Here is a 42,284-nt window from a genome sequence, read left to right on the forward strand (position 1 = left end):
TGAGATTTAATAATCGAACTCAGGTTAGTAGTTTGTAAAATAACGTCAATGGTACCGGAGTGCAACGCAGTCGAGAACCCGAAGATTCTCTGCGAAGCAAAATCTGTCGAGATAGATCTCTCCATTTCGCTGCGCTACAGGAGATGACGACCTTTCTTTTGGAATCCGTCAATGATAGCTTGTCGAAGGCCCTATTTTAAATATCTTACAAGGCGTTTCGACAAGCTCACATAACAAATTAGAAGTGAATTACAATTTATGATACAGCTTCTTTATAATCCTGTGATGCATTTAAGCTTAATTTAAATCAAAACGATCTAAATTCATTACTTTATTCCAGGTGGCCACAAAGTCTTTTACAAATTTGCCTTGTGCATCTGTACTTGCGTATACCTCTGCAATTGCCCTAAGCTCTGAATTAGAACCAAATACCAGATCGGCACGGGTTGCGGTCCACTTTGGCTGACCAGTTGAACGGCTGCTTCCGATATAAAGTTCTTTATCTTCTGCAACAGCTTTCCACGCGGTTTCCATATCCAATAGGTTTACAAAAAAGTCGTTCGTTAACTGGCCGGGTTTTTCGGTTAAGACACCATTTTTCGAACCATCAAAATTTGTATCTAACGCACGTAAACCACCTACCAACACCGTCAATTCAGGTGCTGTTAAAGTTAGCAACTGGGCTTTATCAATCAGGAATTCTTCTGTAGGAACAGGAGATTTTGAATTACGGTAGTTACGGAAACCATCAGCAGCTGGCTCTAAATAACCAAAAGATTCTACGTCGGTTTGTTCTTGCGAAGCATCCATTCGGCCTGGTGCAAAAGGCAGTGTAACTGAATGCCCGGCAGCAGCAGCAGCTTTTTCTACCGCAGCAGCACCTGCCAATACAATTAAATCGGCCAGTGAAACTTTTTTGCCTTCAGCTTGTGCACCATTAAATTCTTTTTGGATTCCTTCCAATACGCCCAATACTTTCTGCAATTGTGGAGGATTGTTAACTGCCCAATCTTTTTGAGGAGCCAAACGGATCCGTGCACCATTGGCACCGCCACGTTTATCAGAACCGCGGAAAGTAGAAGCCGAAGCCCATGCAGTAGAAACCAGTTCGGCCACACTCAATCCTGAAGCCAATACTTTTGCTTTTAATGTTGCGATATCACTTTCGTTAATCAATATATGGTTAACCGCAGGTATTGGATCTTGCCAAAGCAATTCTTCTTGTGGTACATCTGGCCCTAAGTAACGTGCCAAAGGCCCCATATCGCGATGGGTTAATTTAAACCATGCCCTAGCAAATGCATCAGCAAACTGATCTGGATTTTCTAAGAAACGTCTTGATATTTTTTCGTAAGCCGGATCGAACCTTAAAGAAAGGTCGGTGGTAAGCATCGTTGGCAGATGTTTTTTCGATCCGTCAAATGCATCAGGAATAATGGCGGCTGCATTGATGGCTTTCCACTGGTGTGCACCGGCAGGGCTTTTCGATAATTCCCATTCAAATCCAAACAGGTTTTCGAAGAAATTATTGCTCCATTGTGTTGGCGTTGTGGTCCAGATTACTTCTAATCCACTCGTAATGGCATCAGCTCCCTTGCCAGAAGCATAACTGCTGTTCCATCCTAAACCTTGGCTTTCGATACCGGCGGCTTCAGGCTCTTTGCCCACGTGATCTGCTGAAGCAGCACCATGGGTTTTACCAAAGGTATGCCCGCCAGCAATTAATGCTACCGTTTCTTCATCATCCATTGCCATGCGGCCAAAAGTATCCCGGATATCTTTCGCAGCAAGGATTGGGTCTGGGTTTCCATCAGGGCCTTCAGGGTTTACATATATTAATCCCATTTGCACGGCTGCAAGTGGTTTTTCTAAGTTACGTGAGTGAACATCACCATCGGCATTGTCATCCGTAACCACTACACCATGCGCCTTATGTGCGCCATCAGAACCGTGTGCATAACGGAGATCGCCACCCAGCCAGGTTGTTTCTGAACCCCAATATACCGATTCATCAGCTTCCCAAACATCCTCACGCCCACCGGCAAATCCAAAGGTTTTAAAGCCCATCGATTCTAAGGCAATATTACCAGTTAAGATCATTAAATCTGCCCACGAAATTTTGCGCCCGTATTTTTGTTTAATCGGCCAAAGTAATCTGCGGGCTTTATCAAGGCTCACATTATCCGGCCAGCTGTTCAGCGGAGCAAAACGTTGTAATCCGGCACCAGCACCACCACGGCCATCGCCCACTCTGTAGGTTCCGGCACTGTGCCATGCCATGCGGATAAATAAACCTCCATAGTGACCAAAATCTGCCGGCCACCAATCTTGTGAATCCGTCATCAGTGCATGAAGGTCTGCCTTTAATGCGGCTAAGTCTAAACTTTTAAAAGCTTCGGCATAACTAAATTCGCCGTCCATTGGGTTGGATAAGTTAGAATGCTGACGCAAAATACCCAACTTTAACTGCTTTGGCCACCAGTCGCCATTTCGGGTACCGCCACCACCTACATTACTTTTCATGCTGCCATTATGAAACGGGCACTTGCTAATATCGTTCGATTCTTTTTCCATATATTTTTTGTTAGTATAATCTAATTCCTTATTAAAGCTTAACCGGAATATTATAAATTTAGAGAATTGAAAGAACTAATCACAATCATTTAATTCTATAATGGAATAGTTAGAATCTATTTCTACACTATATCAGCAATTTAGGAGGATGCCAGGGCTTAGATCATTAAAATTTAACCTTATGTTAATCCTTCCTTAAAATAAAAAGGCTCACTAAGTATTTAACTTTTGGAGGATTGATGTAACTGGCTTTGTCAGAATATACCCAGAAATTTCTTCTTCTTTTTACCGTTTTGTTTCCGGGCTTTTTCGGTTGCTTTTACTTGCTGAGCCCATTGTAATTTTTCTTTCCGGATGCTGTCTTCCCTCGCTGTTTGCAGCGCTTGTCTGTATTGTTGATTTGCGATTTCAAATGGCGACCGGTATGGGGTTGTCGGCGAGGCCGTAATATCATTGTTTTCTGTCTTAACTAAGCTGTAAACTACAAAGGCAACAACTAAGGTGCAGGCAGCAGCGTAACCTAAAAAAGCCTTTCTTGGCGCATGGATGTAATTTTCCTGGTGATATTCACCAGTCGAACTATTGTATTTTATTCCAGCCTTGAAAGCAAGGGGTTTTAATGCTGCCAGCTCTTTTTCAAGCTTTTCGTTCTTTTTCTGTGTCTCACCATATAAACCGGCATAATGTAAGGCTTCGTTGGGTATAGTATTTTCTCTGTGCCTGATGTCTTGTGGTACCGACAATATTCCCGCATTAACTGCCTTCTGCAGTTCCATTCCATTGGCATACCGTTCATCTGGATTTTTTTGCAGGCATCGCCCGATCAGCTCAATCAACCAGTGGGGTACCTGCATTTCCGCCTTAAGAATATCTTCCTGAAACGTATTTTCCAGATTGCTTTTACGCAGTGACATGGCATTTGGGATTTCCTTTTCAAGATGTGAGATCATGACCGTATTGCGGGCGGTATCGCCTCCTCCTTCGAGTGGAAAAGGAACCTGCCCGGCCAGGAGTTCATACAGGATGATACCGTAACTATAGATGTCTGTCTGTAACAGCATTTTTCCCTCATGCTGCTCGGGTGCCATAAACTCTACTGCCCCGGCATGGCGAATGCTTGTTCTACGCTGCTCTTCACTCATAATGGCCAGGCCAAAATCCAATAGTACATAATTGGCAGTCTGCATATTGTACTTCACATTATTGCTTTTAATATCGCCATGTTTGACCCCAACCTGATGACAGTGTGCAAGTGCTGCGGCCAGTTGTTCAGCGACTTTCAAGAGTTCTTTAACGGTGAAAATTTTTTGATGCGGAGGCAATAGCAGTTCGCTAAGTTCGGGGCCTTCGATGTATTCCATTTCTATATAAGGAAAGGATCCGCTATCGGTAATCCCCCAACTGAGTATCTTCACCACATTCGGGCTGGGATGGGTATTTACCTGCTGCAGTTTATTCACTTCATTGAGAAAATTCCGGTAGTTTTTATCGCTTTCATCTTCCACGTAAATTGGTGTGGGGATAAGTTTAATGGCAGAATAAACCGGCCCCATGCGCATCCCTTTGTAAACAGATCCCTGCCCACCGGTTTTTAAAGCTCCAAGGTTTTGTAGCCCTTCTGTAATTGTAAAAATTTACTCATGATGCTACGGCTTAAAGCTAAACTCCAATACGACCGATTCACCTAAGATAATCTGATCTCCCTCGGCTAATTCCTGCCCGATCTGGGTGGCATGGAGTTTTACCGTCTTTTCGGTAAGCGCTGAACGCAGTTTGACCTTATTGCGGGGCGGTATCCCACCTTCATCTGCAAAGATTACAAATTTGGCTGTGTTTGTATCCCATTCGATATGCGCATGCTGTCGGCTGATGTACTTATTTCGTTCATCATCACTTTCCGATGGAAATGCAATGTGGTTGGTGCGGAAATAACCTTCATCAGACTGTGCCTTTTCATCTCTGCCGATATTGTATTTTCCACCCGAGGAAGTTATTTCGTAGATTGACTGTAAAGTCTTGCCGCTAAGTGCTTTCAGGTAGGCTTTAGCCTGTTGCTTAACAAAATGGGTTTTGGTTTTGACCAACAGTGCTATCGGCAGATTTTGCATTTCTACCGCATCGTCCGGAAAGACTTCATCGAAAGCAACTGTGACTGACCAGCCTGAGGGCAGATCTAAGGAATAGTCATCACTAATACGTTGTATCTCATTTTTTAACTGATCGGGATCCTCCGTAAACACGGCAGCTTCATACACATGGCGCGCTGCAGGGCTGCAGTGGATAAAAATACCCAAACCTTTGATATTTGCGCCTTCTCCGCCCTCCGCTTTTTGTAACTCCTGTTTTACAAACTGTAGTAATGCGTGCCTGATTCCCTTCACATCATCGGGATGTTCCCCACTTGCGCTTTTGAAGAGGTCGAATATCATTTTCATCTGTATATTTTGTTAATGCTTTGCTACTGTGTTATAAAAATATGGAATTGAACATCTGCTCTATTCCCAATTTGTGGTGAAGCTATACAAATTATTGATTGATGGTTTGAGTTAAAATGTTTCATCTCTTCAATTAAGTTCCGGTATAGTCGCATTGTCATCAGTTTTGGCCGAAGGAACAATGCTTTTAATATAGTCACCTTCTTTTAAGAACGGAATCACATGTTTGCCGGCCAATCGTACTGCGTCTGATGATCCTTTGGTCGCCTCAATGCGTATGCATACTACAATATGACCATTGCCGGTTGCAGTCGGTGCAAAAAACACATACCAGCCATCATTAATCTGCTGTTTCTTCCAGATCCGCTCCGGTGTACCTGTTTTACCGGCAACGGCCAGCCCAAGCGTTTGCACTTTTGGACTGCTCTGTTTGATCATGTACTCCTGCATTAACCTGGCGTACGCCGGATTGTTTACCAATTTCGTACCAGTTTTTATCGCCTGCGGCTGGTCGCTTACTTTAAGTACAAACCTGTTTGCAATCATATTTCCATTATTTGCAATCCCCGCAGCCATTCTTGCCACTGCCGCTGGGGTTGCAATAAGTGCACCCTGCCCCCAAGACATTCCGGAAATTCCCTTTGCCCTGGTCTTTCGGATATTGTTGGGATCATACTTTGGTTTGGTATTGAATTCGGTTCTGCGCCAAAGTTGTTTCCATTTTTCTTCCTGTACTGCGTTTTCGCTGGGCTTATTGTAATAATACCCTCCTGCCCCATGTAGGAACATGCCTGTTTTTAAGTACAGCTCACCCATGTTTTCCTGCAGCTGCTCCTGGTTTGCAAGTTTGATGAAATAGACGTTGTTGGATTTCACCACCGCCCGCTCCAGATCAATCCATCCCGTTTCGTCCGGCTCGATACCTTTTGTACGGATACGCTCCCAGGAGGCCACCTGGTATTTTTTTTCGGCAGCGGCCATGCCCAGTTTATTGAAGGATGCCATGGCGGTAATCAGCTTAGCGGTTGAGCCTGGCTGTGTGAAATTGGTAAAGCCAAGGTCAGCGGTCGTTGTCCACCCCGAAAGCTGGTTCTGTTCTGCATTGGTCATGGTCAACCGTTCCCAATCATGTATGGGTGGCAGCGGATATACGGCTGAAGTAAGGACATCGCCAGAACTTGCTTCCATGATCACTACAGAAACCCGGTTATCCGATAATGAAGTGTCACGGGCAATGGACTTTTGGATCTTGGTCTGCAGACCGGCATCCATGGTTAACTGTACATCGCGGTTTTTATTTTTAAAATCTTCCACCTCTTTGCTGCTGATTCCGGCAAGGAGTAACGGAGAAAGTGCGGCGTAATCTTTTTTCACGACCGTCATTTCCTTAACTCCCCGTGCAAGGAAACGGTTTTCGCTGTATCTCTTTGCAAGTACAGTAAAGCTCTTTACAGGCAATTTAAAGCCGCGGAGTTCGGCCGCGTGTTCATAATCGGCAAAATAGCCATTAACACTTCCATTAAATATGCCTGAATTTGCATCGCCTGTCCAAAAAAACAGTTGTTCTTCGAAAGGATAATACCGGTCTAAACGCTGATGTACCGCAGAATCGAGATTGTAATTCGGGATACCCGCACCGATGAGCTTAAAATGTTGCGCCTTCACACTGTCGACGTTGCTGGTTGCCATTAAAATTCCCTTGCGGTCGTGTATGGTTCCAGCTTTTAAACGGCTCATCAATATTGCGATACGGGGATTGTAACTGAACATTCTAGCGCCGCTACGGTCGGCTACCAAGGCTGGCTGTACTACCCATTTCCGGTTGTTAAGTACATAGCCTAATACATTAGCGCCCAATAGCAGGATGCCCAAACAGGCGGCAATTAGGGCCGGCACCAGGTTTTTGTCCTGCGCTTTGGCGATGTACTGCATCTGTACTTCGCTGCCCCGCACAGCAGATACCGACATCAAAAATCCGGCGGCTAAGAAATTGAGTACGAGTGATGATCCTCCATAACTTTGAAAGGGCAGGGATACCCCAGATAGCGGTAGCGCTCCGGTAGAACCACCTGCTATGAGCAGGAACTGTACAAAGGTGGATACGCCGACCCCTGCACTTAAATAAAAGAGAAATGGTGATCCGGTCCTCCTCCCGATAATAATGGATCGGTGCAGGTATAACAGGAACAGCAGAAAGATGCACAATATGCCCATTAATCCAAATTCTTCACCTATCGAAGGTAAGATCATATCAGTATGTGCTTCAGGGATAGTTTTGGCAAAGCCCTGCCCCACGCCCTGCCCTGTCGCGCCACCTGTAGACATGGCCCACAGACCGTTGGCCACCTGGTCGCCGCCATACACTTCATTGTTCCAAGCATCCTGCCAGATGGCTTTGCGATCTCCCAGGCGTTGTACCGGACCAGGAAATACGCGGTCAAGATATGGAATCTGATCTATCGTTAAAAAAGCCGACATGATCACCAGCACCATGATGGCGGACTCACTGAGCTGCCTGCGCCCGAAAAACATCAGCGTACCGACCAAAAGCAAGGTAACCCCAGTGGATATCCATACGTTTTCAAAAATCCATGAGGCCAATACGTATAACACGATAGCGCCTGCCATGAACATAAAATCGCCCCGCGAGAATGAAAACAGTATAATAAAGGTGAAACAAACCACCATCGCCGGACCAAGGTCTCCCAATATCAGAAATAACATGAGGGTCAACAGTATCGCCAATAGGGCAAAGGAGAAAAATGACCATCTTTTTTTCCAGCTCATATATTCACTGATCAGTTTCTCGTTTACGGCAAAAAATCCTGCAAGAAAAAAAATGATCAGATACTTTACCACTTCACTGGGCTGAAATCCGAACAGGTTTACCTTTACACCACTTCCTTCTGGCCCGGTTCCGAATAAGATAGTGAGTGCCAGCAATCCAATGGCGGCCAGGGCCCAGGGCCAGCCGTTTGCGGCCGATCGGATGTTCTTAAATAAAAGCAGGCGGTAAAGCCAGGTATCGGTATTGAAACGGCGCAGTTTAATGCACAGTATCAATAAGATGCCTCCAAAACCCATTAGCAGATATAGAAGGGAATCTTTAGCTAAAAAACGGTCGCGCAGCGGATCCTGCAAACTCAGCAGCATCAGAAATGAGATGCCAGTAAGCATCATCACTACGGGCAATATCACCTGATCGGCAGTGCTGAATTTCCATGACAGGATGAAGTGGACAAGTAAAAATCCACCGATCAGGCTTCCGCAGATGATCATAAACCACTTGTTGAATTCCTCGGGTGTTCTGATGATCAGTGATTTTTCCTTTTTTAGGATATTGAAGTCCCTGGTAGAGAAAAGCTTTATCGTATGTGGACGCTGTTCAAATGCGAAGACGGTATTTTCATCAAGGTTTTGTACGCCCTTTGAAGCGCCAAACTGAAAACCCGGTTTTAAAGGCAATATTTTGAATGCCTGGTTGCCGAGCAACTTGGCAAAAGTGAATTCCCCTGCAGTACCGGTACGGGCATAGGCGGTGAGCTGGAGTAATTTCCGTTTACCGGCAGTATCCAAAGTATAAACCTTTGTAATACCATTTGCTTTTTCAGTTATATTTTTGATGGTTTCTGTCGGCTCGTCGTTATAAATACTGTCCTGCGGTAAAATCATTTCCAAACGGACTAAAACACCAGGCGCAGTTTTTTTATTCTCTACGATTTTCCCACTGATATCATGCTCGCCCATGCCGAGATTTAGCTGGGAAAGGTATGCGCGGGGATTACTTTGCTCCTGGTCGAATTTAAGTGAATCATCACCGGTATAACCAAGCAATGCCCGGGATGCCAGCACCCTTGCTTTAAATGATTTCCCCCCTTTTTTATAGGCCTCATCTGCAGGTAAAAAGTACCTGCGTTTGTTCACTTCGCCAATATTGTCGAGTTGCCCGGCATTAGGCGTTGCAGATGCAATGGTTTTTTCTATCAGATCAATGTCCCGCTGATCTTCAAAATAGTAACCTTTTTTAAGTAGGTCACGGATATGTTCGGCAGGTTTTTCAGCATTCAGGTTAACCATCGTGCCGGCTTTTAAGCGTGGCGCAACTTCTGCAAATCTGGGCTGAATGATCGCGTATAACTGGTAGAAGAAGAGTGCGAGAACGGTTGCGATGGCTAATATGAAGATGCGTTCCTGAGCCCGGTTCACTTTGACTGCTCCTTTATTCTGCTCCATTTTTCGAATCTGCGGTTTTAGGGGTATTACCTTTTAGTGGACTAATCTTCATCAATTCTGCATTTACCGGTTTCCCGTCAGGGAAATGGATGTTATTCTGTACCGGGATTAAACAATTGGTGAAGGTGACATTTTTGAGTAACAGTGCCTGGTCTGAAATGGCGATAGCGGTAGCGAAGCCTTTAAACTGCAGGCTGTCAAGCTTCAATAGTCTGGATGGAGCGCGCATCGTTATGGCTGCACCTTTGTATCCGCTATCCGCTTGCAGCACAATGCCCTTTGCGATAACATACAGGGTATCTTTCCGCAGGCTTAATGTATCGCTGATCAGTACCGGACTTTTAAAAATCGAGTCGGATAGAACCAGGGTGTCCCCTACGGCATGGTCAAATGCATCTTGCAGTAACTGCTCCTGGCTATTTCTCACCTTTTGTTTTGTTAATGGATTAAGGGTAGAGACCTTTTCTGTAGTGTGCGGGTTCTGCAGGTACAAAAATACGGTTGTGCCAAGGAGGATGACGCATAAAATAACCAGCGCAGTGAACCAATAATTTCTTTTGGGCGCTGCATGAGTTGCCGGTTCTGGATTTTCAGGCGGCCGTATGGCTTCATTATTTTCTGTCTCTGCTACCTGTACCTTTTGTGTAAAGTCTGGTCTGGTGGGTGTTACCTGTTGAGGCTTTTTGTTGTTCTGCAGTAGCACAACGGTGATGTTGTCACGCCCGCCGTTTTCATTGGCAAGCGCGATGAGATTGCCTGCTTTTTTAGCAAGTGTATCTCCTTGTAAAAGCAGGGTAGTAATATCCTGCCTGTTTACCATATCGGTCAGCCCATCACTGCATAATAAGAGGAGATCGCCCGGCAGGAAAGGAGATTGACCGGTTTCAATATAACTCTCATCGGTAGCAATCTGATCACTGAAACCGATCGCCTTATTAATTTCATTACGTTTTGGATGCTGCATAGCAGCGGCCTCATCCAATCTTCCCGAATCTTCCAGAAAACCTACAAATGAATGGTCTTTAGAGATTTTAATCAGCGATCCGTCCCGCAGCAGATATAATCTGGTATCGCCAACGTGCGCATAATAAAATTGATTCTGCTCAATATCCGCAATTACCATAGTGGCCACGCAGGCCATTTCGGAAAGTTCTGCCTCTGTTTGCTTTTTGGCAATGATCATTTCATTTGTATTCCTGAATGCGCTGATCATCTGCGAGATTGGATCGGCCGGACGACCTGAGAATTGCATTGAAATCTGTTCTGTAGCAATACCCGCTGCTACTTCGCCGCCGTGATAGCCACCTACACCGTCTATTACAGCTGCCAAAATCAACTGATCGCTGGTGAGGGACTTAACAATAAAGCTGTCCTCGTTGTTGTCTCTGGATTTGCCGGTGTCTGTGAGGCCAAAAAACTGTTTATCCATTTTTATTACGGGAATTTTTAATGTCTTTAAAATGAACGATCATCAGCGCAACGACCAGTGATAACAATAAAATTGATAGCAGTTGCGACATAGGTTAGGATTTAAATAGGTTTATACCGATTATGCCGTTGAGCAACATTCTGGAGTTCAGCGGCAAAGAAACCCATTGTGGTGAATTAATTTCGCTGCGTGGTACCAAAACCTCGTTCAAAGTAGTAAGTTCGCCGAAAGAAGCTAAATAGAAATTACCGTCTGTTTTGTTATAGCGGATGTGTAGGTGTGGTGAATTGGCCCATTCTGAGGCGATCTTGAAAATATTGGAATCTTCGCGTTCGTCATCGTTACCCGAAACGATAGTATCTTCTGTTTTAATAAGGAACTCGATTTTTTTGCCCGAAAACTGCTTATCGGGTATGATGGCTTCCAGTCGGCCGAGAACAGCCTCGTCCTTGGACGGGGTCGTATTACCATCAACATATTCCAATTGAGCATCGTATGGGATTTCCATATAACCTTCGCTGTAATAAGTAAAACCCTTTAAAATATCGTTGTTGATATCGAATGTCTGTGCAATACCGGTTTGTCGGGGAATGAATGTTACACGTAAATTTTCCGATTTCTGATTGTTGTCTGGCAACAGTTTTCCGATAAAGCCCTTATCGCCCCTTGCGTAATCCGGATGTGATACCAACCGGAATACCCATTTTGAGCCGGATGGTTCTACATTTTTCCCGGCTTGCCGGTGTTCTCTTAAAATCGCATAGAATTTTTTGACAGTTTCCTGTACGATTAAACCCAAAATCCCTTGTTTATTGTCTATAAATTCACGGTAATCTTCAGCATTGAAGGTGATAATGAATTCATGATAAAAAACGATGCGATCGGCAAAAGATAATTCCCTGATGGACTCCTTAAATTTATCTACGATAAAGCTGTAGATGGTTTCCGGAGTGAGTTGCGGTGTTTTTTGGTCACTGCTCTTGTTTTCATCGGTTAGAAACCAATCCTGAATACCGATACGCTGCCAGAAATTTGATTTTGTTTCCATAAGTTAGGGTGCCTATGCGGCGGTTAAGGGCAATTGTTTTTTAAAAATTAAAACTGTACAGGGCTAACTGAAGTATCAGGCTTAAGGTCTTCTGTGCTATCGGCAGCTTTATCTCTGGCTTTTTTGATCTCCGCGTTAATTGCACTATCCACCAGCCGCTTTGTTGCCGCTGCTTCAGCCAGCTTGCGCTGATTCGCGATTCTCCTTCTTTCCTGTGCTGTGGTATCAACTGCCGGAGGGATGGAATCTATGGTTTGAACAGCTTGCTGTGCCTGCGGCTCGCTGCGGAACTGGGAATAGCCCAAGAAAGCAATCAATCCAATAATTGAAATGATCATAAACGCAAATGCAAAATGAGGCAACAGTATACCTTTTCTTTCTGGGGCCTGCGCTGTACTTTCCAGAGCCAATACCTGTTTGCGGAGCATTTCGTTCTCCGCTTTGAGCGAATCCATAGCTGAATGGTCTATGGGTAAAACATTGCCCGATAAGCTTCCGCCAAGCACCGCTTCATGCAAGGTCATTCCATCGCTGTATCTGAGCATAGGATCTTTCTGCAGGCATTTTTCGATCAGTTTTAGAAGCCAATCCGAAACCTGCATTTCACGGGTTTTCTGTTCCTCGGTCCAGTCCGTGGGTAAGTTTGCCCTGCGCAAGTTAATCACATCAGGCACTTCACTTTCCATATGACCGATCATTACCGAATTACGCCCTGTATCACTATTTCCAGGTAGAGGAAAGGGAACCTGACCTCCGAGTAATTCATATAAGATGATGCCATAACTGTAAACATCGGTTTGCAGCAGCATTTTGCCTTCATTTTGTTCGGGCGCCATAAACTCCACCGCACCTGCATGCCGGATGCTACTCCTACGCTGCTCCTCACTCATAATGGCAAGTCCAAAATCCAGTAACACATAATTCGCTGTGTGCAAATTGTATTTAACGTTATTACTTTTAACGTCGCCATGTTTTACCCCGAGTTTATGGCAGTGCTCAAGGGCGGCAGCGAGGTGTTGCGCCACTTTTATAACTTCGCTTAGCGTAAATATCTTTTGGTGTGGGGGTTGGAGCAACTCACAAAGGTCAGGTCCTTCTATATATTCCATTTCTATAAATGGGAAGGATCCGCTTTCGGTTATGCCGAAACTGAGCATTTTTACAACATTCGGACTGGGATTCTCATTTACCTTTAGCAACTTTGCTACCTCGTTTTCAAAATTGCGGTAATTTTTATCATCGCGGTTCTCGTTGTATATTGGGGTAGGGATTAATTTCACTGCGGAGTAGATTGCACCTATACGTTTCCCTTTATATACCGATCCTTGTCCGCCCGTTCGCAGCGCTCCTAAATTCTCCAGTCCTTCTGTAATTGTAAATACTTTACTCATATTTCTCCTAATAACAATTATAAGGATTTTTTGTTGCCTATTAATAATATAAATATGATGGAGGCTTACACAGCCCAATCCTTTTTTTACCTGGCCAGTAGGAAATTCCTACTGTTGCCGGCAGTCCCCGATGTATAACATCGGTTGGTTGAAATAATAACTGACGCTGCTAAAATAAAGTATCCAGGTTTCATCTTATTTATGGAGCCATTATTATGCCAGAACCCAGGTTGGTAACGCAACAAGGTCATTAGTACGATTAAAAAGTGGTGGGTCCGAACTTTCGCCGACTCATCTATTGAATTATATGCGTTATTTGGTCAAAAAAAAACAACTAAACAGCAAAAGAAGCTTGCAATCAATGATTTGCAGACTTTTAGTTTTTTTCAATGATTTCTGATACTGATTCCAGTGGAGCCGAAGGGTGTCGAACCCTTGTCCGGTTGCAAAGCCAGAAAGGCTTTTGGCAAAATCATTAAACAATACAGCTATTAAAGGATCACAATCACATCAGTCGACAAGCGCTTTTGCATCTTTTAATTCTTTTCGGAGTGTTCAAGACTTATCCTCAAAGTAAAAAAGAAATCCACTTCATCTCTCAGGAAAGAAAACCTGGAAAATTCACAGCGACCACCATCTTTTTGTCTCTGAATTCCTGGCGTTGGTCGATTAGCTTCCCAGGCTGGTATAATGCTGCGATTTGCGCTGAAACGTTTCCAGTGCTTGCACGTCTTAATATCAGAACAATCAATAAAAACATTATAAAAATTAAAATTCAAAGCATATGAAAACTTTATTCAAAACATTATTCGCATCATCTTTAGCATTAGTATTATCTACTTCAGCAGTATTATCAGCTAACGCATCTGAAACCATCAAACCTGTTCACGCTTCAAAAGCATTGAGCTTCAAACGCATCAAAGTAAAAGGAAATGTAGAATTGACCATTATACAGGGAAAACGTACCGGTATCAGCTATGCAGATGAAAACACTGGTAAAGTTAAGGTTGTACAGAGCGGAGATGGTTTAGAGATTACCTCGTTGGATAACAGCGACGCAAAACTTACCATTTACGTAAATGATATTTATCGCATCCAAGCAATGGATAACGCTAAAGTAAAAACACAGGGTAAAATCAACACGCAATATTTGCAGGTTTTCTTAAGCGGAAATGCATCACTAGACTTAAACTCACAAACTGACGGATTGTATACTGTGATCGAAGATCATGCTGATTTAACCTTAAGTGGTTCAACTGGCGACCATATGCTCGTAATGGGCAAAGGACAAAAGCTGACCATGGATAAATTCGTTGCAGCTAATACAAAAACCAGCCTAAACACTGAAAATGCACTAGCTTCCCTTAGCAAATAAAAAAAGAATTATATTTTGGTTCAGGCGGTCTGTTTACGGACCGCCTTTTTTGTTTGATCGATACAGGTCTGTTCTGGATCACTTCCACAACGGGTTTTCTCCCTCAATTACATCAGATAGGATATGCCGTTTCGCTTTTAGGTTCTGAGAGTACAAAATAACTTTGAACAGTTGTGATATTGGGCAGTGTAGCGAGTTTGTTCCGCAGAAATTCGTGGTAATCATCCATATCCCTAGTAGCGATACGGAGAATAAAATCGTGAGCACCGGTCATCTGCAAACATTCCATTACCTCACCAAACTTCGAAACTTCCATTTCGAATTCGATCAGGGTTTTAGCCGTATGTTCTTTCAACAGTACATGCGAAAAAGCGATCAGGTTTCTGTTGATCTTTTTCCGGTCGAGAATGGCCACAATTCTTTTAATATAACCTTGTTCCTTTAGTCGTCTTATCCTTTCATGGATAGTGGCTATAGACTTATGCAGCTTCAAGGATACTTCCTTATTGGTTAAAGAGGCATCATGTTGCAATAATTTTAGTATTTCTACATCAACCTGATCTAAATCTCCGTGGGTCATAAACGTTAATAAATTGAAAAAAAATATAATGAAAGTTAAAAAATCAAGCCAAAACTGAAATAAAGACTAAATAATAATCAAAAAAGCAGAAATTTTCTGTAAAAAACAACATGTGTTGATGTAAAAAATTATAATACTGAATTTTACCGAAATAAAAATCAACCAAAATAACCATTGCTATCCGATCTAATCAACAGCTATGACCACAATAACAGCAAATAAAATGACTTCTGCCATGGAGGGGAAATTCGAACATTTATCGCTTCTGGTTGGTAATACACCCATGCTTGAGCTCACCTACACCTACCAGGGGCGTATAGGCAAAATTTATGTTAAATGCGAGCATTACAACTTAACTGGCAGCATTAAAGACCGGATGGCGCTTTACACCCTAAAAAAAGCGTATGCCGAAGGTAAGATCAAAGCTGGTGATCGGCTTATTGAAGCCACCAGCGGCAATACCGGGATTGCATTTGCGGCCATAGGTAAAGCTTTGGGGCATCCGGTTACCATCATTATGCCAAATTGGTTGAGCAAAGAGCGCATGGATATTATTAAAAGTTTAGGTGCGGAGATTATTCTGGTGAGCAAAGAAGAAGGCGGTTTTATTGGCAGCATTAAACTTGCAGAACAGATGGCCGCAAACGATCCGAATATTTTCTTGCCTCAGCAGTTCGAGAATATCGCCAATCCGGAAGCGCACGAACACACCACAGGTAAAGAAATCTGGGAGCAGTTGTGTTTGAAAAACCTTTCGCCCGATGCTTTTGTTGCCGGAGTAGGAACTGGGGGAACTATTATGGGGGTAGGAAATTTCTTAAGAAATCAAAATCCGGGCATTAAGATACATCCATTGGAACCTGCAGAATCTCCGACCTTAACTACTGGTTATAAGGTGGGCAGTCATAGAATACAAGGCATTTCTGATGAATTTATCCCCGAAATCGTTAAGCTTAACGAGCTGGATGAAGTGCTACAGGTAAACGATGGCGATGCCATACTGATGGCGCAAAAACTGGCCGAAAAACTTGGTTTAGCGGTAGGCATATCATCGGGCGCTAATATAATAGGCGCCATAAAACAACAGCAAAAAATGGGAATTGAAAGCTGCGTAGTGACCATCTTTTCTGATAGCAACAAGAAATATTTAAGTACCGATTTAATGAAGGTAGAACCTGTTAAAACCGGATACATGACCCCTGAAGTAGGTTTTATCGACTACCAGGCCTTTAGCAGATTACATTAATCAAAAAAATCAACAAATAAACCACAACATGAAAAAAATCACCATTTTATGCTGTGCCATATGCCTGATCAGCCTTAGCGCATACAGCCAGATTTTAAAACCTGTAACCTGGAGTTACGCTGCAAAAAAAACCGGGCCGAATACGGCTACTGTTTTCATTAAGGCCACCGTAGATCAGGGCTGGCACCTCTATTCGCAATTTGTTAAAGATGGAGGTCCGGTTAAAACAACCTTTAGTTTTCCATCATCAGGTGCTTATACTCTGGTTGGAAAAACCATCGAACCAAAAGCCATAACCAAATTCGAATCTACTTTTAAAATGGATGTAAGCTACTTCGAAAAGTCAGTAGTATTTCAACAAAAAGTGAAGCTAAAAGGCAAAACCGCAACCATTAAAGGCAATGTAGAGTTTATGGTATGCGACGATAAGCAATGTTTACCGCCAGAACAGGTAGATTTTAGTATTCCTGTAAAATAAGCGCAAAGAGCATATGATATTCTTAAAGAAAATCTGTCTCGGTTTGTTGTTCTGCTGTGCAATATCCTTAAATGGATATGCACAGGACAGCACAAATACCGAAGAGCTGACTTTTACAGAGATTAAGCCGGAAGCGGTTGACAGCACAATTAAAGCAACTGATACTGTTGCTAAAATAGCTGCTCCTGCTGTTACTCAAAAAAACATTGCCCAACCAAAAGAAGAACAAAAAACCTTGTGGGGAATTTTTATTGCAGGTTTTGTTGGCGGTTTAGCAGCCTTGCTGATGCCCTGTATCTTCCCCATGCTGCCCCTTACAGTAAGTTTTTTTACTAAAGGATCAGAAAAAGGAAGGGCCTTTCGGCCTGCCGCACTCTATGGCTTTTTCATTATCCTTATTTATGTGGTGCTTGGGCTTTTGGTAACGGTAATTTTTGGTGCCGATGCCCTGAACAGCCTGTCTACTAATGGTATCTTTAACTTTTTCTTCTTCTTATTGCTGGTTGTTTTTGCAGCTTCGTTTTTAGGAGCATTCGAAATTACCCTGCCCTCTTCCTGGGTAAATAAAATGGATGCCAATTCAGACAAGGGCGGCATTGCGGGATTGTTTTTCATGGCCGGAACATTGGCCCTGGTATCTTTCTCCTGCACAGGCCCTATCATCGGTACACTACTCGTACAGGCAGCAACAACAGGGGCTTTACTAGGGCCCGCAATAGGCATGTTCGGTTTTTCCCTGGCCCTGGCCATTCCTTTCGCACTGTTTGCACTTTTTCCATCTGCAATGAACAAATTGCCGAAATCTGGCGGCTGGCTAAACAGTGTTAAGGTTGTGCTCGGTTTTCTGGAACTCGCTTTTGCGTTAAAATTCTTAAGCAATGTTGATCTGGCCTACCACTGGGAGTGGTTTGACAGGGAAATATTCTTAAGCCTGTGGATCGTTATTTTCGGAATGATGGGCATCTATCTTTTGGGTAAACTGAAGTTTTCGCATGATAGTCCGCTGGCTTTTATCTCCGTACCAAGGCTTTTTTTGGCAACAATAGTTCTTTCATTTACCATTTACTTAATCCCTGGCATGTGGGGCGCACCGTTACGCAGTGTATCGGCTTTTCTTCCACCACAGGAAACACAAGATTTTGACCTGTACACCACTGGGTTACTGGCAGGAAAACAAACTTCAACAAATGATGGGGCGCATAAATATGCAGATAAGTTCCATGCACCATTAAAGCTGAATGCCTATTTCGATTATAGCGAAGGTTTAGCTGCAGCCAAAAAACAGAACAAACCTGTACTGATTGATTTTACCGGCCATGCCTGCGTAAACTGTAGAAAAATGGAAGCTAATGTTTGGCCGGACAAGGATGTATACAAAATGATCAATGATGATTATGTACTGATCCAATTATATGTGGATGATAAATCGGAACTGGCACCAGCTGATATAGTAATTACACCAGAGGGAAGAAAACTCAATACCATTGGTAAAAAATGGAGTGATCTGCAGGCCAGGAAATTCCAGTCTAACTCACAGCCTTTTTATATACTGCTCGATCCCAAAACAGAAGCACTACTGACACAACCACAGGGTGCAGATTATGAAGTAACAAATTATAAAAAATTCTTAGAAAGCGGATTAAACGCTTTTCATAATAAATAAAAACATACTGGTCATTGTAGAAATGTGGCCAGCAGTTAGTGATAGTTAAGATGACGACATGGGCATTGCCGGATGGCATGCCCATTTTCACCGCCAGGTGTGTGTGATAAGAAACACACCTATTATGTTGGTAATAAATGGTCTTATTTATCATATATACTTTAGTCACATCAACGCTTTCAAAGAGGCCGGAAGCAATTATGTTAAATAGAAATTTCGTTCTACTTTTTGCTTAGTTTTTTGGCAATATATACTGATGGCAGTATATTAAATTCTTGCTTAAAATACTTGGTAAAGTATTTTGGGTTGTTGAAACCAACCTCATAGGCAATTTCGGAAACGGTTAACTGCGATTTTTCCAAAAGCTGTGTCGTTTTTCTGAGGCGGTAAAAACGGATATACTCTACCAGAGATTTTCCGGTTAAAAGCAGTACTTTTTTGTAAAGGCTTACACGGCTTATGTTCATGTCTTGGCTTAGCTGATCTACAGAGTAATCAGCATTGGATACGTTGGTTTCGATCAGCACAGAAAGCTGCCGCATAAATTTTTCATCAACAGATTCTATTTCATCGGCTTTGGGACTAATATCGACCTGTTTTTTATATTTTATCTTCGAAGATTCTAACTGTTTCAGCTGGTTTTTGATTTTGAAAAGCAGTATTTCAAAATTAAAAGGTTTCATTACATAATCATTAGCGCCGGTTTCCAGACCAGAAAGCTGCACCTCCTCACCAGTAAGTGCGGTCAGTAGTATTACTGGGGTATTTGCAGTGCGTACATCACCTTTAATTTTTTTTACACAGGTCGATACCGTTCATTTCGGGCATACTACTTTTGCCGAAATGCCCACTTATAGCACCTAAAAACACAAGCACCTGATTTATAATGCATTTTTAGAAAAACATCTTAAAAACGACAAAAATCTCAACTTTCCAGTTAAGGCTTTTGTAATGGAATGAATGGTGCATACAGAACTGCCAAACCCTCTATTTTTCAATATAGCATATAGGATAGGATAAAACAGAGCCTATTGCCCCTGTTTCACCAGAAACAAAGAACCGATAATACACTGATTTATAGACAATTTTAAAATACCAGAAAATTGGCAAATGGGTTCAGATAATTTGGTTCATCGACTTTTTTGCATATTGGAACGAGCTGCCAATAATGAACGTATGGACCAATTGAATGCGATTGTAAAAGCATTGACTAGATCTCGAGAGTTTTTATTAATTTCGTTTTTATGAAAACCAGATGGTGGGCAGGCATTAAATAAAGATATTTTTATTTAATTTTTATACCTAAAGAATTATTTTTAATTTGATTTTTTACATTCTTGAAAAATAGTCTAGAATAAAATTAGATAATGTCATTGCTTAACATAAGAAAACTCTACAAAAAAATACACCTTTATTTTGGGAATAACAACTTCTTTTTAATAACTGGTTATGTACAAAAATAACGTCCTCACTGCATTAAGTTTAGCATTTCTTTTGCTTTCTAGTTATGCAATATATGTGTATATTTCGGAGAAACTGACCATGTAATTCCGTGGCAAACTGACCACCTAATTTGCTGGCGAAGGATTGACGCAAATGCTATAGAAGCGTTGACAAAAGTAGTGATTTAAATTGTTTTTTATTTGAAGTTATTTTCTGGTGCTGGAGCCCTTTTCTTTCGCATTGACTCTCCCTTGAGTTCAATACGATGGGCATCATGGACAATCCTATCCAATATGGCGTCTGCAATTGTTTTTTCACCGATTACCTCATGCCATTTGCTGATCGGTAACTGTGAGGTGATGATCAATGAAGTCTTTGAGTGCCTGTCTTCTATGATCTCCATCAGTGCCGCCCTGCTCTGGGCATCAAAGGGCTGTATCCCGAAATCATCCAGTATCAACAGTTGCTGTTTCTCGATCTTAGCAATCTCCTTGATATAAGATCCATCGGCCTTTGCCATTTTTAACCTAGCGAAAAGCTTTGGTGTACTGGCGTAAAGTACCCTGTAGCCCAACATACAGGCCTGATAGCCGATTGCAGAAGCCAGATAGCTTTTTCCAATTCCGGTACTTCCGGTAATAAGCAGGTTTTCATACCGGTCAAGAAAAGTACAGTCGGCCAGTCGCATGACCTGATTTCTGTCAATACTCCGTTCTGCATGGTAATGGATCTCCTCTATGGAAGCCTTATAACGGAATCTGGCGTACAGGATCTGCCGTTCGATGCGCCTGTTCTGGCGGTAGTCCCATTCGGAATCAATAAGGTGCGCCAATAGTTCATCCGAGGTATATTGGTCGGTCTGCCCGGTTTCAGTGCTGCTTTTAAAGGCATGGAACATCCATAGAACTTCAGTTTTCGTAATTTGTCAAGTGTGCTCGTGTTCATTTTCTATCTGTTTTAAGGGTTATTGGTAATAGTCTCCGCCACGGATATTGTCGTGGGTGGGCATGGGTAGTTCATCGGCAAAGAGGCTTTCCTCGTACTGTTCCATATTCTTCTCCAATATCATCTGTATGGTTTTGTAGGAGTAGATACCAAAGCCCAGTGCCCTTCTGCAGGCATTGATCAAACGTTCGTTGCCTGCTTTTTTAGCAAAGCCAAGGATTCCGATACATGATTTGTAGGCCTGTTCGGGATGTTGTTTGCATTCCAGTACCTTCAATATATAGAGCCTTACGTCGTCATGGATACCGGTGGCCCATTCCAGGAAGCGATCTGCCGTCCATTCGGTAACGAACCTGTGGGTGGTGGCCATATGCTCCCTGTCGGTGGTGTAGTTGTATGGGCTTTTCATTCGCTTGTGCATGGCAATACGCTCATAATGATAGAAAACCTCAACATTTGAAACACAATACAGCAACTTGACCTTTTTGCCTATAAAGCGGAAGGGGACGCTGTAATAGTGTTTATCCACGCCAAGGTTTACATGCCCATTTTTCATAACGGTGGCATAATGTTGCTTCTTGAAGGCATAGCGCAGTACCGGAAGGGGGCTGAGTACCTCTCTTTCAACTTCTTCAAACTGTAGCCTCCTGCTATAATTCCTCCCTTTCAGCAGCATTGTATTGTGGGCTTCTAATTGCACTAGTATAGCCGAATTGAGTTCTGCCAGTGAATGGAATACCTGTTTGCTCAATGGGGCGTAGATACGGGTGTAGGCAATCTTTACCGCTCCCTCCACCAATGCCTTGTCCCTTGGGCGGTATGCCCTGGCCGGAAGCACTGTTGTTCCATAGTGATCCGCAAAATCGGCAAAGGTATCGTTAAGGGTAGGTTCATAGCGGCTGCTCTTGGTAACGGCCGCCTTAAGGTTATCGGGAACAATAGCGGCCGGAACACCTCCAAAAAAATGCAGGGTATTCTCGCAGGCCGATATAAAGTCCTCCTTTTGCTGGCTCGCCACCGCCTCAACATAGGTAAGCTGGCTTGCAGCCAGAATGGCAACGAATACTTCCACCGCGATCACCTCGCCTGTATCTTTATCCACGATGGCAAGTTTCTGGCCAGCAAAATCAATGAAAAGCTTATCACCGGCCTTATGGTCAAGGTGCATCACGGGGTTCACCCTGTTCTTCCACTGGTTGTAGTAGAAACAGAACTGGGTGTACTGGAATCCATTGGGAAACTCTTTCACATAGGCTTCCCAGAGCATCATGCGGGTAACCCCTGTGCGTTTCAGTTCCCGGTCCATACTGGGAAAACAGCGTTGCAGGATCAATAAGCGGTCTTGGGGAGCACGTTCGCGGCTCTTACCGAAGAAATCATCCAGTTCCTTGTCGTTAAGTGCATCGATCTGATCGAAGCAGCAACCGCTGGAAGAAAATGCGGTTAAATAGTTCTTTACCGTATTACGGGAAACGCCGGTATGGGTGGCAATGGAAAGTTTGCTCCGCCCTTGGCTGTACATTCTGAGTATCTGTCTTATCTTGCTCATGCTTATAGTGGAATTGGCCATTTAGATGGGTTATATATCCATCAAAAGTAGGGTTGCTCCAATAGCATTTGCGACCGTTCCAAACTGGTCAGTTTAGTCCGAAATCAGGTGGTCAGTTTCCAGCGGAATAGGTGGTCAGTTTAAACCGAAATGGGGTGGTCAGTTTCAGCGAAATCTCCACCCTAGCCCCAGAAAGTCGCCAGCTCCTGCTTGGACAATGCAAAGTGCGCATGAGCGCCGATAAACGCCCTGACCTCCGCCAGCGCTGGATGATCCGCCATTTCCGGATAAATTCCCTCCAGCCCTGACATCATCCGCATAAAATCCTCCTTCTTCCCATCCATCTCCCCGATCAGGTCAAAACACTTGCTCACCTCATCCATTACATCATCCGCCATTCCTACACTTTGCACACTAACCACGCTTTCGGCATTTCCTGAACGGTCAAAAACCAGTTCCGACATCGGCACTTCCTGCACCCCAGCTTCCAGCCTCACCTTTCCCATCACATCAGCCACACTTCTGCTAGAAAAAGAAATCCTTCCGCTACCATCGGGCTCCCCCCTCGCCCGGCACCAAACCTTTACGAAATAAAAAAGAAGCCCGATCACACAGATGCCCATCAGGCAGGCAGCAACAAAAAATATAGGCTGCCAATTAGAAAGAAAAAGTAACATTAAAGAAAATTTAATCCGTCAAGCGGTATTGCTTAACTGGATCAAAGTTTCACAGAACGCGAAACTTTATGGCCGAGCTTGGAAATATTGAAGTAAAATGACCACTATTCGATCACCAGAGTACATAAGAAAACACTCAATCTTGGAAAAGGAGGATGGCCGAAAAGAGTTTAATCAAAAGAATTCCTCGAAGCTCTGCTTCGGGGTCTAGTTTTTAGAATTAAGCCTAAAGCTTATATTTGATACATGAGCGAGCATATTCATAAGCGACATAATAAGAATCTTTTGTTGCATCATTTGGTTTGTCCGATAAAATATCGGCGTAGTGTTATGAATGAAGAAGTTGAGCAAAGCTTAGTAAGCGTTTGTAAAGGTATTTCAATGCGCTTTGAGATTTGGTTTGTTGAAATTGGCGTAGACGAGAATCACGTTCATTTTTTGATACAAAGTGTTCGTATGCTTTCAGCGAAGAATATTGCTCAAACTATAAAAAGTATTACTGCAAAAGAACTTTTACGTCTTCATCCGGAAGTAAAGAGCAAATTGTGGGGCGGTCAGTTTTGGAGTATTGGTTATTATATAAATACAGTTGGCCAGTATGCAAATGAGCAGGTCATTCAAAAGTATATAACAGAACAAGGAGTTGAAAAAAACAATTATAAAAAGTTCCAAAGGAATCAATTGAATTTGTTCGATTAGTTTGGCTAGCTTTATGCGATACCTCGAAGCTCTGCTTCGGGGTCATTCATTAACTTAATGACACAATCTGATGCAATAGTCTTTTCCACCTACGGTTAATGATGATTTTGATTCAAAAGTAAATCAACTCTGATCAACAGTATATACAAATGCGGCACAAAACCACTACGTTTATGATCTTTTATACAATTTTTAAGACTTTTGCTTTTAAGAAAGCTCTCTTTAAAACTATAGTGTGTTTGAAATTCGCTTGCTAAGTTTAACGCAACTTGCTTATGCAAGCTAAACTTTGCTTATCGCTTCTAATGTTATATTCTATTATCTATATTTGTTTCATATTGATTAATACGAGTTAGTTCAGCTAACCAATTAAGCTACAGAATACCCATATTTAATTCAAAAAATATAAACTACATTTAGTAGCAAATTATTTTATTTAACATGATGATACGTTTAATTTAGAAATGAAAATTGGTATATTAATTACAGCGTATAAAGACTTCAACCATCTTGCAAGATTAATTAATAATCTCTCATGTCCAGATTTTCGTTTTTATATACATATAGATAAAAAATCAAATTATGAGATATCCAAAATTCAAGCAAAAATAAATAATTCTGAACGTTGTATTTTCGTGGAGGACAGAATAAATATAAATTGGGGAGGATTTAATTTAATTTATGCAGTACTGAATTTGATTAGAGAGGCAATCATTGACCATAGTGAGTATTTACTATTAATTAGTGGGCAAGATTTCCCGTTAAAAAACAATTCAGAAATTCTAAGCTTTTTTAAAAACAACCAGGGCAATGAATATTTGGAGTTTTTCGAGATGCCGGATAGCACAAAATGGGCACTTGAAGGGGGGATGGACAGATATAAATATTATTGGCTTGTTGACGACATTGGTTTGCAAAGTAGTATCAAGTTTGTTGAAAGACAGAGGTTGGATAGAATCTCTAGGCAATTCCCAGCTAACTTAAAGCCATTTGGAGGATCGCTTTGGTTTAGCCTATCATTTGAATGCGCATTTTACGTCTATGATTATTTACTCAAAAATCCTGAATTGGTAAATTTTTTCTATCATACTTTACTCCCAGACGAAATGCTAATTCCAACCATTGTTTTGAATTCTCATTTCAAAAATAAAGTAATAAATAACAACTTGAGATATATTGATTGGAAGACAGGACCTGAAACACCGCGAACATTAACAATAAATGATCTAAACACCTTAATTTCTAGTGCTAGTCACTTTGCCAGAAAGTTTGATTCGAGTCGAGATAACTTAGTAATTGAGGAACTTGAAAAACATTTAAGAAGTCGTTAGACTTACCTCAGCCCATCAAATACCATATGTACATCAAACATAAACCAATTGATGATCAGTCTACTATACAAGTTTTTTTTTAAAAAAAAATATTTCATTCTATTGTATTAGTCAAATAAAAAATTACTTTTGATAAATAAATCTATATAATTATGAAAAGAAAAAAATTATCGATTGACAAATTGGAAATTGGTCTCTTATCAAGAGATCAAGAAATGAACATTAGAGGAGGCGAAGCTGAAGCTAGTTTAGTGATTGTAAATGGAACTTGTGTGGGAAAGACTGAACCACCTGCAGAAACTATTTTAACTGGCTGCACAATTACTACACCACCCGACACAACACAAACTGTTATGACCTGCCCAGCAACTTCTCCTCCAGGACCAATAAAAGTTACCGATCTTTGTTAATTTTATTACGCAGCGCTTAACTGCTGCGTAATAATCAAAAATTCTCCTATCATGAAAAGAAAAAAATTATCAATTGACAAATTAGAAATTGGTTTTTTATCTAAAGACCAAGAAATGAGTATTAGGGGAGGTGGTGCCGATGACAGTGTGGTTATTGTAAATACAAGTTGCGTGGGAAAGACTGAACCACCCGAAGCTACCTCTCTGACAGGCTGCCCAAATCCATTTACTACTCCATCAGCAGAAGAGACAACATTAGTTGGTTGTCCAGGGCCAACTACAACTCCACCTATAACTTCAACATGCTAAATAGAAATTGCCTTGAAGTATAGTTATAGCGAGCAATTTGTTCGCTCGCTTTTTATAAAGATATTCCTGCTCAAAGTAATTCAAAAATAGGAATAGATATCTTGATTTTCCCAATTAAAGGTAATTTGCGAACTATTAAACAATGTCCACAACGTGCAGATGAAAATATGGATAGTTTATTATACTTAATAGTGAAATCAGCTCATTTTATAGAACCTAGAACAAAATTCTTTATTTAAAATATTTGAAAAATCACCAATACAAGATACATCCAAAATTTATCTTTCGTATACCAAGGCTTGACTTTGGGTCTTATTTAGATTGCAGGAGGCTTTTAGGATTAGAAGGCTTTAAAGAATCTATATTGCTTTCATCACCAGAATTCTATAAAATTTTAGACGAGCATGAATTTGATTATTCTCGATTATCAAAAAAACTGCAGCTATCTGTCCAAAAATACGGATACAGGATATCAGCACGTTGCTCTCCTTTTGGATCCTTTTCAGCTACTGGGGTGGGAGAATTCTCAATTGCAACTAACTTTTATAACAAGGCTAGCGAACTAAAACTTGTGTTATCATTGGATTGTCAAATCTATACTGACGCCGTTGAAAAGCTTAAAGAAGCTGTAGGCAGAAGTGCGACTTATTATACTAATAGTTCTCTTTTCAAAAGTGGAAAAAAGTATAGATATATTAAACGAAGCTACCAAAGCGGCATAAATGAAAGCATGCTTTGTGAGGTATTACGTACAGATTATTTAGATCAAGTTATATCAGCAGCACGTTTAGGTGCAAGTCGAGAAGCTATAGCAACGTTATTATTGAACGGAGATTATATTGACAGAATTGACGAGGGGATAGATTTTGTTGATGAATTAATATCCGATCAAATAATAGTTTCCGAACTAGAGCCTCAAATAACCATAAATAATGACGGAAAATTCATTGAAAATTGGCTAGATTCTCATAAAACTACTGAACCTTATTTTTCAAAAATTTCGAGTGTTTTTTATAAGATTGATAACATAAACAATGTTAACATTCACAATTCCCTTGAAGAAATAGATCGTTTATGCGCTGACAATAAGAATTTATTAATTGACAACAATAAAAATCTTTTAAAAGCAAATCTGTATTCCATTAGCCAACATTCAACTATTAGCTATGAATATTCTGGATTAATAGAGGAATGTCTTGACCTTCTTAATATCTTGACACAACCAATTGATAATTATTATTTAAATTTATTTAAATCACGCTTTCATTCTCAATATGAATACGAAGAAATTCCATTATTAGAGGCATTAGATCCTGATATTGGAATTGGCTTTGGTCAACAAACACCGCATTTCATTCTAAGCAGTAAAATTTTACGATCAATCCTGCCCACAGTTGGACATAAAGCGGCTGGTACCGCCACAAATACCAATGTTCATCAGTTAATACTAAATAAATATCATAAATTTCTAAATTCAGGAAATAAACATATTAACATTGAAAAGGATGATTTAAAAAAATTTAAAGCTGATTGGTCAAATGCGCCAACAACATTATTAGGTTGTATTGAAATATTTAATATCGATGAAAAATCAGACTCTCTAATGTATTTTAAAATGGCTGGAGGCAATTCCAGCACCAATATGATGGGAAGATTTTATGGAGAGAGTGAAAAAATCAGATGTTTAGTTGACGAACTAATAAAAATTGAAGAACAAGACCTTCATGAAACTTCTGTTTTCGCAGAAATTGCTTATCAAGGAGATAATACACATGTTGGAAATATTTTAAAAAGATCGTCGTTCCGAAAATTTGAAATCCCCGTTTTAACAGGAACTTCTAAAAAAGGAGATTTCAAAATTGATTTGAATGATCTATATGTTTCTTTAGACCTAAACAACCAGATTGTTTTAAAGTCTAAAAAATTAGATAAGATTATTATTCCACGTAACACAACCGCACACAATTATAGTAACTCAAATAATGCAATATATTACTTCCTATCAAGCATCTATAATCAAAGTAATAGAAAGCCTATTATGAAATTGAATTGGGGTAGTTTAGAGCCCTTAAATGGTTTTTTTCCTCGAGTTACTTATAAAAATAAAGTAATACTATCTTTGGGCAAATGGAAAATATATAAGCACGAGTTAAGCTTTGGAGATGACTTTCAACACCTATTTGATGTATTAAGAAAAGAAAAAGGAATTCCGGACAGGGTCTTTATAGGTGAGGATAGTGGAATTTTGTTAGATTTTAATTTGAATGCTTCCTTCATTCTATTAAAGGCTGAGTTCAAAAGTTCTTATGTCGTCCTGGAAGAATGTCTTTTTGACGAAAAAAATCCATTAGTTAAAACAGCTACCGGATTCCACGCAAATGAAATTATAGTAAGTTTTTTAAAACAATAAAAATGTCTACTCAAAGAAGGTTTCCTCCTGGAAGTGAATGGATATATTTCAAGGTATATGCATCTTATCATATACAAAATGAGATTCTAGGCAATCAGATCTATCTCTTTGTTAAGCACTTATACGAAAAGGATCTTATCACAAAGTTTATTTTTGTAAGATACAATGACAACGATGGGCCCCATTTAAGATTAAGATTTCTTTTGACAAATACTCAAAATTATCAAAAAATTGTTTTTATCGTTCATGACTCATTTTGTGATTTTATTAATGAGCGAATAATTAAACTTACACAAGATACCTACCTAAGAGAAATTGAACGATATCATGAAAATGACATTGAACGTTTAGAGACAATCTTTAGTGCGAATAGTTGGGAAATTTTGAAAGCTACAAGTAGCATGAAAAAATTTAATGATGATATTTGGCTTAATGTGGCTAAACTAACAGACAGGTTATTGGATACATTACAATATTCACTGAATAACAAGATAGAAATTTGTCAATTAGCTCTGGATGGACTACATAAAAAATTGTCTACAACGAGTATAACAAAGAAAAAATTACAGACTTTTTTTAAAGATAATAAAGAGGAATATAATTTGTCGTTGTATCCTGTATTAAATACTAAAAACTTACTTTTTGAGGGCTTTCATTCTAATGGTATAGAAATGTTAACTTCCACTATTTTGCATAGAATTGAAGAGTCGGAGAGAACAATAATGATTCTCAATATTATACATATGAATTTTAATAGACTATTTCCTTGTTATCAAAATATTTACGAACTTGTTATATATGATTTTTTACTTTGCTCTTACAGGCAACAAAAAAACAATCCCAAACTATGCCAGACAATTTAAAACTTAGGTCTGAAGTTGCCCAGGAAATAGTGACTAGAAAACCTGATTTTACTGAACGTTGGGCAATATTAGTTTTTTTGTTCTTAATTTTATTAATTTTTTCGCTTACCTGGTACATTAAGTATCCCATTACTGTTCAAGCTGCCGCAGTCTTATCTAGTACAAATTCCCCAAAGGAAATATTAACAAATGTTGACGGTAAAATAAAAAAGTTGATCCATACAACTGGAGATTTCGTAGTCGAAGGAGATCCTATTGCTTGGATAAAAACTACTTCGGATCATGAACAAGTATTAAAATTAGATAGGTTATTAGATAGCGGCATACTTTTTCTGGAAAGGAAAAAAGAGCTTGACTTTGTTAAACTTTTTAGGTTTAGATTTAAGGAACTTGGCGATTTGCAGGAAAAATATGAACAATTTTTATTAGCATTAAACTTATATAGAGAATCAACATCATCAGGATTTTTTCCAGCCAAAAGAAATTTATTGATGAAAGATCTTGATAATTTAAAAAGAATAGGAGTCAAGATAGATCAACAGCTTCAAATTGCTAAAGATGATGAGCAAATAGCCCTGACCTCTTTTATTAGAATGCAGGGGTTATTTGACAAGAAAGTGGTTTCTAAACTTGATCTAGAAAATGAAAAAATCTCCTATTTTAAAAAACAAGCCGTCATTCCTCAACTTCAGCAATCCAAATATCAAAATTCAAATACTCAGAGTGATAAATTACAGGAAATTAATCAGATGAATTTTGATATTACCGCTAGGATAAACAATATTTCAGAGATTGTATACAATCTAAGAAGCGAGATTATGGCATGGAAAGAAAAGTACATCATTTCTTCTTCTATTAGTGGTCATGTGGAATTTATTGTGCCTGTTCAGCAAAATCAAAATTTCGACACCCACTCTTTATTGGGATATGTATATCCAAGTAAGTCTAAAATCGTCTTTAATACATATTTGCCGCAAAGCCAATTTGGAAAGATTAAAGAAGGTCAAGAAGTGCAACTCCGTTTAGACGCCTATCCATTTGAAGAAAATGGCATTATTAAAGGACATATTGAACGTATTTCCAAGATTGCTACAGATAAAGGTTTTTTAGCTATAATTTCGTTGCAGAATGGATTAAAGACATCTTCAAATTTTGTTATCCCTTATAGAACTGGTTTGACTGCACAGGCGTTGATTATAACTAAAGATATGCGACTGTTGGAGAGATTATATTATAATTTTTTAAAAAAGAACAATATTAATTAAGCTATGATTAAGGTAAATATCATAGGTGGCTTAGGAAACCAAATGTTTCAATACGCCTATGGAAAAGCTTTGGCAATAAAATATAAAACAGATTTATTTTTAGATATATCAATATATGAAACGGGGCTTTCAAACCGTTCCTTTGACCTTGGGATTTTCAATCTTGAAAATGTTGTGATTGGAAGCAGCAATTACTTAGAGTTGAAAGATTGGAAATATGTTGTAGAATTAAATGATCTAAACTTTTCTTTTAATAATGATCCACTAGCCTCAATATCTAATCTAGATAACCTTATCTCAGCAGGGAATACAATAATCATTCTTAATGGTTATTGGCAATCAGAAAAATATTTTTTATCTATTGCAGATATTGTTCGCAAAACCTTTAGAATTCGAGAATCTTTAGATGGGAAATGGGAGAAACTTTATAGAAGGATAAAGCAGACAACATCAATAATGATTAATGTGAGAAGAGGGGATTATTTAAATCTTTTAGACTACCATGGTGTTGTTAGTCTTGAATATTTAAATGAGGCCATGCAATTTATGTCTAGCAATGTACATTCTCCAATATTTTTTGTATTTTCTGACGATATACCTTGGTGTAGGAGAAACCTTGCCCATACAACTAATCTCTTTTTTGTAGATGAAAGTTATTATACACAAACATTTGATAAGTATTTAACTCTTATGACCTGTTGCAAACATTTTATAATTTCCAACAGCTCTTATGCCTGGTGGGCTGCGTGGTTATCAGATGGGAATGAGAAGATCGTGATTGCCCCAAAAAGATGGTTTGCCAATGATAAGCTAAATACTATAGATTTGATCCCTGAGGACTGGATTCAAATTTAATCTCCAAGTTCTAATTGATTTTTAACTAATTCATAATATTCTTTCTTTTGAGAAATCAGCCCTGCGTGGGTTCCTTGCTCGACGATTTCCCCGTTCTTCATCACTACAATATTATCTGCATTTTTAACTGTGCTAAGTCTGTGGGCAATAACAATCACAGTTTTGTCCTTAAATATTTTATATAAATTTTCTATAATTTCTTTTTCATTATTTGCGTCCAAGGCATTTGTTGCTTCGTCAAAAAATAAGAATTTAGGATCTTTATAAAGTGCTCTTGCAATCAACAGTCTTTGTTTTTGTCCTTGGCTCATGCCAATTCCATCAGACCCTATCTTTGTCCTCCAGCTATTTGGTAAATTATCAATGTATGAATCAATATTTGCACTTACTGTAGAGCGGTGTAATCTTTTCTCGTCTAATAACTCATCCCCAATGATGATATTATTGAGTATAGTATCATTAAATATAAAGCCTTCTTGCATTACAGCTCCGAATTGACTTCTCCAGAATGAAGGACTAATTAAATTAAACCGCTTTCCACCTATAACTATTTCTCCTTCGTAAGCAGTGAAAATCTTCATTAAAATTTTTAGGAGGGTTGTCTTCCCACTCCCACTCATTCCAACTATTGCTGTAACTTTATTCTCTGGAACAACAAGATTTATATTTTTTAAGACATTAACCGACTGTCCAGGATAAGTAAAGTTCAAGTTCTTTATTTCAATATCCATCTTCTCATTTAGCTTCGATTCAAATATTGATTCGACAGGCTCTTCATCCGCAGTGTTATGAATTTCGTTTAATCTTTCCAAACTAATTTTCGCATCTTGAAACCCCTGAATTAGACCAACTGCATGACTTATTGGGCCTCCTAACTGACCAATGATATATTGAACAGCTATCATCGTACCAAAAGTTAATTGTCCATCAACTACTAGCTTAGCAACTACAAATGTTATTATTAAATCCTTGGATTGATTTATTAATAGCGCACCGGCAGATTGCCATTGTCCATAATTTAAGCTCTTAAAATTTAATTTGAAAACCTGGGCCTGTATGTTTTCCCATTCCCATCTTTTAACTTGTTCTGCATTATTTAGTCTCATTTCCTGCATGCCTTGAACCATTTGTATCGTGGAATTATTTTCTTGGGCAGACAAATAAAATTGCTGATAATTCATTTTTCGTCTAATGGGTAAAAATGCTCGTATCCAGCAAAAATACAAAAGATTGCCACATGCGAATATGAGAAATAGTTTTGGGCTATAACTAATTAATATAAAAGAGTACACCAACAAGTTTACAATAGAAAAAATGGTATTCATCGCAACCCCAGTAATAAATGCTTGAATGGTTCTATTATCGCCTAATCTTTGGAATATATCACCTACACGGTGCGTCTCAAAATATGAAATTGGCAACCTAGTTAACTTAATCCAAAAATCTGAAAGTATTGAGATATTAATTATATTAGAAATTCTAATTTGAATTCTACTACTTATGAAACTTACAATTGTATTAGTTGCGGTAAGAGTAAGTTGGGCAATTAAAATTATGACTATAAAATTTAAGTTCTTAGCATAAATTCCATTATCGACCATGCTTTGGGCTAGAAAAGGAAAAATGAGTTGAATTAAGAATGAAATTAATAATCCCCAAAAGATTCTAAAAATTTGAGACTTATTTTGCTTAAAATATTGAATAAATATAAACCAATCTAGCCTATTTTGCTGCTCTCCCGTTGTTTCATAAAATAATGGTGAAGGCTCTAATAACAGAGCAGTTCCAATAGGTTTGCCATCTTCATCAACATTGGAAATCCATTTTTTCTCAAAATCCTGCCTAGAGAGAGTTATAAGCCCTTTTGCAGGATCGGCAATCTTTATTTTTGATTTTGTTATATCGTAAATGACAACAAAATGGTTCTGATTCCAATGTAGTATTGCAGGGAGAGGAACTTCCATGAGCAAATCAAAAGGGATCTGACATCCTCTTGTTCTAAAACCAATTTTTTCTGCTGTACGAGATATTCCAAGCATCGAAACACCATCTTTTGCTGTATTTATCAAAAATCTTAAGGTTTCAGTACTGTAATATTTGCCATAAAATTTTGACACCATGCGTAGACAGGTGGGGCCACAATCAGAATTATTAAGTTGTTGGTAATGTATAAATGCCAAGATTTCTAAAAAATTAATTTTTACAAATTAAAAATAAAAAAACATGGATTAACTCTTTGTTCTAAAAAAAAAAAAACATATTTACAAAATCAACCTTGATTAATATGATTTTATTATCTGCTCAACCTGCCGAAACCTACTTCATGTGGCAATTGGAAATACAGATTGAAAATTTTTTATCTCTTGGATTCGCTCCAGAAGAAATTCACATACTACTAGCTAAAGACCCAAAAACAGGCGTGCCCTCAAGAGTGAAAGATTTTATCTCCAACAACCATTCAAAAGCATCAATTTTTACGTACCCAGATACTAGGATTAAGAAAAATTATGTGTCTTCCATCCGTCCGAACATTATAAAACAACATTTTAAGAAACACCCAAAATTACGCAATCACAATATTTTTTATCATGACAGTGATATTGTCTTTACAGATAAACTACCTGATTTTAAAACTCTTTGTTCTGATGATTATTGGTATTTTTCTGATACTAGATCGTATATTTCTTCAGAGTATCTAATTGCCAGAGGTGGAGTCATTGCATTTGAAGAAATGTGTAAGTTAATGGAAATTTCTCCAGCCTTAGTGAAAGCTAATGATACAAATGCTGGCGGGGCACAGTATCTATTAAAAAATGTAGATTATGAATTTTGGGATCAAGTAGAAGCAGATTCTGAGAAACTTTATGTATTCCTAGAAGCCAACAAATCACGTTATGCTAATATGTATTATAGCAACAATAGGGAGGAAACTGAGTACATACCCATATCTAGCTGGTGTGCAGACATGTGGGCAGTTTTTTGGAATGGACTTAAACGAACCCAAATAAAAATTCATTCGGAGTTAAATTTTTGTTGGCCACATTATGATGTTTCTTATTGGGAAAAAACAAATATTTTTCATAATTCGGGCGTCGGCATCGAAAATTCAGAGACGCTTTTTTACAAATCGCGATACCATAACCAAGAACCATATTATACGTACTTAGGCAACTTAGACAAATCTAAATGTAGCATAAAATATGCAGATTTAATATCAAAATTTAGGATTAACAAAATTTACAACGCCCTAGATACCACCCTTATAATTCCTATAAGAATAGATTCAGAAGATAGATTGAGGAATCTAGAAACAATAATTAAGTATGTCAATAAGTATTTTAAAATTAAGATCATAGTCTTAGAGGCAGATGTTACAAGAAAAGTACCTCCTAATATTTTAGCGCAAAATGTGCGCTATATTTTTATTCAAGATTCCGATAATTTATTCCATCGTCAGGTCTACAATAACTATATGGCTAAAATAGCAGACACCCCAATTATCGTAAAATATGATTGTGATGTGGTGCTGCCCCCAACTCAACTATACAACTCAATAATTTCAATCAGACATGGAAAAAATAAAATCTCATACCCTTATGATGGTCGGTTTATAAATATTGGAGGGGCTATTGCAAACTTTTTTCACTCAAATCAAGATATATTATCTTTTTCTGAATATGTAAATATTAGCTACGGATCGATTGTACCATCTTTTGGAGGATGTTGTGTCCTGGATAGGGTTACTTACCTGCAATCTGGAATGGATAATAAAAACTTTAATGGCTGGGGTTTTGAAGATCAAGAACTATGTAAGCGATTTAAGATCCTAGGATTTGAAATTAGTAGAGAGAAAGGCCCCTTATATCATCTAGATCACAGAAGAGGCACACATTCGTATTTTTATAGTACCGAAGAGATGTTAAATAGCTACCAAGAATATGTCAAGGTATGTAATATGCTGCCTTCTGAAATTATTCACTATATAAATACCTGGTAAGTAAATGGAAGAAATTAAAAACCTTTTAGCTCCTGTAGTATCAAAAATAAAAGATACCATAATCTTAAATTTAAATGGATGCAACAATAATGGACTATTTTGGGGAAAAACTGGGGCCACGATTTTCTTGTTCGAATTTGAAAATGCATTTCTGAACGACAAAATATTCGATATTGCTAATGAAAATATTAAGTATGTTATAAGTCATTTTGACAAAAAAAACGTCTCGTACGTTAGTGGCTCATCTGGCATCGTTTCGGCATTGAACTTTCTTAATTCTAGTGATTTCATTGCTGCGAGCTTTTCTCAAGAGATTTATAATAAGGTGGATGCAATGATTTTCAAACAAAATACAATCGTAGATCTTTCAATAAATTTATGCGGCATCACTTCATATGTCCTTGAGCGTTATAAATATTTTAAATCAGACACATCCCTAGCGCAACTTTTAAGAATTGAGCGAATAATCTGCCATGTTGATGCAGTAGACACTTTTTTAAATTCTTCAGCTCTGCCTTTTTCTGTAATTAGAGATATTTTTGAACTAAACGCTAAAATTGATGTCCTCCTTCTTGAAGTACAAAACATTTCAAATTCTGCATTTTTATTGAATAGAATAGGTAAAACTACTATTTATCCAACGGGAACTATCCGCTGTCAATCTTTGATTATATCACGCATTAGAAAATTATTAGATATTTTTAATGAATCGATAGTCAAAAGCAGTTACTTCAATGCTGAACATTCGAGCGCATTCATATTCATTATTACCGAATTATATAATGCTTTAATTCTTGTATCAGGAATTAATGAATCGGACCTTCTTAATTTATCCTCTAGTATTGTTCTTCTAGAAAATGAAGGTTTTAATAAAAATGACGACAACCATTGGATACTAAATTATAAATTAATAACAATTCAAAATTTAAATAACATTTTAGCCAAATGCTACAACAATAGTCTACACAATGTTTTATTAAGACATATTCAGTCCTTTGTCGCCAAAGAAATGAATTCCCTATATAACCATGAAATTCCTTCTAATTTAGGTGAAAAAATAAGTATTGGTATAATGGGTTACGCGGGAATCGGATTAACTCTTTTACAATGTATGTCATCAGAACCTAATTGGAACAGCCTTACGTTAAAACACTAGTTATGCTCACTACCAAATTGTTTGTCATCTCAGATTATTCATTGAAAGATTCATACCTGATTGATTTTTTTAAACTACCAGATTCAGATATCTTCACTGTGCAGATTTTAATTATAGATACACCTCATAAGTATTTAACTAAATCTGATGGAAGCTTATATATACCTAAACCTATAAATTCTGCAACCACATATTTGGATTCTTCACCCAAAAACTATGCTAATAGTTTATTAGATTTATTAGAGGTTGATAGTTATATTTCTCCTGATGAAAATAATATATTCCTATTCAATAAAGCGAATTCTTTTTTATCAGAGGCCATCTTTAAGAGAAAATTAGGAAAGATTGTTTTATACCTTGAAAACGAGCAGGACTATTCTAAATCTGTTAAATTAAGGTATTATAACCATATTATTTCTTCCAACCGAACAATCGTTAAAAATTTACTATCCACCTGTAACACTAAAATAACCTTTTGGAGAAAATACATAAAAAAACCTGATCTAGAAGCGCTTAGCACCTTCTTAAAGCAAAATTTATTTACTGAATTAGGGTTAGATGAAGGACAGAATAATGTTTGGTTAGTTAATGGGAATGGCATGTCAAAGGACAATCTGAATCTAATTCTAAAAATTAAGGATTCATTATCTCAATATGAAAATTTAAAAATTATAATTTTTGGAAATTGTGATGTAATTCGGCTATTAAAATACATTCCACTAACTTCTTTACGTTATATTATATTTTACGGGGATATAAACAATGAACTTATATTAAAATTATTATCTATCTCTAAAGTTCTATTTTTATTTAACGAAGAAGTCTTTAATGAAAATATATTTATTTATGCTTTGCTTGCAGGATGCAAGCTCTTTGTTAAAACCGTTCCAGAGAATATCATTGAGGAAATTAGACCGTATAAAATAAATGATGTAGAAAAAATTAACAATCCTAAAGAAATAGCTAAACAGATCGAACTGCCCACTACAAATATTAAGCATTTGGATTTATTAAACCAAAGTACCGTTTTCGAACAAAATTACTATGAAACAAAACTGCAAGAACTTTTATTTATCATTTCTAATGTTAATTAATACCGTTAGAAATCAGAGATTAATCATTTTTCTATTATTATCATCAATATCATTTAGTGTACTAGCTCAAGCACCAAGTATCAGCCGAAAGGAAACAAACATTAAAGCTTTCGCTTCACTATATGGCTATGTTAGATTTTTTCATCCATCTGATTTTTCTAAAAACGCAGATTGGATCAGATTAGCTGCATATGGTGCAGGAAGTGTATTGGAGGCTAAAGATGATGATGAATTGCTTATCAGACTTAAAGAGATATTTTCTGATTTTCTTCCCTATATATCTATAACAAAAGAAACTTCAAATAAATCAGCTTTATTATCAAAATTAACGCCGAGCAACATCAGTAACTATCGAATAACTAGATATAAAAACTTTGGTCTCGGATTACCATATGGCTCAAAAGTTTATAAAAGCCTTAGATCTAAGATAGATTCTGCTGAAAATGATTTCGATTCTTATCCTTTAGTGAAAGGATTAGATATACAACAATTTAAAAACTCAAAATTCATTTTAAGTTTCGAAGCAGAAGGAGACTCTACTCTCTGTGATATAAATTCACTGGAAATTGGTATGACTAGTAATAAAAAAATAGTGACCAAACATAAATCAGAAACTTTTCAAGGGAAAAAACAGAAAATTACATTTGAAGGCCAGTTTGACGAAAGTAGTAATATATTGGCTTTGGATCTACGTATTTATACAAGAAGTTTATTTAAAATAGACAACATAAAATTGACAATCTTTAAAGGTTCGAAACCACAAATAATTGACTTAAAAACGGCTCTACAAGTTAATAATAGCCCAGATTTAAACTTTCATCTTAATCTAGTTGAAACAAATAAAAATAATATTAATTCAAAAAGTGATAATGAAATAAGTTTTATTGCCACAAATCTTACAGAAAATATAAAATGTTTAGTTCCAAAAGCTCTATATAGTACTTCAACATATACTTATCCAAAACAAGACACTTTTCTTATTAATAACTTTAATGCCAAAATTAAAACTACACTTAGGAAAGATCCTAATTACGATTTAAACATAAGACTAGGGTCATCAGTTATTATCTGGAATGTTTTAAAATATGCTTACCCATACTGGGATGATGCTAATATTTCGCAGGACAGCTTACTTCACTATCTATTCACTCGATCGTTAATTGATAGAAACGCAAAAGAATTCTATACATCATTACTAGTAATGTCTTCAAAGATAAATGATGGACACATGTTTATTAGTTATTCTGGATTGGACAGAGATATTGAAAAAGGATTACCTTTAGATTTAATAAAAATTGGAGACAAAATCCTCATTAAAAATGTATTAGATTCATCGTTGTCCAAATTGATAAAAAAAGGAAGTGTTATTGATTCAATTAATGGAAAGCCTGCATTAATAACCTATAACAAAAAATATAATTTGATATCCGGTTCCCCTCAATGGCGAAACTTCAAAACACTTTTAAATCTATTTAATGGAAAAATTACAGATAGTGTTACCTTAAGTTTAAGCGATAATTCTACTCCAAAGCTTAAACTCCCCCTGTTTTCAGACCCTGTGGAATATCGATCTTTTGCATCTCAATCATTCGTACCGAAAAATGGATTAATTTCAAAAGGCATCTATTATTTTAACCTATCTGCCCCAGTACTTAAAGAAATAGAGTCAAATATGCAGAATTTATTATCTGCTAAGGCTATAATTTTTGATATGAGGGGCTATCCGGTTGAAGATGTCAGGGATGTACTTCGCCACTTAATAAAATGTAGTGAAAACAATAAGTGGATGAAAACACCGATTATCGATGACCCTTTCGAAAAAAATTATAACTTTAAGACTTCTGGTTGGAATCTATCTCCAAAAACCCCTTATTTAGCTTCCAAAATAATATTTCTTTCCGATGCCTGTGCCCAGAGTTATGCAGAAAGTATACTCGGTTATGTGAAAGGAATGAAATTGGGTACAATAATAGGTCAACGATCGAGCGGAACGAATGGAGATATTCAAACCATTCAACTGCAACAAGATACTAGGGTTTTTTATACCGGCACCAAGGTTCTAAACCTTGATGGAAGTAAGCATCACGTTTCTGGAATTATTCCCGACATTGTAGTATCTCCAACTATATCTGCAATAAGAGAAGGGAGAGACGAAGTATTTGAAAAAGCTTTATTACTAGCACAATAATGGATAAAGAATTAGATCAAATTATTCATTATTATCTGACCGATTACGATAATAATGAGGCTTTGAATAACATGGGATTATATAGCGGTCGTTCCGGTGTTCTTTTGTTTCAGGCTTTAAGCTATGTTGTTGATGCAAATCCTAAAACTGAAATTGCTATCGCCAATAATCTCAGAAATATTCAATTACTTTTAAAAAAAAAATCAACAGTTAGTTCAAGTTTTGCAAATGGAGTTGCGGGCGTATCCTGGTTAATAACATATTTAAATGAAATAGACTTAATTGAAGCGCCTCAAAACATACTTGATGAGGCTGATAGATATTTAGAAGATAGTTTAAAAAGTTTGTTGGAAAATGATGATTTAGACCTACTGCATGGCGCTATAGGTATTTCTTTATACTTCTTAAAAAGGAATAATACCCAAATAATATCGAATGTAATTGATAAACTCTGGACATGTTGCCATAAAAAAAATAATTTGATTTATTGGGAAAGGTACGACAAGTATCGAGAAGCCGACTATGTCGTTGATTTAGGATTGGCCCATGGCATTTCCGGCATTTTATATTTTCTGAACAAATGCATTGTCCATAATATTAAACCTGACAGGTGCAAATTGATGTTAGAGAATGGGTTAAATTTCCTATTTTCAAAAGAGCAATCTCTCGAAAAGAATAACTGCTTTTTTGCAAACTATTATTTAGTTAAGGATTTGAATAAAGAAATAACTAGCACACAGTTTTCGAGATTAGCTTGGTGTTATGGCGATCTTGGAATTCTAACCACTTTATATCCATTAATGAATACTTATGATGAGAAAAAAAAAATAGAGCTAATGCTCTTAGATACGGCCAAACGAGTAACGGATGATTTAACCTTAATTGAAGATTTGGGTTTGTGTCATGGAAGTTCGGGTGTTTCATTATTATTTTATGAGCTATACTTGCTAAGTAATAACGCAAAATTTTTAGACATCTCAGATTTTTGGTTAAAAAAGTCAATAAGCTATTTTAACCTCGAAAATAGAGCTCAAAAACATGGTTTTTTAGAAGGAAATTTAGGTTTAGGCATACTACTTCTAAACAGAAAACATAAGAAATTAAATTCTATATATTTTTCTAAATGGAAAGAAATTCTTTTTTTAAAGTAAATTTTACCTGACTTCAAAAGAAATTTAAGGCCATTCAGAAACGACAAGTAAATTCAGGGACGAGTCACGGATAGCTTTCTGGAATAATCTTTCAATTTCTGCTTAAAATAATCGTCCCTGGGAGCATATCTACAATTAGGGATGGAACTACTGTCGCTTGGCTATTTCGAAGGGATTATGGCGTTTTTAAAAGCGTTCCTATGCGTGCGAATGGATTTTGATCTTTAGGAAGGTCTGAATTGAAGATAAATCCAGCAGTAGGATGGATTAAACCGAAAAGTTCTGAGGAAAATAAGATATTTGTAGATAGCGGGATCCTAAGGGTTTATATTTAAAAGCCAATTTAGGAATCATTGATACAACAAAACGTATCAAATGCAATTGGCAAGCTACCAAAGTACGCACGTATGGAAGCTTCGCACTTTTATAATAATGTTCTTCAGGAATTACAACGTTCATTCCAAATACCCGAATTAAATATGCCGCTGAATAACGTACCGAGTAGCTTAGCATTCCCGATTGAACTAATAGAATATAGGGATCAAAAATTTACAGTAAAGGAAATTAACGCAAGTCTTTTTGATAGGTACATAGATGCCGGTCTACATAGCTCTCTAATAGCTTACGTGGAATCTTATAACCATCTGCACGCTCGTTTGGGCAATAGGATAACCGAAATAACAAATCAGCTTATGGTTGGCTCTAAGGGTTTGCAGTTCGATAGCAGGATGGATGCTAGTAAAATTGGCGACTTATCTAGATTTCTATAGGATGGAAAACAATTTAGATAAAGAAATAGACTACGCCAAGGTAATAAAGTCTATTAAGGCAACCGTTCTAGTTCACGAAAAGCCAGCCGAGCCAAAGCAAGTTAAAGTAATATCAGCTGATCTTGCTGCTAAAATTGTTCAATAATTAACCAGCTCCTTACTTAAATGTGAGGAGCTTTAAAAAACCCAAGATGTTAGAGCCTATAAATTTTAGGAAATCGGTTATAAATGCTTTAGAAGCTAAAAACCTGGCTAAATTAAAAGAGTTATATTCATTAAGGAATAAGAAGCAAATCTTCTTAATCGAAAATATCGACCAATTAAAGAATTTAACAGCCGACAGCGATACAGGCTTTATATTTGATACCGCAGTTAAAAGCTACCTAGAGGGCAAGTTTATCAGTGCGGTATTGTTTGGCACTCCCATCGATTACGAGGGCATATATACACCAACAATGACGGGCGATGAAATATTGCTAATCGAGTAGGAAGATAGGGATTATTTCCCTATCTGTCCTCTCACACCACCGTACGTGCCGTTCGGCATACGGCGGTTTGTTGAAATAGTATCTCTTAACAACCGGTAGTATTCTCCTGTTGTCAGGCATTGTGCCCACTGGTTGCACGGCTCGGCTCAGCTCCTCTTATAATTTACTCTCGGATTCCGTCCTACCCTCATATAAGTAGTTCTCTAACGTGGTTCTGCTGTAAACGCTCTAC

Annotated in this window: 32 protein-coding genes; 19 read left to right on the plus strand and 13 right to left on the minus strand. The window is 38.2% G+C overall.

The genetic code is table 11. The annotated features are described in order from the left end of the window. Positions 1 to 297 precede the first annotated feature (297 nt). The 7 genes from katG to AW17_RS11915 all read right to left on the minus strand — a co-directional run bounded on the left by katG (position 298) and on the right by AW17_RS11915 (position 13,110). Entirely contained in the window at positions 298 to 2,574 is a 2,277-nt protein-coding gene (katG, locus tag AW17_RS11885) for a catalase/peroxidase HPI (RefSeq protein ID WP_029276632.1), read from the minus strand. Positions 2,575 to 2,828: 254 nt separating this feature from the next. Continuing rightward, positions 2,829 to 4,208, minus strand: coding sequence for a serine/threonine protein kinase (locus tag AW17_RS11890; RefSeq protein WP_280739984.1), 1,380 nt, complete (start codon positions 4,206 to 4,208; stop codon positions 2,829 to 2,831). Positions 4,209 to 4,220: 12 nt separating this feature from the next. Further along, positions 4,221 to 5,009, minus strand: a complete 789-nt coding sequence (locus AW17_RS11895; protein WP_245235051.1) for an FHA domain-containing protein — start codon at positions 5,007 to 5,009, stop codon at positions 4,221 to 4,223. A 129-nt stretch (positions 5,010 to 5,138) separates the two neighbouring features. Further along, on the minus strand, positions 5,139 to 9,242 hold the full coding sequence (locus tag AW17_RS11900; protein ID WP_029276638.1) for an FtsW/RodA/SpoVE family cell cycle protein: 4,104 nt from the start codon (positions 9,240 to 9,242) through the stop codon (positions 5,139 to 5,141). Continuing rightward, the gene (locus tag AW17_RS11905; RefSeq protein WP_051691797.1) at positions 9,229 to 10,671 is read right to left on the minus strand and encodes a PP2C family protein-serine/threonine phosphatase; all 1,443 of its coding nucleotides are present in this window, start codon (positions 10,669 to 10,671) and stop codon (positions 9,229 to 9,231) included. The genes AW17_RS11900 and AW17_RS11905 overlap by 14 nt, the downstream gene beginning before the upstream one ends. Before the next feature lie 94 nt (positions 10,672 to 10,765). Next, the gene (locus AW17_RS11910; RefSeq protein ID WP_029276642.1) at positions 10,766 to 11,719 is read right to left on the minus strand and encodes a hypothetical protein; all 954 of its coding nucleotides are present in this window, start codon (positions 11,717 to 11,719) and stop codon (positions 10,766 to 10,768) included. 47 nt (positions 11,720 to 11,766) lie between these two features. After that, positions 11,767 to 13,110 carry a serine/threonine protein kinase gene (locus AW17_RS11915; protein ID WP_051691798.1) on the minus strand — a complete coding sequence of 448 codons (1,344 nt, stop codon included), beginning with the start codon at positions 13,108 to 13,110 and terminating at the stop codon, positions 11,767 to 11,769. A 784-nt stretch (positions 13,111 to 13,894) separates the two neighbouring features. Here AW17_RS11915 and AW17_RS11920 point away from each other — a divergent pair. Continuing rightward, positions 13,895 to 14,485 carry a GIN domain-containing protein gene (locus AW17_RS11920; protein WP_029276646.1) on the plus strand — a complete coding sequence of 197 codons (591 nt, stop codon included), beginning with the start codon at positions 13,895 to 13,897 and terminating at the stop codon, positions 14,483 to 14,485. Positions 14,486 to 14,597: 112 nt separating this feature from the next. Here AW17_RS11920 and AW17_RS11925 read toward each other — a convergent pair whose 3' ends face one another. Beyond that, on the minus strand, positions 14,598 to 15,065 hold the full coding sequence (locus AW17_RS11925) for an Lrp/AsnC family transcriptional regulator (RefSeq protein ID WP_029276648.1): 468 nt from the start codon (positions 15,063 to 15,065) through the stop codon (positions 14,598 to 14,600). Between the two features lie 199 nt (positions 15,066 to 15,264). Between AW17_RS11925 and AW17_RS11930 the strand changes: the two genes are divergently transcribed. The 3 genes from AW17_RS11930 to AW17_RS11940 are packed head-to-tail and all read left to right on the plus strand — an operon-like array spanning position 15,265 to position 18,452. Beyond that, complete coding sequence (locus AW17_RS11930) at positions 15,265 to 16,311, plus strand: PLP-dependent cysteine synthase family protein (RefSeq protein ID WP_029276650.1); 1,047 nt, start codon at positions 15,265 to 15,267, stop codon at positions 16,309 to 16,311. 28 nt (positions 16,312 to 16,339) lie between these two features. Next, entirely contained in the window at positions 16,340 to 16,789 is a 450-nt protein-coding gene (locus AW17_RS11935) for a protein-disulfide reductase DsbD domain-containing protein (protein ID WP_029276652.1), read from the plus strand. A gap of 13 nt (positions 16,790 to 16,802) precedes the next feature. Next, positions 16,803 to 18,452: a protein-disulfide reductase DsbD family protein gene (locus tag AW17_RS11940; protein WP_029276654.1), complete on the plus strand. Its 1,650-nt coding sequence runs from the start codon at positions 16,803 to 16,805 to the stop codon at positions 18,450 to 18,452. A gap of 221 nt (positions 18,453 to 18,673) precedes the next feature. Here the strand turns inward: AW17_RS11940 and AW17_RS11945 are convergent, their stop codons facing one another. From AW17_RS11945 to AW17_RS11960, 4 genes are all read right to left on the minus strand, one after another. After that, positions 18,674 to 19,135: a helix-turn-helix domain-containing protein gene (locus tag AW17_RS11945; RefSeq protein WP_157280274.1), complete on the minus strand. Its 462-nt coding sequence runs from the start codon at positions 19,133 to 19,135 to the stop codon at positions 18,674 to 18,676. Positions 19,136 to 20,091: 956 nt separating this feature from the next. Next, positions 20,092 to 20,793 (minus strand): IS21-like element helper ATPase IstB, encoded by a 702-nt coding sequence (istB, locus tag AW17_RS11950; protein ID WP_245235052.1) that lies wholly within the window; start codon positions 20,791 to 20,793, stop codon positions 20,092 to 20,094. A 66-nt stretch (positions 20,794 to 20,859) separates the two neighbouring features. Further along, positions 20,860 to 22,389, minus strand: a complete 1,530-nt coding sequence (istA, locus tag AW17_RS11955) for an IS21 family transposase (protein ID WP_245235053.1) — start codon at positions 22,387 to 22,389, stop codon at positions 20,860 to 20,862. Positions 22,390 to 22,571: 182 nt separating this feature from the next. Then, positions 22,572 to 23,066: a hypothetical protein gene (locus AW17_RS11960; RefSeq protein ID WP_157280275.1), complete on the minus strand. Its 495-nt coding sequence runs from the start codon at positions 23,064 to 23,066 to the stop codon at positions 22,572 to 22,574. Positions 23,067 to 23,312: 246 nt separating this feature from the next. Between AW17_RS11960 and tnpA the strand changes: the two genes are divergently transcribed. The 8 genes from tnpA to AW17_RS12000 all read left to right on the plus strand — a co-directional run bounded on the left by tnpA (position 23,313) and on the right by AW17_RS12000 (position 31,208). Next, the gene (tnpA, locus tag AW17_RS11965; RefSeq protein ID WP_029276661.1) at positions 23,313 to 23,765 is read left to right on the plus strand and encodes an IS200/IS605 family transposase; all 453 of its coding nucleotides are present in this window, start codon (positions 23,313 to 23,315) and stop codon (positions 23,763 to 23,765) included. Positions 23,766 to 24,229: 464 nt separating this feature from the next. After that, entirely contained in the window at positions 24,230 to 25,096 is an 867-nt protein-coding gene (locus AW17_RS11970; protein WP_029276663.1) for a beta-1,6-N-acetylglucosaminyltransferase, read from the plus strand. A gap of 152 nt (positions 25,097 to 25,248) precedes the next feature. Then, a complete protein-coding gene (locus AW17_RS11975) occupies positions 25,249 to 25,506 on the plus strand; it encodes a hypothetical protein (protein WP_029276665.1) in 258 nt (85 codons plus the stop codon). A 51-nt stretch (positions 25,507 to 25,557) separates the two neighbouring features. Continuing rightward, on the plus strand, positions 25,558 to 25,815 hold the full coding sequence (locus AW17_RS11980) for a hypothetical protein (protein ID WP_029276667.1): 258 nt from the start codon (positions 25,558 to 25,560) through the stop codon (positions 25,813 to 25,815). A gap of 244 nt (positions 25,816 to 26,059) precedes the next feature. Next, on the plus strand, positions 26,060 to 28,225 hold the full coding sequence (locus AW17_RS11985) for a lantibiotic dehydratase family protein (RefSeq protein ID WP_029276669.1): 2,166 nt from the start codon (positions 26,060 to 26,062) through the stop codon (positions 28,223 to 28,225). 2 nt (positions 28,226 to 28,227) lie between these two features. Then, entirely contained in the window at positions 28,228 to 29,088 is an 861-nt protein-coding gene (locus AW17_RS11990; protein ID WP_029276671.1) for a thiopeptide-type bacteriocin biosynthesis protein, read from the plus strand. Further along, positions 29,073 to 30,353 (plus strand): HlyD family secretion protein, encoded by a 1,281-nt coding sequence (locus AW17_RS11995; protein WP_029276674.1) that lies wholly within the window; start codon positions 29,073 to 29,075, stop codon positions 30,351 to 30,353. The genes AW17_RS11990 and AW17_RS11995 overlap by 16 nt, the downstream gene beginning before the upstream one ends. A 3-nt stretch (positions 30,354 to 30,356) precedes the next feature. Beyond that, positions 30,357 to 31,208 (plus strand): alpha-1,2-fucosyltransferase, encoded by an 852-nt coding sequence (locus AW17_RS12000; protein WP_029276675.1) that lies wholly within the window; start codon positions 30,357 to 30,359, stop codon positions 31,206 to 31,208. On the opposite strand, the gene AW17_RS12005 is transcribed toward AW17_RS12000, so the two are convergent. Beyond that, positions 31,205 to 33,388: a peptidase domain-containing ABC transporter gene (locus tag AW17_RS12005; RefSeq protein ID WP_029276677.1), complete on the minus strand. Its 2,184-nt coding sequence runs from the start codon at positions 33,386 to 33,388 to the stop codon at positions 31,205 to 31,207. The genes AW17_RS12000 and AW17_RS12005 overlap by 4 nt on opposite strands. A 104-nt stretch (positions 33,389 to 33,492) precedes the next feature. Here AW17_RS12005 and AW17_RS12010 point away from each other — a divergent pair, with 104 nt between their 5' ends. From AW17_RS12010 to AW17_RS12040, 7 genes are all read left to right on the plus strand, one after another. After that, complete coding sequence (locus tag AW17_RS12010; protein ID WP_029276678.1) at positions 33,493 to 35,205, plus strand: galactosyltransferase-related protein; 1,713 nt, start codon at positions 33,493 to 33,495, stop codon at positions 35,203 to 35,205. Between the two features lie 4 nt (positions 35,206 to 35,209). After that, positions 35,210 to 36,361: a hypothetical protein gene (locus AW17_RS12015; protein WP_029276680.1), complete on the plus strand. Its 1,152-nt coding sequence runs from the start codon at positions 35,210 to 35,212 to the stop codon at positions 36,359 to 36,361. A 2-nt stretch (positions 36,362 to 36,363) separates the two neighbouring features. After that, a complete protein-coding gene (locus AW17_RS12020; RefSeq protein ID WP_055726095.1) occupies positions 36,364 to 37,455 on the plus strand; it encodes a hypothetical protein in 1,092 nt (363 codons plus the stop codon). Then, positions 37,445 to 39,643 carry a S41 family peptidase gene (locus AW17_RS12025; protein WP_167343671.1) on the plus strand — a complete coding sequence of 733 codons (2,199 nt, stop codon included), beginning with the start codon at positions 37,445 to 37,447 and terminating at the stop codon, positions 39,641 to 39,643. The genes AW17_RS12020 and AW17_RS12025 overlap by 11 nt, the downstream gene beginning before the upstream one ends. Further along, positions 39,643 to 40,794, plus strand: coding sequence for a lanthionine synthetase LanC family protein (locus AW17_RS12030; RefSeq protein WP_029276685.1), 1,152 nt, complete (start codon positions 39,643 to 39,645; stop codon positions 40,792 to 40,794). Before AW17_RS12025 ends, AW17_RS12030 begins: the two co-directional genes overlap by 1 nt. Positions 40,795 to 41,565: 771 nt before the next feature. Next, positions 41,566 to 41,709, plus strand: a complete 144-nt coding sequence (locus AW17_RS24190; RefSeq protein ID WP_157280276.1) for a hypothetical protein — start codon at positions 41,566 to 41,568, stop codon at positions 41,707 to 41,709. 46 nt (positions 41,710 to 41,755) lie between these two features. Then, positions 41,756 to 42,052: a hypothetical protein gene (locus AW17_RS12040; protein ID WP_029276688.1), complete on the plus strand. Its 297-nt coding sequence runs from the start codon at positions 41,756 to 41,758 to the stop codon at positions 42,050 to 42,052. Positions 42,053 to 42,284: the final 232 nt, after the last annotated feature.

The organism is Pedobacter borealis DSM 19626 (genome assembly GCF_000708285.2).
GTDB lineage: Bacteria > Bacteroidota > Bacteroidia > Sphingobacteriales > Sphingobacteriaceae > Pedobacter > Pedobacter borealis.

What these genes read in the sequence shown, in the direction of transcription:
- katG (WP_029276632.1), bottom strand. Translation starts at nt 2,574, where the DNA reads ATGGAAAAAGAATCGAACGATATTAGCAAGTGCCCGTTTCATAATGGC.
- AW17_RS11895 (WP_245235051.1), bottom strand. Translation starts at nt 5,009, where the DNA reads ATGAAAATGATATTCGACCTCTTCAAAAGCGCAAGTGGGGAACATCCC.
- AW17_RS11900 (WP_029276638.1), bottom strand. Translation starts at nt 9,242, where the DNA reads ATGGAGCAGAATAAAGGAGCAGTCAAAGTGAACCGGGCTCAGGAACGC.
- AW17_RS11905 (WP_051691797.1), bottom strand. Translation starts at nt 10,671, where the DNA reads ATGGATAAACAGTTTTTTGGCCTCACAGACACCGGCAAATCCAGAGAC.
- AW17_RS11910 (WP_029276642.1), bottom strand. Translation starts at nt 11,719, where the DNA reads ATGGAAACAAAATCAAATTTCTGGCAGCGTATCGGTATTCAGGATTGG.
- AW17_RS11915 (WP_051691798.1), bottom strand. Translation starts at nt 13,110, where the DNA reads ATGAGTAAAGTATTTACAATTACAGAAGGACTGGAGAATTTAGGAGCG.
- AW17_RS11920 (WP_029276646.1), top strand. Translation starts at nt 13,895, where the DNA reads ATGAAAACTTTATTCAAAACATTATTCGCATCATCTTTAGCATTAGTA.
- AW17_RS11925 (WP_029276648.1), bottom strand. Translation starts at nt 15,065, where the DNA reads ATGACCCACGGAGATTTAGATCAGGTTGATGTAGAAATACTAAAATTA.
- AW17_RS11930 (WP_029276650.1), top strand. Translation starts at nt 15,265, where the DNA reads ATGACCACAATAACAGCAAATAAAATGACTTCTGCCATGGAGGGGAAA.
- AW17_RS11935 (WP_029276652.1), top strand. Translation starts at nt 16,340, where the DNA reads ATGAAAAAAATCACCATTTTATGCTGTGCCATATGCCTGATCAGCCTT.
- AW17_RS11940 (WP_029276654.1), top strand. Translation starts at nt 16,803, where the DNA reads ATGATATTCTTAAAGAAAATCTGTCTCGGTTTGTTGTTCTGCTGTGCA.
- AW17_RS11945 (WP_157280274.1), bottom strand. Translation starts at nt 19,135, where the DNA reads ATGAAACCTTTTAATTTTGAAATACTGCTTTTCAAAATCAAAAACCAG.
- istB (WP_245235052.1), bottom strand. Translation starts at nt 20,793, where the DNA reads ATGTTCCATGCCTTTAAAAGCAGCACTGAAACCGGGCAGACCGACCAA.
- istA (WP_245235053.1), bottom strand. Translation starts at nt 22,389, where the DNA reads ATGAGCAAGATAAGACAGATACTCAGAATGTACAGCCAAGGGCGGAGC.
- AW17_RS11960 (WP_157280275.1), bottom strand. Translation starts at nt 23,066, where the DNA reads ATGTTACTTTTTCTTTCTAATTGGCAGCCTATATTTTTTGTTGCTGCC.
- tnpA (WP_029276661.1), top strand. Translation starts at nt 23,313, where the DNA reads ATGAGCGAGCATATTCATAAGCGACATAATAAGAATCTTTTGTTGCAT.
- AW17_RS11970 (WP_029276663.1), top strand. Translation starts at nt 24,230, where the DNA reads ATGAAAATTGGTATATTAATTACAGCGTATAAAGACTTCAACCATCTT.
- AW17_RS11975 (WP_029276665.1), top strand. Translation starts at nt 25,249, where the DNA reads ATGAAAAGAAAAAAATTATCGATTGACAAATTGGAAATTGGTCTCTTA.
- AW17_RS11980 (WP_029276667.1), top strand. Translation starts at nt 25,558, where the DNA reads ATGAAAAGAAAAAAATTATCAATTGACAAATTAGAAATTGGTTTTTTA.
- AW17_RS11990 (WP_029276671.1), top strand. Translation starts at nt 28,228, where the DNA reads ATGTCTACTCAAAGAAGGTTTCCTCCTGGAAGTGAATGGATATATTTC.
- AW17_RS11995 (WP_029276674.1), top strand. Translation starts at nt 29,073, where the DNA reads ATGCCAGACAATTTAAAACTTAGGTCTGAAGTTGCCCAGGAAATAGTG.
- AW17_RS12000 (WP_029276675.1), top strand. Translation starts at nt 30,357, where the DNA reads ATGATTAAGGTAAATATCATAGGTGGCTTAGGAAACCAAATGTTTCAA.
- AW17_RS12010 (WP_029276678.1), top strand. Translation starts at nt 33,493, where the DNA reads ATGATTTTATTATCTGCTCAACCTGCCGAAACCTACTTCATGTGGCAA.
- AW17_RS12015 (WP_029276680.1), top strand. Translation starts at nt 35,210, where the DNA reads ATGGAAGAAATTAAAAACCTTTTAGCTCCTGTAGTATCAAAAATAAAA.
- AW17_RS12020 (WP_055726095.1), top strand. Translation starts at nt 36,364, where the DNA reads ATGCTCACTACCAAATTGTTTGTCATCTCAGATTATTCATTGAAAGAT.
- AW17_RS12025 (WP_167343671.1), top strand. Translation starts at nt 37,445, where the DNA reads ATGTTAATTAATACCGTTAGAAATCAGAGATTAATCATTTTTCTATTA.
- AW17_RS12030 (WP_029276685.1), top strand. Translation starts at nt 39,643, where the DNA reads ATGGATAAAGAATTAGATCAAATTATTCATTATTATCTGACCGATTAC.
- AW17_RS24190 (WP_157280276.1), top strand. Translation starts at nt 41,566, where the DNA reads ATGGAAAACAATTTAGATAAAGAAATAGACTACGCCAAGGTAATAAAG.
- AW17_RS12040 (WP_029276688.1), top strand. Translation starts at nt 41,756, where the DNA reads ATGTTAGAGCCTATAAATTTTAGGAAATCGGTTATAAATGCTTTAGAA.